This is a genomic window from Polaromonas sp. P1_E3 (assembly GCF_056405935.1).
In genome coordinates this window covers 56,373-102,686 of sequence record NZ_JBFUBD010000003.1, presented here as the reverse complement: position 1 = coordinate 102,686, position 46,314 = coordinate 56,373, and the positions used below count along the sequence as shown (strand labels likewise).

Here is a 46,314-nt window from a genome sequence, read left to right as displayed (position 1 = left end):
CGCTTCGCTTCGGGCAACCTGCGCTGCTCGACTCCGGCGGCGGTCCGCAGAACTCGCCTTCGGCTCAAACAACTGCGGCCCGACCTTCCGCCTCCGTCTGCGCTGCTCGGCCCAGCCAGGACGGGGAAGTCCGAATTCGAATACAAAGACCAATACCAACAAGTACTCGCCATGGCGAGTACTTTTTTCTTCAGGTATGCGGAGTTCTGTCTTCGGCTGTTGGGTATTCGTTCCCCCACCCCTTGTGGATGCGCCGAGGAGCGCAGGGCCAGACGGATCAGGGCAAAAACTTGTTTGAGCGAAGCGAGTTGTTTTTGACCCCGTCTGGACCGAGCACCGCAGGTTGCCCGCAGCGCAGCGGAGGGACGCAGGAACCAGGGTCGCCTTTTCTTTGCTTACTTTCTTTTGGCGAAGCAAAAGAAAGTGAGTTGCATGCCGGGCAACCCCCGGCCAGCAAACCTCAGCAAAGCGCACGCCCTCAAATCAATCTCAACCTCATACGAAAACCGCTATCAATTCAATAGCTGCTCGCGCACGACCCCATTAGCAGCGTGGCACTTTTATGCCGAAAAACGGCTCGTGAAGCTTCCCAACGCACCAACGGGGGCAGCTTTTCAGCTCCCGAAACTGAAAATGGGCCCGTTCAAGGCCCATTTCAAGAAGCATCCGGCCTCAAGCCCAACAGGAACCAGTGCAAGCAGCTATGTTTTTGATAGCATTATTCAAATCCATACAACTCAGCCGGGTTGTCCACCAAAATTTTCCGGCGCGCGTCATCACCCGGCACCCACGAAAACAGCAGGTCATACAAATCCACTTCCGACGGCGGCGGATTGCGCCCTGGGTGCGGCCAGTTACTCGCCCACAAACAGCGTTCCGGAAACTTCTCTGCCAGCGTGCGCGCAATCAAACTCACGTCGTCATACCCCGGCGCTCCGATCTTCGAAGTCTCGTACGGCGCCGACAGCTTGACCCACACATTGCCGGTGTCCAGCACGCGCAGCAGCGACTGGAATGCCGGGTGGTCGGGCTTCACGGGCTCGAGAAATTTTCCGTTGTGGTCAATCACCACCTTGCAGGGCAATCGTTTGATCACTTCTTCATGTTCGGGAAAACTGCGGCCATCCAGCTGCAGGTTGACCATCCAGTTCATCGCAGCCAGGCGCGCGGCGATGGGCTCCAGCGAGTTCCACTCCAGCACCGGGTTGATCATCATGTAGCGGACGCCGCAGATGCCGCGGTCGTCAAGACGCTTCAGCTCGGCGTCCGTTACGTCAGCCGCCACCAGCGCGATGCCGCGGCCGGACGCGCCGAGCTGTGCCACGGCGTCGAGCGTGCAGCTGTTGTCAAAACCATAGGCAGAGGGTTGAACGATGACGGCGCGGCTCAGGCCCAGTGCCTCTTGCACTTTGCGATACGTTGAGACCGGCAAGTGCGGCGGCACCCAGGCCACGTTGGGCACCATGGGGTATTTGTCTTCGTAGATGTGGACGTGGCAGTCGCACGCGCCGGCGTAGGTGGTGTTTTGGGTGGCTTGCATGAATGGCTTTCGCAAAGAAATGAAGGGGTGGCGCGGCCTGGCTCAGGCGGCTTGCGGCGCTTTAGTAGCCTGCTGCCAGCGCGTAGCTTGCGCAGCGTTCACCGCGCCCTTGGGCGCGCGGCCTTGCAGCAACTCGGCGACTTGCGCCACCGTCTCCATCGCCTGGTGCTCGATGGCTGGCGGCGTAAGGCCACCGATATGAGGCGACGCAATCACGCGCGGATGCGCGGCCACGCGGGGCGAGGGCATCTGGTCGGGCGCGCGGCCCACGTCGACGGCGCAGCCGGCCATCGTGCCGGCGTCGAGCGCGGCGATCAATGCATCTTCATCGACCAGATTGCCGCGCGAAGCATTGATAAAAAACGCACCGGGCTTCATGGCGGCAAACGTTGTCGCGTTCATCATGTTCTCGGTCGCCTCTGTGGCGGCGGCCAGGCACACCACGTAGTCAGAGCGCTGGAGCAGCGGCAGCAACTCGACCTGCTCCAGCTCTTTGCGGTTGGTGGATGTGTAGGGGTCGTGCACCACGATGCGCATGCCCAGCGCCAATGCCACGTCGCACAAATAGCGGCTGATCTGGCCGAAACCGATGACGCCCAGTGTGGAGCCGCGCAGCTCGCGGCCCATGGTGGCAGCCACCGGCCGGCCCGCGTGGTAGTCGGCCGTGGTTTCGCTGATGTTCCGGCTCAGGTCGATCATCACGCCGATGATCCATTCGCTCACCGACGCGATAAAGCCCGCACTGGCCTGTGTCACCAGTACGCCGTGGCGGCTTGCGGCCGGCACGTCGATGTTGCGGATGTCGATGGCGCAGCGCACGAAGGCCAGCAGGCGCGGCAACGCTGCGAACAGTGCCTCGTCGCCCACCGTCTGGCGGTAGGAAATGATGACCTCGCAGTCGGCGGCCAGCGCGGCCAGTTCGCTCGAAGAAAGATCGGTGTCGCCGGGGTTGAAGCGCACATTGGCAATCGCTTGCAGCGCCGCGATGGCGCGGTCACCGAAGTAGTGCGCGAGCTTGCTTTGGGGGTGGCTGACGAAAACCGTTGTCATTCAAAAACCTTGTGTTCCCGGTATCAAAAAACTGGAAATCAACGTTTGCCAGGCGCGTATCTGGCAACCGAGTCACGCGCCATCAGCGTGGGCTGAAAGATGAATTCCTGCGTGGCGATGGACGGGTCGGCCAGCCGGCTCATCACGCGCTCGACCATCACCTGCGCCATCTCAGGCACTGGCAGGCGCACACTCGTCATGGCCGGGTGCATGAGCGTGGAGAGGAACACGTTGTCGATGCCGATCACCGATACCTCTTCCGGTACGGCCAGGCCCGCGTCGCGAAAGCCCGCCATCAGCCCAAACGCCATCAAATCGTTCACACCGATCACGCCGGTGGGCCGCTCAGGCAATTGCGCCAGCAAACCGGCCTGCGCACGGCCCACTTCGCTCATCATCGAGTCGCCGTACTCGTCGACCGGCGTGCCTTCGACCACCTGGGCGCTGGCCTGCAGCCCAGCGGCTTTGGCGGCCGAGAGGAAGCCGGCGATCTTTTCGTTACGGCTCATGGTGCGGCCGGCTGGCGTAACAAACGCCAGGCGCTGGTGGCCCATGTCGATGAGGTGTTGCGTTGCAATGCGGGCGGACTCAAAACTGTCGACCGTGACGTGGTCGACGATGGACGTCATGTTGGGTGTGGCGCGCCGGTCATAGCTCACCATCACCAGGCCGCGTTCGGCGGCGGCTTCCACGTGCTGCTCGTCGATCAGTGAAGAAATGATGATCACGCCGCGTACGCCGTGTGCCAGCAGGTCGTCAAAGAAGCGCAGCTCCTTGTCCTTGTCGCGGTAGGTGTTGCCGATCATGATGCGAAAACCGTAGCGCTCCTGCGCCAGGGTTTCGATCTCGCGCGCGATGAAGCCGTACATCGGGTTGGCCATGGACGGCACCAGCAGGCCGATCAGCGGCGTGTAGCCGGTCTTGAGCTGGCGCGCGGTGGAGTTGGGCCGGTACTTCAGCTCGGCGATGGCGGCTTCCACCCGCGCCAGTGTCCCCGCGGCCATGCGGTTGGCGCGGCCGTTGAGCACGTTGGACACAGTGCTGGTGGACACACCCGCCAGTGCGGCGACATCTCGAATCTTGCTCACGGCGTTGGTCTTTTCATCAAGAAGTTAAAGGCATTATCAGAGACCCATGCGGGTCGGAAGCCATAAGGAAAATTGCGGCACAAGCACCAGCAGGATCAGCGTGACAAACAGCACCGCCAGGTATTTCATCATGGGCCGCCAGACGTTCTTGAGCTCGGTGCCCGTGATCGCACAGGTGGCAAAGAGGCCCAATCCTATCGGCGGCGCAAAAAGTCCCAGGCCCATCGCAATCACCATGACTGTCCCGAAATGTAAGGGATTGACGCCCAACTGCGAAGCAATCGGCGTCAGCAGCGGGCCAAAGATGATCAATGCCGGCGCGCCTTCCAGCACCGCGCCGAAGACGATCATGATGAGCACCGACAGCAGCACAAACATGGTGCTGCCGTAAGACGCCGCAAAGCCGATCATGAAGGTCGAAAGGTACTGCGGAATCTGCTGGATGGTCAGCGCAAACGACACGCTGGAGGCCGCCGCCACGATAAAGAGGATGCCGCCCGCCATGGAGGCCGAGCGCACAAAGAGCTGTGCCACCGACTTGACCGTGAGCTCCCGAAACGCCATCCAGCCCACCACCAGCGCATAGACAACGGCAAACGCCGACACCTCGGTCGAGGTGGCGACACCCGAAGTCACGCCCTTGCCGATCATCGCCACCATGACCAGCGCCACCGTTGCGCCGCCGATCAGGCGGAACATCGGTGTACGCACGTCGAAGGCCTCGTCGGGGTTGATGCGCGTGCCGACATAAATCGTCACTGCGGCGAGTGACAGCGCCAGCACAGCGGCCGGCACCAGCCCGGCCATGAAGAGCCCGGCGATCGAAATGTTCGCGACGAAACCCATGATGATCATGTTGATGCAGGGCGGAATCGTCTCGGCCATCACGGCGGTGCAGGCCAGCAGGCCGGCGGTTTCGTTCGGGTCCTGTTTGGTCTTGCGCACCGCCGGCATGATGATGCCACCCACCGCCGCGATGTCGGCCAGCTTGGAGCCCGACACGCCCGAGAAGAAGGCGGTGGCGGTGATGGTGATCAGCCCCAGTCCGCCGCGCACCCGGCCGAACATGCGCAGCAGCAGCTCGATGAGGCGTGACGACATGCCGTTGGCTTCCATCAGCAGGCCGGCCAGCACAAAGAAGGGAATCGCCAGCAGCACATAGTGGTCGGTGCCCGCCATCACCTGCTGCGAATACACCAGCATAGGCAGGGACGGATCGGCCGTAAAGAACACCAGCGACGACAGACCCAGCACAAACGCAATCGGTACGCCCAGCAGCAGGCCGCCGACAAAACCGATGGTCAGCAGCATCCAGGGCTTGATGGCCAGGCCGGGCATGAGGATGTTCCAGCCTGTCACTACCGCCACCATGGCGATGCCAACACCGAGCGTGGTCCACACCACGCGCGAGGGGCCGTTCACCGCGTTGGCGATGCCGAACAGCGTCATAAAGAGGCTGCCGATCACGACGGGAAAGGTGTAGATCCACTGCGGCAGGCCGATGGGCGTGGTGCTGGACCACGAATCGACCAGCAGGCCGACGGACGAGACGCACAGGCTCGCCGACACCGCCACGATGATCCAGCTGGCGAACTGGATCAGCGCCGGTTGCCAGCGCGCCGGCAGCAGGCCGCGGAAAAGATCCACACCCACATGCTGGCTGCGCGCCAGCACCGTGGCGGCGCCAAAGAAGACCAGCACGATCATCAGGGCGCGTGCGATTTCCTCCGCCCAGTCAAAGGGCTCGTGCAGGAAGTAACGGAACACCACGGAGACAAACACCACCAGCACATCGACCGCCAGCACCACGCCCGCCACGTATTCGGTCATCCGCATCAGCCAGGCCAGCCAGCGGCCGGACGAGTGGTTGATGCTGAAGCCCGGGGCGGATGCGTGCGTCGGGTTGTGCGACATCGCTTCCGGCAGGGCGTCGGCGATATCTCCGGGTACGGCCCCGGGCAGGGCGGGCGACATGCTGGCCGCCATGCTCAGCCTCGCGCCGCGTTGATCGCCGTGAAGAGCGGCGCGGTTTCCGGGTATTGCTTGGCAAAGCCTGCCCACAGTTTGGTCTCCATTTCCTTGCGAACCTGGTCGCGCTCGTTTTTGGCCATGGGCGTGAAGGTGATGCCGAGCTTCTTCAGGTCTTCGATGCCCTGCAGGCCTTTTTCGGTGCCGGTCTTGCGCAGCTGGATGGTGGAGTCGGCAGCGGCCTTCATGAAAGCCGGGCGCAGCTCGGCCGGAATGCGGTCGATGCCGCGCTTGCCCATGATGCAGACCATGGGACTGAAAAGATGCTCGGTCATCCAGCAGTGCTTGACGACTTCATTGAGCTTGCTGGCCAGCACCGTGCCCGAGTCATGCTCGAAGCCGTCGACCACACCGGTCTGCGCGGCCATGTAAAGCTCGCCAAAAGAAATCGGCGTGGGAATCGCGCCCATGATCTTGAAGGTCTCGATAAACGCAGGTGTCGGCAGCACACGCAGCTTGACGTTCTTGATGTCAGCCAGTGATTTGACCGGCTGCTTGGTGTACACGTTGCGGGCACCGTAGTGCGCGCTCCAGGTGATGACCTGGCAGCCCGTGCCTTTTTGCAGCATCTCGTTGAGCCTGGCGCCCACGCCGCTGTCCAGCGCCTTGGCCACGTGCTCGTAGCTGTCGAAAAGATAGCCCAGGTCCAGCATGCCGAGCTGCGGCGTCACGGTGGCCCAGATAGACGAGCCGGTGAGCATCATGTCGATGGATCCGACCTTGACCTGCTGTACCACATCGCTTTCCTTGCCGAGCTGGTTGTTGGGAAAGTAATCAATGCGGATCTTGTCGCCCACGGCCTTTTTGAGGTTGGCCTCCATGAGCTGTTGCCAGGCAAAGTGCGAGGAGTTGAGGTCGGGCAGATGCGCGGACGACAGGCGCAGCGCGACGGTGGACTGGGCGCTGGCCAAGCCCGAAAACCCGGTCGCGACGGCCACTGAGGCGGCAGAGGTGGTCTGGACAAACCGGCGGCGTGAAAGGGAAGTCATTTCTTGTCTCCTGAGGATGTTTTTGAGGGGTGCGCTCGTGAAATTCGGCGTTCTGGGCGTTCTTTGTAGAACGATTTACTGTATCGTTACACCAAATCACCGGTCAAGCCGGGCAAAGGTGGTTTTTGATAGGTGTTTTCCTCCGTAAACAGACGGTATTCGTCTCCCGGCAGTACCGCAGCCTGCACAACAGGGCTATGGGAGTGGCGCTGTGGAACAAGCTTGATGGCCAAAGCGCGGTGAACCAGCAGCCGGTTTTTCGGTGAAGTCGGCAATCGCGGAAAACCCGGGTCTTGACGCGCCTGAACGGCGGCGCAGAATGCATCAGTCGTTGGCAGGCTGGAGTTGTATGTACAAGTTACGGCCTGCCCACAACAGGAGGTCTGGGCATGATTCCTGCTCACGCCTGATGACCCGGGGTGCTACCGCCACAAGCGTTTAGTTGCCATGTTTTGTTTTGACTGCCCAACCGAAGGAAATCATCTTGAACCCCATGCTTCCCCTCCTCAGCCGCCGCGTTCTTTGCGCCACCGCCGCAGCCGCCATGCTGGCCTGCAGCGGCGGTGCTGCGCTGGCCGCCACGCCCAAAGACACACTGGTGCTGGCCTTCGGTTTCGACGACATCATCACCATGGACCCGGCCGAGGCCTTTGAGCTGTCCGCCGGCGAAATCATGGGCAACACCTATGACCGCCTGCTGCGCCTGGACATCAACGATCCCTCCAAGCTGGTGGGCGATGTGGCCAAGTCCTGGACTGTCTCGGCCGATGGCAAGACCTACACCTTTGAGATCAAGCCCGGCCTCAAATTCGCGTCGGGCAACCCGCTGACAGCCGAAGAAGTGGCCTATTCGCTGCAGCGCGCCGTGATGCTCGACAAATCCCCGGCTTTCATCCTGACCCAGTTCGGGTTTTCCAAGGCCAACGTGAAGGACAAGATCAAGGCCACCAGCCCGACCGTGCTGACCATGGAGACCGACAAGGCCTATGCACCCACCTTCGTCTTCAACTGCCTGACGGCCAACGTGGCCGGCATTGTCGACATGAAGCTGGTTCAGTCCAAAGAGGTTAACGGCGATTGGGGTTATGCCTGGCTCAAGACCAACTACGCCGGCTCCGGCCCGCTCAAGCTGCGCGAATGGCGCGCCAATGAAATCGTGGCGCTGGAGCGCAACGACAATTACTACGGCACCAAGCCTAAACTGGCGCGGGTGATTTACCGCCACGTGAAGGAATCGGCCACGCAGCGCCTGTTGCTGGAAAAAGGCGACATCGACATTGCCCGCAACCTGAGCCCGCAGGATATCGCGGCGCTCTCGGCCAACAAGGACGTGAAGATGACCTCCACGCCCAAGGGCACGGTCTACTACATCAGCCTGAACCAGAAGAACGCGAACCTCGCCAAGCCCGAGGTGCGCGAGGCCATGAAATACCTGATCGACTACGACGCCATCGGCGACACGCTGGTCAAAAACATCGGCGTGATCAACCAGAACTTCCTGCCGCAGGGCCTGCTGGGCGCCAGCAAAGACAAGCCCTACAAACTTGATGTGGCCAAGGCCAAACAGCTGCTGGCCAAGGCCGGCCTGCCCAACGGCTTCAAAGTCACCATCGACATGCGCACGATCCAGCCGGTGCAGGGCATTACCGAGGCCTTCCAGCAGACGGCCAAGCAGGCCGGCATCGACGTCGAGATCATTCCCGGCGACGGCAAGCAGACGCTGACGAAGTACCGTGCCCGCACCCACGACATGTACATCGGCCAGTGGGGCGCCGACTACTGGGACCCGCATTCAAACGCCGACACCTTCACGCGCAACCCCGACAATGCCGACGACGCCAAAGCCAAGCCGCTGGCCTGGCGCAATGCCTGGGCGATCCCGGAATTGACCAAGCAGTCTGACGCCGCGGTGCTGGAGCGCGACGCCGGCAAGCGCAAGAAGATGTATGAAGATTTGCAGGCCGAGTTCCGAAAGACCAGCCCGTTTGTCATGCTGTACCAGCAGACCGAGGTGGCCGCTTTCCGGAGCAACGTAGACGGCCTGAAGCTGGGCCCTACCTTCGACACCAACTACATGTTCAACGCCTCCAAGCGCTGATAGCTCCACCGACATTGGCCATCCCCGACCCCACAGCCGCCGGCGTGGCACCGCTCAGTGCGGTGACCCCGCGCACGGCGGGCCAGCGCCTCACGCCGCACGCCAAAAGCTTTGGCAATTTCCTGGTGGTGATCCTGCTCACCTACCTGGGACTGCTCGCGGTCACGTTTTTTATCGGCCGTGTGATCCCGATCGACCCGGTGCTGGCCATCGTGGGCGACCGCGCGCCGGCGCATGTGATCGAGCGTGCGCGCCAGGAACTGGGGCTGGACAAGCCACTTTACGAGCAGTTTTATATCTACATCGCGAAGGTGCTGAAGGGCGACTTCGGCGTCTCGGTGCTGACGGCCAACCCGGTGATGACGGACATCAGGCGCGCCTTTCCGGCGACGCTGGAGCTGGCCAGCCTGGGCATACTGATAGGTGCGGGCCTGGGCGTGCCGCTGGGCGTGTGGGCGGCAGTGCGGCGCGGCAAGCTCGTGGACCAAGTGGTGCGCGTGATAGGTCTCGTCGGTTATTCGGTACCGATCTTCTGGCTGGGGCTGATGGCTCTGGTGCTGTTTTATGCGCGGCTGGGCTGGGTATCGGGGCCGGGCCGCATCGATGTGACGTATGAGTACACGATCACGCCGGTCACCGGGCTGCTGTTGCTCGACACCGCGATGGCCGGCGAGTGGGAAGCCTTTCGCAATGTGTTCTCGCACCTCATATTGCCGGCGTCATTGCTCGGCTATTTCGCGCTGGCCTACATCAGCCGCATGACGCGCTCCTTCATGCTCAATGAGCTGGCGCAGGAGTACGTGATTGCCGCACGCGCCAAGGGCCTGTCGGAGTCACGCATCATCTGGCGCCATGCACTGCGCAATGCGATGGTGCCGCTGGTCACGGTGATCGCGCTGTCGTATGCGGGCTTGCTTGAAGGCTCGGTGCTGACGGAAACTGTCTTTGCGTGGCCGGGCCTGGGCCTTTACATCACCAACTCGCTGCAGAACGCCGACATGAATGCGGTGCTGGGCGGAACGATTGTGGTGGGGTCGATTTTTGTCGGCTTGAACCTGCTGTCTGACGTCTTATACAAAGTGCTGGATCCGAGGACGCGTATCCGATGACTTCAAAGGTTGCATCTTTGCGCGACTGGCTGAGTACGGACCGGCCCGCTTCGCGCCGCCAGGCCTTCATGGGCCGCGTGTACCACGGCTGCCACGATTTTTCGCGCAACCGGCTGGCCATGCTGGGCCTCTTCATCGTGCTGGGGCTTATCGGGGTGGCAATCTTTGCCGATGTCCTGGCGCCTTATTCGGCCTACACCGGCGACCTGCGCACCACGCGCCTGCTGCCGCCTTCGTGGGCACATTGGTTCGGCACCGACGACCAGGGGCGCGACATTCTTTCGCGCATCATCATCGGCTCACGCATCACGCTGATGGTCGTGATCCTGGTGGCGGTGCTGGCCGCGCCGCTGGGCCTCATCGTCGGCACGGTGGCGGGTTATGCCGGCGGATGGGTTGATGCGGTGCTGATGCGCATCACCGATATTTTTCTCGCGTTTCCACGCCTCATCCTGGCGCTGGCGTTTGTCGCGGCGCTGGGACCCGGCATCCAGAACGCGGTGATCGCCATCGCCATCACCTCCTGGCCGCCTTACGCCCGCATGGCGCGGGCCGAGACATTGACGATACGGCAGACAGACTACATCGCTGCGGTGCGGCTGCTGGGCGCATCGCCCTGGCGGATCGTGCTTGGGCACATCATGCCGCTGTGCGTGTCGTCGGTGATTGTGCGCGTCACGCTGGACATGGCCGGCATCATCCTCACGGCTGCCGGGCTGGGCTTCCTCGGTCTGGGTGCACAGCCGCCCATGCCGGAGTGGGGCGCGATGATCGCCAACGGGCGCCTGTATGTGCTGGACCAGTGGTGGGTCGCCGCCGCGCCCGGTGCGGCGATTTTTGTCGTGAGCCTGGCCTTCAACCTGCTGGGTGACGGCCTGCGCGATGCGCTGGACCCGAAGGCCGCTAAATGACAGATTCAACGGCGCCTCTGCTTGTCGTTGACGACCTGCGCGTCAGCTTTCCGCGCCGTGACGGCGGCATGACCGAGGCGGTGCGTGGTGTGTCTTTCACCCTCGGCCGAGAGCGTCTGGGCATCGTCGGCGAATCGGGATCAGGCAAATCCCAAACCGGCCGCGCCATCATGGGGCTGACCGCACCAGAGGGCCGTATCACCGCAAAGCGCCTCGAATTTTCCGGCGTTGACTTGCTCAACTGCCCGCCCGCCCAACGCCGCGCGCTGCGCGGCGGCCGTGTCGCCATGGTGTTGCAGGACCCGAAGTTTTCGCTCAACCCGGTCATGACCATAGGCGCACAAATCGTGGAGACCTTGCAGGCCCACACCCGCGTCTCATCGGCCGAAGCCAAAAACCGCGCACTCGCCGCGCTTGAATCGGTGCGCATCGACGACCCGGCGCGTGTCTACAAGCTCTATCCGCATGAGGTGTCGGGCGGCATGGGCCAGCGCGCAATGATCGCGATGATGCTGATCGCCGACCCGGACCTGCTGATTGCCGACGAGCCGACCTCGGCGCTGGACGTGACGGTACAGCTGCAGGTGTTGTCCATCCTCGACACCCTGGTGGCCGAACGCGGCATGGGCCTGATCCTCGTGTCGCACGACCTGCGGCTGGTATCAACCTTCTGCGACCGCATCCTGGTCATGTATGCCGGCCGCGTGGTGGAAGAACTCGCTGCCGGTGGCCTGGCTAATGCGCAGCATCCCTACACGCGCGGCCTGATGGCTTGCTTGCCGCAATTGGGCGCATCGACACACCCGCTGGCCACGCTGGACCGCCAACCGGAGTGGGCGCTGTGACCGCGGCGGCTTCATCCACATCGCTGGGACTCGAAGTGGACGGCCTGCGCGTGGTGTACGACGGTTTTGTCGCGGTTGCCGATACGTCTTTTACCGTGCAACCCGGCGAGAGCTTCGGCATCGTCGGCGAATCCGGATCGGGCAAATCCACCGTGCTGCGCGCCATCTGCGGCCTGGCACCGCGCACTGCAGGCTCGGTCAAGCTGCTGGGCCAGGACAGCGCGCCCGGCAGCAAGTCCTTCAGGCGGCAGGTGCAGATGGTGTTCCAGGATCCGTATGGGTCATTGCACCCGCGCCACACGGTAGACCGCATCCTCGCCGAGCCGCTGGCCATTCACGGCATAGGCAACGCCGAGGTGCGCATTGAACGTGCACTGGAAGAGGTCGGCCTGGGCGTTGGCTTCCGGTTTCGCTATCCGCACCAGCTGTCGGGCGGACAGCGCCAGCGCATTGCGATTGCGCGGGCTTTGATCCTCGAGCCGCAGATCCTGCTCCTTGACGAACCCACTTCAGCACTGGACGCTTCTGTGCAGGCGGAGGTGCTCAACCTTCTCGAAGAGTTGCGCCGCCGGCGCGGCCTCACCTTCGTGATGGTCAGCCACGACCTGGCCGTCGTCACCCATCTGTGCGAGCGGTTGATGGTGATGCAGCGCGGCCAGACAGTGGAGATGCTGCCTTCGGCGGACCTGGCGGCGCACAAGGTCACCAACGCTTACACACTTCAGCTGATGCGGGCCTCCAGTGGTTTCCGGCGTACGGCTGAAGTGGTTTAATTTTCTTCTAGCCACACACACCTCGCACCATGATCCGCTGGGAATCCCATGCCTGCCTGCCGCTGCACCCGGCGGCCGATTTTTCGTCCATGGACGAGCTGCGCGCGGCAGGCGTCAACTATGTGTCCATCAATGTCGGCATGGACATGAACCCGGTGGCGCAAATCATGGCGGTGATCGCTGCCTTCCGCGCCAAGATTTCTGCGAACCCGGACCGCTACCGGCTGGTGTCCAGCGTAGCCGAAATCCGCGAGGCCGCCGCGGCAGGTCAGCTCGCCATCGGCTTCGACCTGGAAGGCGCGATGCCGCTGCTGGAGCAGCCGGAGATGGTTGCCCTCTACCGCGACCTCGGCGTACGGCAAATCCACTTTGCCTACAACCGCAACAACAGCGTGGCCGACGGTTGCCATGATGAGGCGCGCGGCCTGACGCCGCTGGGCGTGCGCATGGTGCAGGCCGTCAATGAGGCAGGCCTCTTGATGGATTGCTCACACACCGGCCGCCGCTGCAGCCTGGACATCATGGCCGCCTCGGCCAAGCCGGTGATCTTCAGCCACGCCAACCCGCTGGCGCTGGTAGAGCACGGGCGCAACATCACCGATGAGCAGATTCGCGCCTGCGCGGCGACGGGCGGCGTGGTGTGCGTCTCGGGTGTTTCCGCCTTCCTGGGCACGCGCACGCCGACGGCCGACGACATGGCGCGCCACGTGGCTTATGTGGCCGGCCTGGTCGGCGCGCAGCACGTGGGCATAGGCCTGGACATCAGCTTCCGCCAGGACGAACTTAACGACAACCCGCCCGGCGACTACGATCCTGGTTACTGGTGGCCGAAGTCCGCCGGCTACAACCGCGCCGTGCAGCGCATGACCTACACGCCGGTTGAAACCTGGCAACTGCTGCCCGAGGCGCTGCGCGAGGTGGGCCTGGGCACAGCCGAGATCGAAGGCGTGATGGGTGACAATATGATGCGCATTGCCGGCAAGGTCTGGCAGAACGCCTGAATACCCATACCCAACACCACTGGTCCACCCCCATGTCCTCCATCACCCTCCGCTTCCTGGCCGAACCCAGCACCGTCAACTTCGGCGGAAAAGTGCATGGCGGCACTGTCATGAAGTGGATCGACGAAGCCGGTTACGCCTGTGCGACCAGTTGGGCCAAACGCTACTGCGTCACGGTTTCTGTGGGCAGCATCCGCTTTCAACGCCCCATCATGATCGGCGACCTGGTCGAAGTCGAAGCCCGCCTGGCCTATACCGGCACAACCAGCATGAACATCTCGGTCGAAGTGCGCGCCGGTGACATGAAGCTCGGGCAGATGCAGGTGATCACGGAATGCCTGGTCGTGTTTGTTGCGGTGGACCTGGACGGCAAGGCCTTGCCCGCCGAGCAATGGCGGCCGGAGACGCCAGGCGACGTCGCATTGGCCCAGCGCGTCAAGGCGCACCTGGATGCGGCCCGCTCCATGCAGCTGGGCTGAGCCCGCGTCCTTGCGCCTATGCAGCCCAATGCCCTGACGGGCCGCGACCTGGCGGCCGCCCTCACGGTCGTCGTACTCTGGGGCGTTAACTTCGTTGTGATGAAATTCGCGCTGCGCGATTTCACACCTTTCCAGCTGGGCACGGCCCGTTATGTGTTTGCCGTGTTGCCGCTGGTGCTGCTGGTACGCCCGCCAAAAATCGCGTGGAAGTGGATCGTGTTTTACGGCCTCTTTCAGGGCGTGGGCCAGTTCGGCATTTTGTTTCTTGCCCTCAAGGTCGGCATGACGGCGGCGCTGGCCTCGGTACTGCAGCAAACGCAGGTGTTCTGGACGGCGCTTTTTGGTTTTGTGCTGCTGCACGAACGCGCCAGCCGGCCGCTGCAGGCGGGCCTGGTGCTCGCGGCCCTGGGCCTGGCCTGCTTTGCGCTCAACTACGTCGGCGCCAATGGCGCGGGCGCCACCACGCCACTGGGCTTTGTGCTCACACTCTGCGCGGCGGCCATGTGGGCCATGTCCAACATCGTGGCGCGGCGTGTGCAGCAGACCTACAGCGATTATTCGCCGCTGGCCTTTGTGGTCTGGAGCAGCCTGGTGGCGATACTGCCCTTTGCCGCCCTGTCCTGGGCCTTCGACCCCGAGGCGGTGCGCTGGCACTGGCTGGAAGCGCGTGCATCCAGCTGGGCCGCCGTTGCCTACCTCGGCTGGGCGGCCACCATTTTGGGCTACAGCCTGTGGACCAACCTGCTCAAGCGCCACCCCGCGAATCGCGTCGCGCCCTTCAGCCTGGGTGTCCCGGTCGTGGGCCTGGCCACCGGCATGCTGGTGCTGGGCGAGGTCGTCACGCCCTGGCAATGGGCCGGCGTCGCGTTTGTAGTGGCCGCGCTGGCTTGTGTGATGCTGGGTGGGCTGGTGTTCAGGCCGCGTTCGCAACAGGCCTGACCCCGGGCTGGCCGCCGCCAAACCAGGCCGCCAGCAACTCCAGCGTGTAGCGCACCTTGGCCGGCTGCTCGCCGCGCCGTGGCGTGACGGCGTAGACCGGAACATCCGCCATGCGCCAGCCCGGCAGTATCGGCAGCAGGCGGCCCTCGGCCAACGCCTTGCGGTCATCCTCGCTCACCCCCATGCTGATGCCCCAGCCGGCTATGGCCAGCGCATGCAGCGCCGTGACCTGGGATGCCTGAACGCGGCCTTCCAGCCGCAGGGTTTCCCGCTCGCCGGTGGGGCCCAGCAGCTCCAGCATGTCTGCACCGCTGCTGTTGGGTTTGCTGGCGAGCCAGTCGTGGCGCAGCAAATCGTGCGGCGTGGCGGGCCAGCCGCGTTCGGCCAGGTAGGCCGGCGAGGCACAAAGTTGCCGCGTCATTTCGCCCAGCTTGCGTGCCACCAGGCTGGAGTCGGCCAGCTCGCCGACGCGCACCGCGATATCCACGCGTTCGCCGATCAGGTCCACCAGCTTGTCGTCCAGCAACAGTCGCAGCGTGAGCCGGGGGTAGCCACGCAGCGGCGCCAGCGCCGCAGCCAAAAGGCTGCCAAAGCCGGCCGGCGCGGCCAGGCGCAGCTCGCCTTCGGGTTCGTCGCGCAGCCGCACCAGTGCCTGTTCCGCCGAACGCGCAGCCGCCACCATGGCGGCGCAACCGGCGTGGTAGCGCTCACCCGCTTCTGTCAGCGTCAGGCGCCGGGTTGACCGGTGCAGCAGGGCCAGGCCGAGCGACTGCTCAAGCTGCCGCAAATGCTGGCTGACGGCCGATGGCGTCATGCCCAGCTGCCGCGCAGCTGCCGTCAGGGAACCCTTGGCAACCACCTCGGCAAAAATGGCCATGCGTTTGAGTTGGTCCATGGATTTATCGCTCATTGATAAGCTGTACTTCAGAGTGTTGGCGAATTTTGCCGTCTATTCAAGCCGTTGTGAAGTCATGAAACTAGCGGCTTCTTCACCAACAGGGAAATTTTCATGAACATCGCACTGATCGGCGCCACGGGTTTTATCGGCGCACCCATTCTTTCCGAACTGCTGGGCCGCGGCCACAAAGTCACCGTGCTGGCCCGCAACCCCGGCAAGGTCGCGCCGCAGGCTGGGTTGACCGTGGTCACCGCCGACGCACTGCAGGCTGGGCAGGTGGCCAAGGCGGTGACCGGCCACGACGCCGTCATCAGCGCCTACAACCCGGGCTGGAGCGAACCGAAGATCCACGACCTGCACCTGCAGGCCAGCAAGGCCATCGTCGACGGCGTCAAGCAGGCGGGCGTCAAGCGCCTGCTCGTCGTGGGCGGCGCCGGCAGCCTGTATGTGGCGCCCGGCCTGCAACTGGTGGACACGCCGGAGTTCCCCGCGCAATACAAGCAGGGCGCGCTGGCCGCACGCGAGGCGCTCAACCAGTTGAAGCTCGAGACATCACTCGACTGGAGCTTTGTCTCGCCACCCATCGGCCTGGCACCCGGCGAACGCACGGGCAAGTACCGGCTGGGCAACGACGACCTGCTGCCCGGTCAGGGCGATCAGCCGGCGGGTATTTCGGTGGCTGACCTCGCCGTGGCCATCGTGGATGAGATCGAGAATGCGCGGCACGTACGGCGCCGGTTTACGGTTGCCAGCTGAAAACGGCTGCAGACCAATAGTGACGAGCGCAAGCAGCTATTAAAAATATAGCACTCCGTCGTGCACTGAAGCACCGCGGCGGCGCTGCCTCCGGCCGGTGGCAGGCATTTGCGGCAATGTCTGACACCGGCCGCCTGCAGCCGCCGCTAAGGTGGCGGGCATGAAAGGATCCCGCACCATCATGTCCACCTCACCCTCCAACCCCCTGTCCCGGATGCTCACTGACTACAAGGCCTGGGACGAAAGCCGCGACAGCTTCCCCGGCGAACACTGGCTGGTTTTTGGCGCCGGCGTGGCGCTGCTTCTGGCATCAAGCCGGAGCGCGTCGCCGGTCAAGCGTGCGCTGGGGTCGGCGCTGGGAAGCGCGCTGCTGTATCGTGCCGCGAGCGGGCGGGACGGGGTGGCGAAGCTGGCTGGGTATCTGCCTGCTGCGAAGGGGTTGCTGCGGATTGGACGCTAGCGTCTTCCGTTAAAGGCGCTGCCCGGGGTTGCCGGGACTGCAGGTCCCGGCAAAACACGCAGCCGGGATCAACCGCGATCAGCCCGCCCCATGGCACTTCTTGTATTTCTTCCCGCTACCGCAATAACAAAGGTCATTGCGTCCCGGCGTGGCTTCGACGCGCACCGTTTCCACTTTCGGGCCCAGGGTCTTCCACAGCTCCCGCAGGTCATACACCGCCCAGATCGCTTCGCCAAACGCGTTGAGCCTGGCAATGCTGGTGCTGGGCGTACCGTCTTCGCTCAGGGGTGACACCTCGGGTGGAGCGCTGTCGTCTTCGGTCATGGCCACGACGGCCTGCAGCGCGCCGTCGAGCCATTTGGCGGCGTCCTTGTCGCGCGGGGCCATCCATTCATCGGGCCAGCTTTCGACGGCGAACATGAAGCCCAGCGCCCAGACCTGGGCAAAGGCGGGCAGGTCTTCACCCTTGAAGGCGGCCCGTTCTTCGGGCGGCATGTCGGCCACGGCGCCGCGGATGTCCATCACTTCGGGGTGGTAGCAGCTGTCGTCTTCGAGCGAGTCGACTTCGGCGTCCAGCGCCGTTTCGACTTCCTGCCAGCGCTGGTTCCAGAGCGTGAGGAAGCGCTCGCGTTGCGCCTCGCTGGTGAACGAGCCGCCTTCGGGATCCGGCGCCTCGCCTTCAGCGGGGACGGCGAGCAGCACGGGCAGGTATTCGGCTGCCTCGATCGGCCGGCGCGAACAGATCACGGCGGCCATAAAGCCTTCGCAGAATTCCCACTGCGGCGTTTCGTCGTAGCGGGTGCGCAGGTCGTCGAGAATCCCGTCGAGCTCATCAAACGCCTCGGTTTCAAGGAAGACCTGAGCGGGCGGTGATGCTGAAGGCGACGTGGTTTTGGGGGTGGGCTTCATGAAAAACAGTTCTGAGCGTCACGTGAGGCTCTTATGATGCAAAGTGTATCTGGCGCATCGCGGCTGCATGCCTGTGTTTTGTGCCCTTTTGTGATCTCCTTTCCCCCGGAAGCCCACCATGTTTCTTCAGCGCCTGGATGCCTGGTTCCCTGTCCGTTACACCTTTATGGCCCTGTGCGGGCTTGCTGCGCTGCTGGGGCTGCTCGGCCTGATGGTTTTTGGCGTCGGGAAGCTGGCCCTGGTGTCCCTGGTGGCCGGCGTGGTGCTGGTATGTGTCGGTGTGCGCGACCTGCGGCAAACGCGCCATGCCGTGCTGCGCAACTACCCGGTCATCGGCCACATGCGTTTCCTGTTTGAGTACATCCGGCCCGAAATGCGCCAGTACTTCATCGAAAGCGACAGCGAGGCCACGCCGTTTTCACGTGCGCAGCGTTCGCTGGTGTACCAGCGCGCCAAGGGCGAACCCGACAACCGGCCCTTCGGCACGCAGCTGGACGTGGGCGCGCAGGGTTATGAATGGGTCAACCATTCGATGTCGCCGACCAAACTGCCAACCCACGACTTCCGCGTCTGGATAGGCGGCACGCCCGATCATCCTTCGCCCTCGGTAGAGCCCTGCACGCAGCCTTACCACGCCAGCGTGTTCAACATCTCGGCGCTGAGCTTCGGATCGCTTTCGGCCAATGCCATCATGGCGCTGAACAAGGGCGCCAAACTCGGCGGCTTTGCACATGACACGGGCGAGGGCTCGATCTCGCAGCACCATCGGCTGCACGGTGGCGACCTGATCTGGGAGATCGGCTCAGGCTATTTCGGTTGCCGTAACGACGACGGCACGTTCAGCGAAGAGCGCTTCGCCGCCAACGCGCGCGACCCGCAGGTCAAGCTGATCGAGCTCAAGATGAGCCAGGGCGCCAAGCCCGGCCACGGCGGCATCCTGCCTGGCCCCAAGGTGACGGCGGAAATCTCGGCGGCGCGCGGTGTGCCCCAGGGCAAGGACTGCATTTCGCCCTCCAGCCACAGCGCGTTTTCCACGCCGGTCGAGATGATGCATTTCATCGCCAAACTGCGAAAGCTGTCGGGCGGCAAGCCGACCGGCTTCAAGTTCTGCATCGGTCACCCTTGGGAGTGGTTTGCGATTGTGAAAGCCATGCTGGAGACCGGCATCACGCCGGACTTCATCGTGGTGGACGGTGCCGAGGGCGGCACGGGCGCTGCGCCCGTCGAGTTCACCGACCACGTGGGCGCACCGCTGCAGGAGGGCCTGCTGCTGGTGCACAACACGCTGATCGGCGTGAACCTGCGCAGCCGCGTTTCCATTGGCGCGGCTGGCAAAGTGGTGAGCGCTTTCGATATGGTGCGGCTGATGGCGCTGGGCGCCGACTGGTGCAATGCGGGGCGCGGTTTCATGATGGCGCTGGGCTGCATCCAGGCCCAAAGCTGCCACACCGGTAAATGCCCGACGGGCGTCACCACACAAGACCCGGTGCGCCAGCAGGCACTGGTGGTGCCCGACAAGGCCGAGCGCGTGCGCAACTTTCACCGCAGCACGCTGCATGCCTTGCAGGAGCTGGTTCAGGCTGCGGGCCTGTGCCACCCGCGCGAAGTCAATGCCCACCACATCGTGCGGCGCTTGACGGACACGGAGGTGCGGCTGCTGAGCAACCTCATCATGCAGGTGGAGCCGGGCGCACTGCTGGGCTCGCTGGAAAAGCAGAACACGGTCTTCAGCTACTACTGGCCGCTGGCCAGTGCGCACAGCTTTCGCGCCAACGGCGTGGGGCCCGGGGGGCACATGCCTGCGCAGGCCAATGGCATCCGTGTGCCGGTGACGGGTGATGCCTCGGCGGTATCGGGGGCAGTTCCCTCCGGCGCCTCCGCAGAGCGCGCTGCGGGTTAAACGCCTCTCACGGCGTTCCGGGGCCATGAACAGTTTGCTATCAATTAAATAGCTGGTTGCGCTCGTACACCCTGGGCCAGGAGCCTTTTTTTCATTGAAAGCACGTGCTGGTCCTTGCTGAGCAGCAAGGCCTTGCCGGCCACCGCCAGGTCGATGAACTTCTGGTCGTCGGGGTCGCTGCAAGTGACGCCGGCCTTGGCTGCCACCTCCGTCAGGCGTGCATGCCGGTCAAAGGCAGCGAGCACGTCACCGGCGCTTAATTCGTAAAACGCCAGGCGGGGAATGATTTGCGGATAGGCCAGCACGCGCTCAAGCTCGTCGCGCATGGCCTGCGTGGCCAGCCAGTCGAGCTCGCCGGCCTCCAGCGCTTTTTTCAGCGGCTGCGCTAGCGCGTCGTTGAAGACAAACACGTCGAGGACGATGTTGGTGTCCAGCACGACAGGCTGGCGCACTGAGGCCGTCACGCCGCCGGCTCGTTCGGTGGGTTGGGGATGGCTGCGACGGGCTTGCCGCGTGCGGAGCCCGCCACCATGTCAAAGCGGAACAGGCGGCATTCGATGGGGCCGTTCCACATCGGCACCCGGCGCGATTCCTTCAGGCGCATCTTGCCCGGCAGTTTGAGGTCGGGCGTGAGCACATGAGCGGTCCAGCCGGCGTAATTCTTCTTCCAGTGCGCGGCCAGTTGCGGGAAGAAGTCCGTCGCTTCTTCGCCCCAGGCGTTTTGCGCCTGCTCACGGCCTGGGTTGGCCGAGCGGTCGCGCGATGTTTCGAAGGCGGGTTCTTCGCGGGTATCGCCCTGACCGCCGCTGTCCCGGTTCAGCGGCTGGCCAAACTCGTCGATCGGCTGATTGCGGTGGTCCTGCTGGACGCGTTCATTTTGTTGCCGGCGCTGGTCGCGCCCCTGGACGCCCGTGATGCCCGCAACACCCGCCACATCAATACGTTCTCCGTAAGGCGGATTCACCAGCATCACGCCGGAAGGCGCGGGCGGCATGCGCTGCAGGGCGTCGCCGCCGCGGAATTCCACCGCATTGGCCACACCGGCGCGTTCTGCATTGCGTTCGGCAAAGTCGACCATGCGGAAAGATACGTCGCTGCCGAACACGGGTGCAGTGGGTTCGGTGATGGCTGCTTCGGCCTGGTCCAGCAAGCCTTCCCACACATGTCCCTGGAAGGGCAGGTATTTCTGGAACGCAAAGCGCCGGTTGATGCCGGGGGCGATGTTGCAGGCAATCTGCGCGGCTTCAATCGCGATGGTGCCCGAGCCGCAGCAAGGGTCATACAGCGCCACGCCTTGCTTGCAAAGCTGGTCCCAGCCACTGGCAGCGATCATGGCAGCGGCCAGGGTTTCCTTCAGGGGCGCGTCGCCCTTGTCTTCGCGCCAACCGCGCTTGAAGAGCGGCTCGCCCGAGGTGTCGATGTAGATGGTGACAGTGTCGGTCGTCAGGTGCACATAGATGCGTACGTCGGGCCAGCGCGTGTCGACGCTGGGCCGCACATCGTCGAACTTGGCGCGAAAGCGGTCGGCGATCGCATCCTTGATTTTGAGTGCCGCGAAGTTCAGGCTTTGCAGCGGGCTGTGCTGGGCGGTGATCTCGACCTTGAAGGTTTGTTTGGGCGTGAACCAGATTTCCCAGGCCACGTTGGCAGCGGCGTTGTAGAGGTCTTGTTCGCTGCGGTACTGGTTGTGCTGCAACTCGATCAGCACGCGCTGGGCCAGGCGGCTGTGCAGGTTGAGCTGCAGTGCGTCGCGCCACGACGCCTGCAGCTGTACGCCGGCGCGCCAGGCTTTGCCGTCGATCCCGGTGATACGTTTGACCTCGGTGGCCAGCAGGGTTTCAACGCCTGCGGCGCACGGTAAAAACAATTGGAGTTGATTCATGACTGGCTTTGAGGGGCGGGCAGCGCGGCCTGATTGGGCGGCTAGAGTGATTTGCGCAGGTTGGCGGGCGCGATGCGAAGCGCTTCGCGGTATTTGGCCACGGTGCGGCGCGCGCATTCAATGCCCTGCTCCTTGAGCATTTCGGAAATCTGATTGTCGCTGAGCGGCTTCTTGAGGCTTTCGGATGAAACGAATTGTTTGATAAGCGCGCGTACCGCCGTGCTGGAAGCATTGCCGCCGGTTTCGGTGCCGAGCGCGGAGCCGAAAAAATACTTGAGTTCGAAGGTGCCAAAAGGCGTGCCCATGTACTTGGCCGTGGTCACACGAGAGATGGTCGATTCGTGCAGCCCCAGCTCGTCGGCGATCTCGCGCAGCACCAGCGGGCGCATGGCGAGCTCGCCGTGGGTGAAGAAGTTTTTCTGCCGCTCCACGATCGCGCTGCTCACGCGCAGGATGGTGTCAAAGCGCTGCTGGATGTTCTTGATGAACCAGCGTGCCTCCTGCAGGCGCTGCTGCAGCGCCTGGCCGCCCTGGCCCTTGTGCTGCTTGAGGGCGTTGGCGTAAATATCATGAACACGCAGGCGCGGCATCACATCGCCGTTGAGCGAGACCTTGAAGCCCCGGCCTGATTTGACAACGATGACGTCGGGCACGATCAGGTTGCGCTCCACATTCACAAAGCGGCGCCCGGGCTTGGGATCGAGCCGGCCTATGACGGCAATCGCGCCCTTGATGGCGGCCTCGGGGAACCCGCACAGGTGCGACAGGCGCTTCACGTCGCGCTTGGCCAGCAACTCCATCGGCTGCTTGCACATGGCAATGGCGGCGCGGGTCTCTTCACAGTCCTTGCAATCGAGCAGTTGCAGGCACAGGCATTCGGCCAGGTTGCGCGCACCGACACCGGCCGGCTCCATGTGGTGCAGCAGCTTGAGCGCCATGGCAAAACGCTGCTCCAGCTCTTCTGCCTGCTCCATGTCATCTTTTGCAAGCCCGGCTGCCAGAGACGCCAGGCTGTCTTCAAGGTAGCCGTCGTCGTTGAGCGATTCAATAAGGAAATGCAGCGCGGCGCGGTCTTCTTCCGACAGGCGCAGGCTCAGCGACTGGCGGTGCAGGTGGTCCTGCAGCGACTCATGGCTGCCGGTCAGGTCGGAAGCCTCGGCGTCGCTCTCTTCATTGTTGTTTTTGCGTGCCGGTGCGTCACTGCCCCATTCGCTGTCATCGGGAGTGGTTTCCACGGTGCCATCGCCTTCCCAGCTTTCCTCCAGCTTGGGCTCGGCACTGACTTCTGCATCATTCGGGGCTGCAGCGCTTGTCTCATCCGCGCCGCCAGCTATTGAATCCGTAGCAGATTCAAACTCGCGGCTGTCCTGGCTCACCGGGGTGTTGATGTGTTCCAGTCCAAACTCTTCGCGTACAGCCGTCTCTTCCGACACTTCCAGAAACGGGTTCTCGTCGAGCATCTGCTCGACCTCCTGGCTCAGTTCAAGCGTCGACAGCTGCAACAGCCGGATCGACTGCTGCAGCTGGGGCGTCAGCGCAAGATGCTGCGAGACGCGGAGTGACAGCCCTTGCTTCATCTCAAAGATTTCTGACGACAGAGCTGAAAGAGTTCAAGCAGGGGCCGCGGAACCGGCTTAGCCGGGCCGCAGGCGCCGCCCCCTCGAGGGGGGAGGGAGCTACATGAAGTGAGCGACAACAGGGGGGAGCCCATCTCTACATCTTGAAATGTTCGCCGAGATAGACACGGCGCACATCGGCGTTGTTCACAATCTCGGACGGCGTGCCCTGGGCCAGCACGTGGCCGTCGCTGATGATGTAGGCGTGGTCGCAAATGCCCAGCGTTTCACGCACGTTGTGGTCGGTGATCAGTACGCCGATTCCGCGCGACTTGAGGAAGCCGATGATGCGCTGGATTTCGATCACGGCAATGGGGTCGATGCCGGCAAAAGGTTCGTCCAGCAGGATGAATCGCGGCTGGGTGGCCAGGGCGCGTGCAATCTCGACACGGCGTCGCTCGCCGCCCGAAAGCGCCGGCGCTGGTGAATTGCGCAAATGATCAACCCGCAAATCCTGCAGCAGCGCGTCAAGCCGCGACTCAATGTCTGCCCGTCCCAGCGGTTTCCCGGTTTTATCGAGTTGCAGCTCCAAAACAGCGCGCACGTTTTCTTCCACCGTGAGCTTGCGGAAAATCGATGCTTCCTGCGGCAGGTAGCTGAGCCCCAGGCGGGCGCGCAGGTGAATCGGCATGTGTTCGACCGACTCCCCGTCGATGGAGATTTCGCCCGCGTCGGCGCGCACCAGGCCCACGATCATGTAGAAGGATGTGGTCTTCCCGGCGCCGTTGGGCCCGAGGAGGCCCACAACCTCACCTTTTTGCACGGACAGGGACACGTCCTGCACCACTTTGCGGCTGCCGTAGGATTTTTGCAAACCCTGCGCTACAAGTCGGCTGGGAGTCGGGGCAAGGGCGGCGGGAGCCGCCGAAGTATCAGTCACCACATCCATCTGTGCTGGTCTTTCTATTTCTTCTCATTGCCCAGCGTCGTGCTGGGGCGCAGAACCGGGGCGGGGCCTGCTGGCGGCGTTGCAGCAGGCGCCGAAGCTGTGGCACGCGGGGACAGCATGGCGCGAACCCGTCCTGTGGGGTTGCTGGCCGTGCGGTTTTGCGCGCCCCCGTCCACGGTAAAAACGTCGGTGTTGTTGTCATAAACAATCAGGCTGCCGGTGGTTTCGTCCACCAGGGTGGCGCCGTTGTAGCGGCGCACCACGGCCCGCTTGATGAACTTCACCAGGTCGGCACGGCTGTCATATTCAATGCGTTCGCCTTCACCTTCGATGTATTCATCCACGCCGTCGCGCTTTTTCCGGTAAAACGCCAGCTTGCCGGGGGCCGCGATGGACACTGCCTGCTGGTAGCCCTCGGGATCCTGCATGACGTCAACGCGCTCGCCGCGCACGATGGTCGTGCCTTTGGTGATCACGACATTGCCGGTAAAAACGCTGGTCTGTTTCAGGTCGTCATAACGCAGGGCGTCTGCCTCCGCATTCATGGGCTTGTCCCGGTCGGCTTTTTCTGCATGGGCCGGGAAGGCCGTCCCCAGCGTCAGGAAGACCGGCAGGATGAGGGAAAAAATGCGGTGTTTCATAAGGCACGAATCTTGCTGCTTGGGGTTGGACCATTGTAGCCATGCAAGCTGCGGGAATGGCTTACCCCGGAAAAGCAGGGGGCAAAAAAGCCATAAAAAAACCCGCCGGCAACGGGCGGGTTTACAGGGGCGGGTTTTTAAAACCTGGCGTTGGCCCGGCTTTGCCCGGTTTTATTTTTTGGCGTTCCGGGACTGTCCAATCAGGTAATCGGTGACCTGAAGCGCCCGCGCCATGGTTTGCGTCATGGTGCCCGTGGTGTAGTAGCGTCCGGCAATGCCCAGCGCGGGAACACCGTCAACCTTGTAGGCATCCTGCAGTTGCGTGGCCTTGCGCGCCTTGGTTGTCACCGAGAAGGAGTTGTACAGCTCCACGAACTTGGCCTTGTTGAGGCCTTGCTTTTCGGCCCAGACGGCGACAGCATCTGCGGTGTTGAGGGGCTGTTTTTCTACATGAATCGCGTTAAACACCTTTTTATGCAGTTCCTCGACCTTGCCCATGGCTTCGAGCACGTAGTAAAGGCGTTGCTGGGGTTCAAAGTCCGGGCGGAAGGACACGGGCACGCGCCTGAGCGCGACGTCTTTTGGCAGCTGCTTGATCCAGGCTTCGAGCTGGGGCTCAAAGGCGTGGCAGTGCGGGCAGCTGTACCAGAAGAATTCCACGACTTCAATCCGGCCCGCAGGGGCCTCGGTCGCCACGGGCTTGTCCAGCGTCAGGTAATCGGTGCCCTCCTTGAAAGCCCTGGCCTGGGCTTGCGCCGTAGTAGACAGCGTGGCGCCCCCCAAAGTGGCGGCGGCCACCGAGGCGGCTGAAAGTGAAAACTCACGGCGTTGCATCAAATTTTTCTCCTGAATGACGGGAATACTCGTGTACGTTGGTACAGCGCCCGCTGAAAAAGTTCAGTCGGCGGTGAAAGTGTCAGCGCTGGACCCTGACCAGGGCGGTTTCTATCGAGTTATTGTCCAGGCGCTCCTTGGCCTTGTCCGCATCTTCCTTTTTGTCGAAAGGGCCCAGGCGCACGCGGTACACAGTGCGTCCCGCCTGCTCGCGCTCCGTTACTTTCGCCTGCATGCCCAGCAGCAGCAGCTTGGCCCGTTGCTGTTCGGCATCTTCCGGCGTGCGGAAGGCGCCGGCCTGGATGAAATAGCTGAAAGGATCGGCACCCGGACCAGAGGAAAGGCCTTCGACCTTGGCCTTTGCCAGATCGCCCAGCGGATCGGCCGGCGCCGGTTTGGCGACTTTGGCCGGCGCTGACGCGGCGGCCTTGGGTGTGGTGGCCGGATCAGGCACAGCAACGCCGGGAACTTCAACCACGGCCGGAGGCTGCGGCGGCTTGGGCTGGTTCTTGCCGGCCAGCGGCGCGTTCGGATTCCAGTCCTTGTTCTTCTTGGCCTCTGCCGCGTCGCTGTCGGGGTTACGCGCCTGGCTCTTGTTCATGAAAGGGACCGGCACCTTGGTGATGTAGACCGCCACCGCCAGCGCTGCACCCAGGCCGATCAGCGCGCCAATGATCAAACCCAGCAGGGTTCCGCCTCGTTGTGTATTCATACCTTGCCCACGTTCATTGCTTGTCCCGAAAATCCGCATGATTTTTGTCACTGTCCCACTGCTTACATCTTGCGCGGGGCGCTAACACCCAGCACTGCCAGGCCATTGTGCAACACCTGCGCTGTCGCGGCGACCAGCGCCAGGCGTGCGAGCTTGACGGCCTCGTCGTCCACCAGGATGCGCTCGGCATCGTAATAGCTGTGATAGCTGGCCGCCAGTTCACGCAGGTAAAAGGCCACGTCGTGTGGCGCAAAACCGTCAGCCGCGTTGGTCAGCATGTCCGGATATTTGGCAAGCAGCAGCATCAGCGCCTGGGCTTGCGGACTGTTGAGTGCCGAAAGATCAACCGATTTCAAACTGGCCTCGTCGCCGCCCTGGCCCGCCCAGGTGGTCAGGATGGAGCAGATGCGCGCGTGCGCGTACTGCACGTAGTACACAGGGTTTTCGTTGTTCTTTGCCAGCGCCAGGTCGATGTCGAAGATGTACTCGGTGTCGGGCTTGCGGCTGAGCAAAAAGAAACGGACGGCGTCTGCACTGGTCCACTCGATCAGGTCACGCAGGGTGACATAGCTGCCGGCGCGCTTGGAGATCTTGACCTCTTCGCCATTGCGCATCACGCGCACCATGGTGTGCAGCACGTAGTCAGGGTAACCCTGCGGGATGCCCTCGCCGGCGGCTTGCAGTCCGGCGCGCACGCGCGCAATGGTGCCGTGGTGGTCCATGCCCTGGATGTTGATGGCCTTGCCGAAGCCGCGCTCCCATTTGGCCAGGTGGTAAGCCACGTCGGGCACAAAGTAGGTATAGCTGCCGTCGCTCTTTTTCATCACGCGGTCTTTGTCGTCGCCGTAGTCTGTCGACTTCAGCCACAGCGCGCCGTCCTGCTCATAGGTTTTGCCGGCGTCTTTTAATTTCACCACGGTAGCGTCGACACGGCCCGAGCTGTAAAGGCTGGATTCCAGGTAGTAGTTGTCGAACTTCACTGAGAACGCCTTGAGGTCCAGGTCCTGCTCATGGCGCAGGTAGGCGACGGCGAACTGGCGAATGGAATCGATGTCGTTGAGGTCGCCCGAAGCGGTGTATTCGCGGTCGTCCGACCTGACCGTCTTTTTCGCCAGAAAATCAGCCGCAATATCGGCGATGTAGTCGCCGTTGTAGGCGGACTCGGGCCAGCCGGGATCACCGGGTTTGATGCCCTTGGCGCGTGCCTGTGTGCTGGTGGCCAATGTCTGGATCTGCACGCCGGCATCGTTGTAATAGAACTCGCGCCAGACCTGCGCGCCCTGCGTGGCGAACAGGTTGCAGATCGCATCACCCAGCGCGGCCTGACGGCCATGGCCGACATGCAAGGGGCCGGTCGGGTTGGCCGAGACGAACTCGACGATCATTTTGCGCGCCGGGTCGGCCGGCTGCACGCCGAACTGTGCGCCGGCGGCCAGCACTTCGCGCACGGTCTCCTGCTTGGCGGCAGGCTTGAGGCGGATATTGATGAAACCAGGGCCGGCGATCTCGACCGCATCGACCCAGCGCTCAAAGGCGGGGGCCTTGAGCAGGACGGTGCGCAGGTTCTCCGCCACCTGGCGTGGGTTGAGCTTGAGCGGCTTGGCCAGTTGCATGGCAGCCGTGCAGGCGAAATCGCCGTGGGCCGCCACCTTGGGGGATTCAAAGGCAGCTTTGTCGCCTGCGCCGGGGGAAAGTTCTTCCAGCCCCGCAGCCAGGGCCGCGAGCAGGTCTTTTTTAATCGAGAGCATGGGCTGATTTTACGGTTAAGCCATCTGCCGTCCGGGGCCCGCAGATACCCGGTCATCGAATTTGCCCGGCGCGGCGTTATGTGTTGGAATTCCAGCCGGAACTCAAACCTGTTTTCCCAACCCAATGGAGCCCCCATGAAAAAGCTGTTATCCCTGATCGCCGCCGTTTTTGCCGTCTCGATGGCCTTGTCTCCGGTGGCCCACGCCGCGGACGCTCCAGCCAAAACCGCACAGCAAACCAAGATGGGCGCCTGCAACAAGGATGCTGAAGGCAAGAAGGGCGATGAACGCAAGGCTTTCATGAAAGAGTGCCTGAGCGCCAAGAAAGAAGCGCCAACGCAGCAAACCAAAATGAAAACCTGCAACGCCGACGCCAAGGGTAAAAAAGGCGATGAGCGCAAAGCCTTCATGAAAGAGTGCTTGAGCAAGTAAGCCAGTCGGACCAAGCCAAACCAGCCCGCCATGGATGTCATGGCGGGCTTTTTTGCGCCAATATTCTCTGCCGATGCTATGAATTCAATAGCTGCTTGCGCTCATCCACAAAGCGCAGACGGCACTTTTCGCTCACAACGCACCGTCACACCTGCAGCAACTGCCCTTGTGCCGCCTGCTTGACCGCCTGCGTCAATCGCTGTGCCGCGGCGGGTTCGCGTGCCCAGTGCTGCCAGTACAGCCGCACATCGACCGCGCAACCCGGCAGCACTTCCTGCAGCGGCGGCTTGCCGGTGCGCGCGGCCAGCAACAGGTCGGGCACCATGCCCCAGCCCATGCCAAGCTCCAGCGCAAGCTCGAACGCGTCCACCGCCGGAACAAAGTGGCGCGGGTACAGCGCGTCGCGCAGTCCAAAATGCTGTTCGAGAAAAGTGTCCTGCAGCGCGTCCTTGCGGTTGAAGATCACGGCGGGACTGGCCAGCAGGCGATGGGCCAGCCGGTTCGGTGCGGCCTTGCCACCCGCCGCGGGCTCGTTCCACTGCGCCACCAGCGCAGGCGAGGCCATGCAGCGGTAACGCATCACGCCCAGCGGTTCAGCCACGCAGCCCCGCATGGCCTGCGCCAGTGTGGTGACGCAGCCCGTGACATCTCCGCTTTTCAGGGCTTCGTGGGTGTGGTCCTGATCGTCCACCACGACGTCGAGCAGCAGGCCGTGGGCGCGCAGGGCTGAGGCCACGCCGGGCAAAAACCATGTGCTGAGGGAGTCGGCGTTCACCGCCACGCTGAGGCTTTGCAGGCGCGCGGCCTTTCCCCCGCCTTGCAGCCCGGCCAGCAGATCACCTTCCATGAGGCGAACCTGCCGGGTGTGCCCGAGCAAAGCCTGGCCGGCTGGCGTGGCGCGTACCTGTTTGCCGCGTACCAGGAGCCGCTGCCCCAGCGTGTTTTCAAGGGATTTGATGCGCAGGGACACGGCAGCCAGCGTCAGGCTCAGGGCCTTGGCGGCTTCGCCGAAACTGCCGTGCTCGATCACGGCGGCCAAGGCCTCAAGTTGTCGGGCGTCCAGCATGGTGTTGAGTCGGGGTAGCTAGTATCAATTATTATTTAACTAAATCTAGTTTTAGTTAACTCTGTTTAACTATTATGAGCTCTGGCACACACTTGTGACCATGAATCCGCTCGCTACCCCTGCTTTCCTGACCGGCATGGTCCTTAGCCTTTCGCTCATCATGGCCATAGGCCCACAAAACGCCCATGTGATCCGCATGGGCCTGCTGCGCCAGCACCTCTGGCTGACGGTTGCCGTCTGCGTGCTGACTGATGTGGCGCTCATCGGCCTGGGTGTGATGGGGCTCGCACAGCTGGGCGGCCTGTCCGAGAAACTGGTGGGTGCCATGACGGGCGCGGGTGCGCTGGTGCTGGTGGTGTACGGAACGCACGCGATGCGCCGCTTTGTGCAGCCGGCGCCGCAGGCGGCCGATGGCGCCCCCTTCGTTGCCGAGGCCATACCGCGCCGCAAGGCCATCGGGCTGGCACTGGCCCTGTCGTGGCTCAACCCCCACGCCTGGCTGGACACTGCCGTGGTCATCGGTACCGCGTCGCTGGCTTATGCCCGGCCAGACAACGCCGTTTTCGGCCTGGGAGCCGTCACAGGTTCCTTGCTGTGGTTTACCGGTCTTGGCCTGGCGCTGTGGTGCGTGGGGCGCAAGCTCAACACCCCGGCCATATGGCGCGCGATGGACCTGCTGGTGGCGCTGATGATGTGGGGCACCGCCTTCTGGCTGGTGCGTGGCCTGTTTTCAGCCTGACGCCGGCTGCAGCGCGGGTGTGCGCCTAACCAAAGCCGCGGGCCAGGAAGACAGCGGCCAGCGGAATGAACGGCAGGATATGCGCCTGCACCATCACCAGCCGGCGGGCTTTTTTGACTTCCAGGGCATCGGGCAGGGCACCGCTGGCGCGCAACTCGCGGCGCCAGCGCAAAAACATCATGGTCGGCTTGATGGAAATCAGCCCAATCGCCAGGAACATGACGAGCTTCACGTACAGCAGGGGGTTATGGGCGTACCAGGCTGCGCCCTTGCTGCCCAGAAACACGCGCGCCAGGCCGGTCAGGAACACCGCGCCGGCGGAGATGCCGTAGACCATGTCGATCTTGCCCAGCCTCTCGATCACGGCGGCGTTCAGCCACTCGCTGCGGCACAGCGCCGCCTCGCTCGCCAGAAAAACCACCATGGTGAGAATCGCCAGCAGATGCGCATAGGCTAAAAGAGATTCGAGAACCATCGTCGGGATCCTTTCTTCCAGTCAGGGCTTGGTTGTGGTGGCAAACGTGGAGGCTGGCGACGAGCACCAGAACTCGGGTTGGCTGTAATGATGCTTCAAAAAATCCAGCCACAGGCGAACGCGCAGGGGCAAATGCTTGCGCTGTGGAAACACGGCGTAAATGCCGTTGGGCGGCGCGGCAAAATCTTCCAGCACCGCCACCAGCTGGCCGGCGGCGATTTCCGCCTCGACTTCCCAGGTGCTGCGCCAGGCAATGCCGTAGCCTGCCAGGCACCAGTCATGCAGGACCTGGCCGTCCGAGCAGTCGAGCGGCCCGCCGGGCTTGAGATGGACGACCTCACCCTCGACCCGGAACGCCCAGCCCCGCGTCTGTGAAGCGTCGCTGGACAGCGTCAGGCAGTCAAATTTGGCCAGCTCGCCCGGGTGCTGGGGCGTGCCGTGCCGGGCCAGGTAGGCCGGCGTGGCCACGCAGAGGCGGCGGTTGTCGGCCATACGAACGCTGACCAGCGAGGAATCCGGCATGTCGCCCACGCGCACGGCGCAGTCAAAGCCCTCGCCGGCCAGGTCAACCACCCGGTCGCTCAGGTTCAGCGAGATCGTGACATCGGCATGCACTTCGCGAAAGCGCGTCACCAGCGGCGCCACATGGCGGCGGCCAAAGCCGGCGGGCGCGGTGATGCGCAGGTGCCCGCTTGCCTTGACACCGCCGGCCGACACGCTGGCTTCGGCGTTGGCAAAATCACTCAGGAGGCGCTGGCAATCTTCAAGGAAGGCGCTGCCTTCGTGCGTCAGCGTGATGCGCCGGGTAGTGCGCACCAGCAGCTTGACACCCAGGCGGCTTTCCAGGGCATCAAGCCGGCGCCCCATGATGGCAGGCGCCACGCCTTCGGCGTTCGCGGCAGCGGTCAGGCTGCCGCGCGTCGCCACCGACACGAAGGATTCAAGCTGCTTGAGTTTGTCCATGCTGGATTATGTCCATGAACGTCCGAAATCAGACGTTTTTAGCATTGATTCCAACACTTGGCGCTTAGTACGTCCGGCGCACCTGCCCTTTAGGTGTCCTCTTGCACTTTCTTAATAACTCAGCCGGGCCACCGATCGCAATACGTCGGGTGTGGTGGTTGGCAGGCCAAAGAATTCCAGGTAAGCCGGGATCTGTTCAAACAGCATGTCCGAACCCACCTGCACCGTACAACCTCGCGCCTTGGCCGCCGCCAGAAACGCGGTCATTTCAGACTTCATGACCACCTCGCCTACAAAACTGGAGGCGGCGATGCGCGAGACATCCATGGGCAAAGGGTCGCCTTCGTTCATGCCCATGGGCGTGGCATTGACGACGAGGTCGTATCCTGCCGGGTCGTTGGAGCCGGTGGAAAGTTCCAGTGCCGCGTAATGCTGACGCAGCCGCCCGGCCAGGGTTTGCGCCGAGTCCGCATTGACGTCGCAAAGCGCCAGTGCGCGCACGCCGGCATTGGCAAGCGACGCGGCAATGGCCGAACCCACACCGCCGCTGCCGACAACGAGTGCGCGTTTGCCGCGCGGATCAAACCCCTTGCGCTGCACGCCGCGCACAAAACCTTCCCCATCAAACATGTCACCCGCGAGTTTGCCGTTGGCGTCGCGTCTGACGGCATTGCAGGCGCCGGCGATGCGTACCGTGGATGTGGCTTCGTCCAGTAAATCGACTGTCGTGACCTTGTGCGGCATGGTGATCAATGCGCCCCGGACGTTTTCCAGGTTGAACACGCTGCGCAAGAAATCGGGGTAGTGCGCCGCCTGGCAGCTCATGGGCACCACCACCGCGTTCACCCCTGCCTGCTCAAAGTAGGGGTTGTAAATCATCGGCGCCTTGAACGAATGCGTCGGGTAGCCGATGTGGGCGATGAGTTCGGTATGGCCGTTGATCAGCATGAGAGCTTTACTTCTTTGCGGCGTTGGCTGCGGAGACGGCCGCGCGCAAGGCCAGAAGGTAGCTGTCTGCGCCAAAGCCGCAGATCTGTCCCTTGACGATTTCGGCGAACACCGACACATGGCGGAAAGGCTCGCGGGCATGGATGTTGGACATATGCAGCTCGACAACCGGCACGGTGAGGATGGCCAGCGCGTCGCGGATGCCGTAGCTGTAATGCGTCCAGGCGCCGGCGTTGATCAGCACGGCATCGACCTTGTCGGTAAATGCCTGGTGAATCCGTTCGCACATGTCACATTCGCTGTTGGTCTGGAAATGGTCCACCTCGGCGCCGAGCTCCCGGCCCAAAGCCTGCAGGCTGGTGTTGATTTCGTCCAGCGTGATGGTGCCGTACTGCGCCGGGTCGCGTTTGCCGAACATGTTGTGGTTGATGCCGTGAAGCATGAGCACTTTCATGGTGATTTCTTTCCTGGTGGTTGACGTTGTTTGTCGTGGTTTGATTTGTGTGTGGGAGGGTCGAGCTGCTTAAAAAACGGGCAACTCGATCACCTGGCCGGTTTGGGCGGCCTGGGCGATGGCCTCGGTGACGCGCAGGTTCAGCAGGCCGTCGCGGGCGCTGACCAGCGGCGGCGCATCACCGCGAATGACAGCGCAGAAATGCTCCAGCTGATGCTTGAGTGGATCGTCGCGCACCACGCCGGCTACGCTCTCGTCAAATGGCTTCCACCAGGAGCGGTCTTCCGGCCTGGCGTAGGTTTTCAGGCGCATGGTGGGAATTGACAGGCTCCCGTTGGTGCCCGAAATCACGTAGCAGTCTTCGTCGCCGTAGCTTGGGTAGGCCTTGTTTTCCTCGGAGGTTTGCTCCCAGCTGCGCGCGCAGGCGGCGGTATCCGACAACATGAAGCTGCCCAGCGCGCCGCTGGCAAAACGCAGATTGATGGCCACCGTATCTTCCACTGGAAAGCCGCGCGTCGCGTTCGAGGAGAAAGCCTGCACCGCCACAATGTCACCGCAGAGCATGCGCAGGTTATGCACCTCATGGATCATGTTCAGCAAAATGGGGCCGCCGCCGACTTCGCGGCGCCAGGGTGCATCGTCGTAGTAGCGGTCAGGCTTGAAGAATGTGGCACTGCCCATCACGGCGACCAGCTTGCCGAGTTTTCCCGAATCCACGATTTCCTTCGCCTTGGCCATGATGGGGCTGTGCGCACGGTGGTGGCCGATCAGGACCCTGGCGCCGGTTTCTGCGACCGCCCTGACCAGTTGTTCACCTTCAGCAAGCGTGGGTGCAAGGGGCTTTTCCAGCAGGATGGGCACGCCGGCCCTGATGCACTGCAGGGCCTGCGGCACATGCAGCTGGTTCGGTGTGGCAAGGATCACGCCGTCGGGACGGTTCTTGCTTAGCAGCTCATCCAGCGATGGGTACAGCGCAACGCCCGCCCTGGCGGCGATAGCCTTTGCCGCCGGCGCAGGATCAACAACGGCCGAAAGGATGCACGTCGGACTCTCTTGAGCCACAGCCATGTGGGCCAGGCCGATGTAGCCGGCCCCTGCGACTGCGATGCGGATTTTGCTCATGAAGGAAGATACCTGGAACCGGAATGGAAGAACAGGCCGGCCCGGCGCTTCAGTGCGCCGGGCCGGCCAGGGCGTGAACCTATTTGCGCAGTTTGGCGAGCTCTGCCTGCAGTGCGCCGACCACATCGGCACCCACGATGGCCGAGTGCTTCTCGATCACGGGCTTCATCTTCTCGCGAAATTTGGCCATCTCCGCGGGACTGAACTCGCTGACCTGCATGCCGTTCTTCTTCAGGTTTTCGAGTGCTGCACCGGACTGTTCGCGCGAGGCCTTGCGCTGGTAGACGGCCGCTTCGGCGGCCGCGTCCGAGAAGATTTTTTTCTCATCGTTGCTCAGGGTGTCCCACAGCTTTTTGCTGACGATCACGGTTTGTGGGTTGTACTGGTGGTTGGTCACCGCCAGGTACTTTTGCACTTCATAGAACTTGTTCGCGTTGATGACCGTGAACGGGTTTTCATGGCCGTCAATGGCTTTCTGTTCCATCGCGGCATAGACCTCGGGAAAAGCCATGGGCGTCGGGTTGGCGCCCAGGGCGGTCACCCAATCGATGTTGATGGCATTGGGAATCACGCGCAGTTTCAGGCCGGCAATGTCGTCCACCTTGGTGATGGGGCGCTTGCTGTTGGTGATGTTGCGAAAGCCGAGTTCCCAATAAGCCAGCCCGTGGATGCTTTTGGCATCGAGTTTGGAGAGCATCATTTTCCCGAAAGGCCCATCCACCACGGCATCGGCTTCCTGCGAGCTGGCAAACATGAATGGAAAATCGAAAACGGCAAATTCCTTGGCCTGGCTGGCCAGGATGCCGGAATTCATCACCACCATTTCCAGCGTACCGCCTTGCAGCGCGGAGATGTTCGGTGCATCGCCGCCCAGCACACCGCCGGGGAAGAGGTTGACCTTGATCTTGCCGCCTGATTTTGCCGTCACGGTTTCAGCGAATTTTTTCATGCCCATCACAATCGGGTGGCCGTCCGGGTTTTGCGTAGCAAACTTGACGGTGCGTTCCTTGATGTCCTGGGCCGAGGCCATGCCGAGGGCCGCCAGGGCGACGGTGGCGAGGACGGATTTGATAAAGAGGCGTTTCATGGTTGTCTCCGGTTTTTGGATGGAATGAGGTGTCACGGTACGCTTTGACGTGGCTGCCGGCCGTGGCGTACCCAGCACGCCCGGCAGCATGGAAAGTTGTCAGCCGCCGTAGAACCAGCGCGCCGGGATGATGACGATTTGCGGAAAAGCCACCATCAGGAACATGATGGCGAACTGGGCCCACATGAAGGGCAACACGCCCTTGGTGACTTCGTCCATGCTCACCTTGCCCACCCCGGCCACCGTGTTCAGCACCGTGCCCACCGGCGGGGTGATCAGCCCGATGGCGTTGTTGATGATGAACAGCACGCCAAAGTACACAGGGTCAATACCGGCGGCCTTGACGACCGGCATGAGCACCGGCGTCAGCAGCAAGATGGTGGGAGTCATGTCCAGCGCGGTTCCCACCACCATCACCAGCACCATGATGGCCAGCATCAGCAACCGCGGGCTGTCCAGAAGCGGCTGCAGCAGGGCAACCACCTGGCCCGGAATCTGCGCCACGGTGATCAGCCAGGCCGACACCATGGCGGCGGCCACCAGGAACATCACGATCGCGCTGGTCTTGGCGGCGCCCACGAACAGCGGGTAGAGCTTCCTGAGCGTGAGTTCCTTGTAGACGAGCACGGAGACCAGTATTGCGTACACCGCGGCAACCACGGCGGCCTCGGTCGGCGTGAAGATGCCGAACTTCAGGCCGAACACCACAATCAGCGGCAGCACCAGCGCCCAGGTCGACTCCTTCAACGCCACCAGGACTTCTGCACGGCTCTTGCGCGGCGGGGCCTTCACCGCCTCCTTGCGCACCAGCCACCACCAGGTCAGCCACAGCGACAGCCCGAGCAGGACACCCGGGAAGATGCCGGCGAGGAACAACTTCGAAATTGATACGTTGGCGGCGACGCCGAAAATGACAAAGGCAATCGAGGGGGGGATGACCGGCGCGATGATGCCCGCCGATGCGATCAGCCCTGCGGAGCGCGCCTTGTCATGGCCGGCAGCCACCATCATGGGCAGCAAAAGCGACGCCAGCGCAGCCGCATCGGCCACGGCGGAGCCCGACAGCGCCGCCATGATGACGGCCGCCACGATCGTGACATAGCCCAGCCCGCCCTTGATGTGTCCGACCAGGGCCATGGCGAGGTTGACGATGCGGCGCGACAGGCCGCCCGCGTTCATGACTTCTCCGGCGAGCATGAAGAAGGGCACGGCCAGCAGCGGAAAACTGTCGGCGCCGTTCACGACGTTTTGCGCCAGAATCTGCGCGTCGAACATGTCGAGATGCCACATCAATGCAGCACCACACAGCAACAGGGAGAACGCGATCGGGATGCCCAGCGCCATGGCAGCCAGCAGCGATCCGAGGAATATAGCGATGGTCATGCCGGACCTCCTTCATGCGGTTGGTCTTCGGATTCCCTGATCATCATCAGATCGCTATCCCCGGTCTTGCCGCTGAGCAGCCGGACCAGGTCCCGCAGCAGCAAAAGGCCGCCGAGTACGGCGAAGACCATGCCCGCGCCGTAGAACCAGCTCATGGACACTTCCATCACGGCACTGGTGGTGGTCCAGTTGATCTTGACCTGCTCCCACGCACCGCGGAACATCAGCCAGCAGGTAAAAATCATCAGCAGGTAGCCGATGCCGAGGCAGATCTTCTTGCCCGTGGCCCCCAGGCGCCCCACCAGCATGTCGGTGCCCAGATGCCCGCGCTCGTTGATCGCCACCACGGCACCGAGAAAGGTCAGCCAGACGAACAGCCAGCGGGACAGCTCCTCTGACAGATTGATGCCCGAGTTGAAGCCATAGCGCAACACCACGTTGCCGAACACCAGCACCACCATCAGCGCCAGGAACAGCGCAATCACGCCGTCCAGCACCCGGCAAAACCGGTTTATCCACTTGTCCATGTTGTCTCCTTTTTATGCGTGGCCGCGCGCGCGGCCCTCCAGCGCCAAGCCTGTTGAGGATTGCCTTAACCCATAATGTACGAACTAGTTAGTTTTAAACAAATCGGTAAAAACCCGGTATACCCCGACGGAGAGCCGGCGGCGGATCCGGACTATTTGCGCACGAAGCGCACGATCATTTCGATGATGCTGTCGCGCCGCGCCGTCATGGCGCGCCCTGACTGCGTGTCGCTCTTGAAGATCAGCCCGAAGGTGTGCTGGTTGGAGACATTGAAGAAGGTCAGCGCGGAAATCGACGCATGGATGTCGATCGGATCCAGGCCCGTGCGAAATATGCCTGCGGCCACGCCGCGCTCGTAAAGCTTGCGGATGGCATCGATGGCCGGCACATTGAGCTGCTGGATGATCTTGCTCTGCGCCAGGTAGCTGCCGCGCTCCATGTTCTCGGACATCACCAGCCGGATATAGCCCGGGTTGCTGTGGTGATGGTCGAAGGTAAAGCCCACCAGGCGGCGCAGCGCATCTTCCGGCAGCAGGTCTTCCAGGTGCAGTTCCGCCTCGATGCTGCGCATGCGCCGGTACGACTCCTCCAGCACGGCGAGGTACAGCCCCTCCTTGCTGCCGAAGTAGTAATAGATCATGCGCTTGCTGGTCCGGGTGGCCGCCGCAATCTCGTCGATGCGCGCGCCGCTCAGGCCCTTCTCCGCGAATTCGGCCGTTGCCACTTCGAGGATGCCGGCCATCGTGCGTGCCGGGTCGTTGGTGCGCGTGGCCGTCTGCACAGCCGGGGCCTTGCTTTTGCGCGCACGCACCCTGGCCGAAGCTGCCTGCGAATGTACTGTTTCGTCCATTCGCGGAGTATAGGGGGCGGGATGAGGTCATGTCATACCAGCGCAATGGTGATGCGTTCAATCGCAGCGCGTGTATCGGGCCGCACGCCGCGCCACCACGCAAAGGCTTCGGCCGCCTGCTCTACTAGCATGCCCACGCCATCGGCCAGCCGCCGGGTGCCCGCGTTTTGCGCCAGGCGCAAAAACGGTGTGAGCCCTTTGCCGTATGCCAGTTCGTAGGCCAGGCAACCGGGGGCGAACACGCTTGCCGGCACCGGCGGCAGCTCTGCGCGAAGGCTTGCCGAGGTGGCATTGAACACCACGTCAAAGGTCTGCCCCGCCAGATCCGGATAGCCGCAGCCGCGGACATTTGCCTGGGCAGCGCCCATCGCCTGCAGTTCAAGTGCCCTGGCAACCGTGCGGTTGGCAATCACCAGTTCGGCCGGGGCCTGCGCCAGGAACGGCAGCAACGCCCCCCGGGCCGCTCCGCCGGCGCCCAGCAGCAGCACGCGTTTGCCTTGCAGCTGGCAGCCCAGGTTGTGCGTGACGTCGCGCACCAGGCCAACGCCGTCGAAGTTTTCGGCAATCACGCGTGTGCCTTCAAACCTCATGGCATTGGCTGCCCCCGCGAGCTGCGCCCGTTCCGAGCGTTCGGTGGCATAGGCAAAGGCGTCGAGCTTGAATGGCGCGGTAATGTTCATGCCTTTGCCGCCCAGGGCGCGGAAGGCATCCACGGCGCCGGTGAATCCGCCCGGCGGCCCTTCGATGGCCGTGTATTCCATGTCCTGCCCGCTAGCCTGCGCGAACATGCCGTGGATCAGCGGCGATTTGCTGAACCCTATCGGGTTGCCGATGACGGCATAGCGGTCGGTCATGGCTGCACCTCTGCATACAGCACGCCGTCGCGCTCCATCGCCTCAATGTCGGCAGCGCTATAACCAACGCTCGCGGCGATCTCGCGGTTGTGCTGGCCCATGCCGGGGGCAACGCAGGCGGGCGAGGTGTCGCACTCCGAAAACCTGAAAGGCAGGTTGGGCAGGCGGATCTTGCCCAGTACCGGGTGGTCCTGCTCAATCACCATGTTGCGCGCCTGAATTTGCGGGTCATTCAGCACTTCCTCGATGTTCTGCACTTTGGCGCTGGGCACATCAATCGCGTCCAGCGCGGCCAGGCATTCGGCCACGGTACGGGCCGTTACCCAGGCTTTCGCCAGGGCGAGTATTTCGGCACGGTTTTCGTTGCGCCCTGCGGCGCTGTGAAAGCGCGCGTCAAGCGCCAGCGCTTCGCCGCCTATGAGCTGGGCAAAACGCTTCCAGGCATCGTCGACCTGCGCGGCAATCACGAGGTAACCGTCGCTGGCGGCAAACACGCCGTACAACGTGCTTTGAGGCATGTCGTGCCCGGTTTGTTGCGGAATTTCCTTGCCGCCCGAGAGGGTGTAGCACTGCACCGCATAGTCGTGCATGGACACCAGGCAGTCGTACAGGGACAAGTCAATATGCTGGCCCCTGCCCGACTTGATGCGGCCCAGCAGCGCGGCACATACCGCCGCCACGCCGTGGATGCCGGTGTACATGTCGCCCAGTGAAACGCGCAGCAGCGGCGGTGCGCTGCCGGGCTCACCGACCATGGCCATGATGCCGCTCTTGGCCTCGGCAATCAGGCCAAAGCCGGCACGGTGCGCGTCCGGGCCGGTATGGCCATAGGCGGAAATCGAGCAGTACACCAGGCCAGGGTTGCGCCGGGACAGCTCGTCGTAGCCCAGGCCGAGTTTTTTCAATGCGCCGGGGCGGTAGTTCTCGACGAATACGTCAGCTGTGTCGGTGAGCTTGTGCATCATTTCCAGGCCGCGCGGATCCTTGAGGTTGATGCACAAGCCCTTCTTGCCCATGTTCTGCTGCAAAAAATAACCACTCTGGCCCTTGATGAAGTAAGCGTGGGCGCGTCCCGCATCCCCGTCCTTTGGCCGCTCGACCTTGATGACGTCTGCGCCCATGGCCGCCAGGCAGCGCGACAAATAAGGCCCCGCCAGGAAATGGCTGTAATCGACAACGCGGATGCCCGCCAGCGGCAGCGCCTGGGTAGTTTTATCCATAAAAACCTGAGTTCATCCTTGTGTAGCAAGCGCAAGCAGCTATGTTTTTAATAGCAAATCATTTTTCGGCTGATGGCCGGCGCGGCACCATCAGGCGGTGCTCGCCCTTTTGCACCACCTGCCCGGCCTGGTTGATCAGCTCGGCTGGCAGCACCACGATGCCCCAGCCCGGTTTGCTTTTGGAGGGCCGCATGCTGGCCACACGAAACTTCACATGCAGCGTGTCATTGATCTTGATGGGCAGCAGGAAGTCCCAGGTCCAGCCCAGCGACATGCCGGGCAGGAATCGGTATTCGCACTGGGTTTTCAGGCCGTCGGCAACCGACAGTCCCATCAGGCCGTGCGCAACACGGCAACCAAAGTGCGAGGCGTTGGCGTAGGCTTCATCCACATGCACGGGCGTGAAGTCGCCTGTGAGTTCGGCGTAGGCATCAATGCGCGCGGCGGTGAAGGTATAGGACGGGCTGGTGCACTCGTCGCCGACCTGGGCGTCGTCCCAGTATTTTTCGGGCGAGGCGAACTGGATGTTGGGGTTGGGCATGAGGTGCCTTTCAGACTGTGGCGGCTCTGGGATTGATTGCCAATACAGCAGACACGCTGCCGGTACTGGCCTGGATCAGCTCGACGGCCAGGCCGTCGGGCAGTTGCAGCCAGTTGCGGCCCTGGGGCAGTTGCTTGACGCCCCATGCCTTCGACCCGGCCAGGGCTACCTCCAGGTCGTCAACCATGATGCCCAGATGCGCCAGCCAGCCCGCGTCGTTGGACGGCGGCGCCGCAAAGCCGGGCGTACTCATGAGCTGCAGGCCGCCGATCGTCCAGTACTGGTGCGGTGCGTCCGTGGGGCCGTCGATCTCGCGCACATCCATGCCCAGCACCTCCAGGAAGAAGTTGATGTGCCACTGGATGTCTTTGACGCGTACCGCAACGTGTTCTACATAGGATTTTTGTTTGTGAGGGGCCATGGTGTGCTCTTTTGAATCGCGTTGACGAGGCTGCGCGCGCTCAATACCCTTGATGCAGGCCACCAGGGCCTGGTTGACGGGTGTGGGTACGCCGCATTTCGCGCCCTGGCGCACTACCGCGCCGTTCACAAAGTCGATCTCGGTGATTGAGCCCTTCTCCAGGCTTTGCAGCATCGAGGTTTTGAACGCGTAGGGCAGGCCTTCGCCAGCCTTGACCCACGGCTGGCGCGGGTCGGTGGTAGCCAGCGTGACGCCGCTGGCTTTCGCCACCGCCATGGCTTCGGCCACGGCCGCAATGCCGCAGGCCTCAAGCTCGGGCACCTGGTACATCTCGCCATAGGGCAGGCGCGTGGCGGCGCTGACGGCGCCGGTGGCCACATTGACCAGGAGCTTGTCCCAGATGGTGCCGATGATGTTGCGGCTGACGGTGGTGTCGAGCCCGGCGGCGTTGAAGGCGGCGGCAATGCGCTGCACGCGCTCCGTGATGCAGCCGTCCAGTTCACCCAGGTGGGTGTCCTTGCCGCGCGTTCCAATCAGCACATGCCCGGCGCCAAGCTGCGTGCCCCCCGCATAGGTTTTGCCGGCCAGCACACGCTCGCGGCCCACGATGCTGCCCAGGATGTCTTCGTGCCCCAGCCCGTTTTGCAGTGACAGAACGACCGTGTCCGGCCCCAGCAGCGACAGGGCTGCCTCCATGGCCGGGCGGGTGTCGAAGGACTTGACCAGCACGATCACCAGGTCCACCACGCCGGTGTCCATGGCCACGCCTCTGGCAGAGGTGGCAGCATGCACCGGCACGCGACGGTCTATACCGCCGTCGCGCAGGATCAGCCCGCGGCTGTTCAGGGCCTCCACCTGGGCGACATTGCGGTTGATCAGCCAGACCTCGTGGCCAGCCTCCGTCAGCACGCCGCCTAGTGCGCAGCCCAGCGCGCCGGCGCCCAGAACACAGATCTTCACTGCACAACTCCTTCGTGATTCAGGAGCGGATTTTGGGCGGGGCTCCACCATGTCGTCTATGCAGTAGTGACAATACTAACCATTGCATATCACAATAGAGGTATGGAAAACCTGGATCTGCTGGACATCAAGTTGTTGCGGCTGCTGGACCAGCTCTACACCACCCGCAGCGTCACCCGGTCGGCAGAGGCCCTGGGGCAAAGCCAGCCCACGGTTAGCATCTGGCTGGCGCGCCTGCGCAAGCAGCTTGGTGACCCGCTATTTGTGCGCACGGCCGACGGTATGCTGCCTACCCCACGCACCGACACGCTGATCACCACGGTGCGCGAAGTGCTGGGCGGGTTGCAACGGCTGGCCCAGTCAGAGGCTGCCTTTGAACCGTCGACGGCACAGCGGCGCTTTCGCATCTGCATGACCGACGCCAGCCACGTTACGTTGTTGCCGCGGCTGCTGTCCCATGTGCGGGCTGTGGCGCCGGGCGTGGCGCTGGAAGCCGCGCGTATCGACGCCGGCCTGGCGCATGCCCTGCAGGCAGGCGAGGCCGATCTGGCTGTCGGCTTTCTGCCCTGGCTCGACACGGGCTTTTACCAGCAGACGCTGTATGGCCAGGACTGGATTTGCCTGGCCAATGCCCGGCATCCGCGGGTGGGCAGCGAATCAGGCGCCGGCTGGAGCCTGGACGTCTACCGGGCCGAGGCGCATATCGGCATCAGCTCAGGCACCGGCTACCAGCTGCTGGACAGCGCCCTGGCGTCACAAAACATCTCGCGCCGGGTTCTGCTGGAGCTGCCGGGCTTTCTGGGCCTCTCGGCCATCTTGTCGACCACCGACCTGATCGCCACGCTGCCGCGCCACATCGGCGAAACCCTGGCCCGCGCCGCTGGTCTCCAGGTGCTGCCCTGCCCGTTGGCGATTCCCGGATTTACCGTGAAGCAACACTGGCATGCCCGCTACCACCACGACCCGGCCTCCCGCTGGCTGCGCGGCGTGTGTGCCGAGTTGTTTATGAAAAGTACCTCCAGCCCTTGATAGCCGTGCGCAGGCAGCTATATTTTCTATAGCAAAAAACTCAGCGTGTCACACGGTTGGCCTGAAGAGCCTGGATGGCGTCCTCGTCATAACCGAGCTCCCGCAGCAGTTCGCGGGTGTGTTCGCCAAGCATGGGCGGGTTCAGGCGCACCCCCGGGCGCTTGCCACCCAGGGTCAGCGGCAGCAGCACGGTGGCGCTTTTTTCCCCCGCGCGGGCGCCGTCAGTCAAGGTGATGGGCGCCAGCCCGCCCGTGGCCTTGAGGTGCGGGTCGTCAAACAAATCCTGCGGGCGGGTGATGGGCGCGAACGGCAGCGCATGTTTTTCAAACACGGCGCCCAGTTCGGCCGCGCTGTGCCCAGCCAGGTGCGAGCGCAGCAGGGGCATCAGCCATTCGCGCGCAAGCACCCGGTCGTTGTTGGTCACAAGCCGGGGGTCGGCCCGCAGCTCCTGCAGCCCAAAAGCGTCGCAGAAAACGGCCCACTGCGTGTCGCTGACCACGGCCAGGAAAATCTGCTCGCCGTCCCTGACCGTGAACACGTCGTAAATCGCCCAGGCTGAAATGCGGCTGGGCATGGGCGCGGCAGGCTGGCCGGTCACTGCGAACTGCATCATGTGCTGGGCCACCAGGAAAACATTGTTTTCAAACAGTGCGGCCTGCACTTCCTGGCCCTTGCCTGTTTTCTCTCGCGCGGCCAGCGCGGCCATCGCGCCGATGGCGCCAAACATGCCGCCCATGATGTCGTTGACACTGCTGCCGGCGCGCAGCGGGTCGCCGGCGCGGCCCGTCATGTAGGCGAGGCCACCCATCATCTGCACCACTTCGTCGAGTGCGGTGCGGTGGTCGTAGGGCCCCGGCAGAAACCCCTTGTGGCTCACGTAAATCAGGCGCTCGTTGAGCTGCGAGAGGCTGGCGTAATCCAGGCCGAGCTTTTTCATGGTGCCGGGCTTGAAGTTCTCGCTGACGATGTCGGCGGTGGCAACCAGCTTGAGCACCAGCTCACGTCCCTCGGGGGTCTGCAGGTCAACGGCAATGCTTTTTTTGTTGCGGTTGAACAGGGGGAAAAATCCCGCACCCGAGCCGAGCAGCTTGCGGGTGTTGTCCCCCGAGATCGGCTCCACCTTGATGACCTCGGCGCCCAGGTCGGCCAGCACCATGCCGCAGGTGGGGCCCATGACCATGTGGGTGAATTCGACGACACGCAGCCCTGCATAGGGCAGGCTTTGTTCGCCGGATATGCTGGCTTCAGGCATGCAAACTTTCCTGTGCAAAATTTTTGGGAAGGCCCGCCTCGGGCGTCATGCCGTATATCGGTTCGCCCGGCAATCCGGCCTTGAGCGGCTCGCGCGAGGCCATCAGCTTTGCAAGGTCCACCCCCGTGGAAACGCCCATGGCCTCAAACATGAAGACCAGATCTTCGGTGACCACATTGCCCGACGCGCCTGGTGCGTAAGGGCAGCCACCCAGGCCGCCCAGCGAGGCATCGAAAGTGCGCACGCCTTCTTCATACGCGGCCAGGCAATTGGCCAGGCCCAGGCCGCGCGTGTTGTGCATGTGCGCCGCGCCGGCCTTGGCGCCAAGCTCGGCGCGCAGGCGCCTGAAGAGGCGGTGCACCTGCGCGGGGTTGGCATAACCGACCGTGTCCGACAAGCCTGACTCATCCGCGCCGGCGGCAATACATTGGGCGGCCAGCCGGATCACATCGTCCTCAGGCACCACTCCCTGCAGCGTGCAGCCGAACGCCGTAGAGATGGCGGCCTCGAGTTTGACCTGCGGTGCAAGCTCGCGGCGCAGGCCGGCAATGGCCCGCACTTCTTCGACCATCTCTTCGCGCGTCTTGCGCACATTGGCCAGTGAATGCGCTGCGCTGGCTGATACCGGCATGGTCAGCTTGTGCACGCCGGCCTGCAGCGCTGCTTCAGCGCCGCGGCGATTGGGCACCAGGGCCATGACCGTGAGGCCGGGCAAGGTGAGCGCGTGCTGCACCACCTCAGCCACATCGGCCATTTGCGGCAGCAGTCTGGCGGGAACAAACGAACCCACTTCAATCTCGCGAAGGCCGGCCGCATGCAGGGCGGTGATCCACCGCAGCTTGTCGGCGGTCGCCATGGTGCGGGAAACGCTTTGAAGGCCGTCGCGCGGGCCGACTTCACTGATCAGCACCTGGTTGGGCTGGGAGATTTGCATCACCTTCAGTATTCTGTAAGATAGAACCATATTCTTTCTAATGAAATAATGAAGCAGGTTGCCGGCACTGTCAAGCGGGCAATCGACACGAAGGCCCAGGAGATTGAGCCATGCCGCGCAAAGCCCAGACCGAATCTGTTGCAGACACCCATGCCGCGCCCGGCGGCGCCGCGGCAGTGGACCGGGCCCTGTCGCTGCTGTCAGCCTTCAGGGCGGGCGACATTTCACTGGGGCTGGGTGAGTTGGCGGAGCGCACGCAGCTTTACAAGAGCACGGTGCTGCGGCTGCTGGCCTCGCTGGAGCACGCGCGGCTGGTCCAGAGGCTTGCCGATGGCCGCTACGCACTTGGTGCAGAAGTGGCGCGGCTGCATGGCGTTTACGCCGCTTCCTTTTCGCTGGACCGTGTGGTGTTGCCGGTGCTGCGTGAGCTGGTGACAGCCACCGGCGAGAGCGCGGCCTACCATGTGCGCCAGGGCGAAGCCCGCCTGTGCCTGTACCGCGTGGATTCGCCGCACCCCATCCGTGACCACATCAAGGCAGGCGATCTGCTACCCGCCGACCGCGGAACGGGTGCTCGTATTTTGATAGCGTTTGGCGCCGGACAGGTAAGGGCTGGCAGCCCAAAAGACCGTCAGCTGTACGCCAGGATCCGTGAGCAGGGTTACTACACGGCCGTGGGCGACCGGCTGGCCGAGGTGGCCGGTATTTCGGCCCCGGTGTTTGGGGCCGATGGTTCACTGGCAGGCGCACTGACGCTCACCATGCCCGGCAACCGTTACAGCGAACGCCACGTCAAACCGGTGCTTCAAGCAGCCCGCCGCCTGACGGGCCAGGTTTAAATACCTCCGCTGCAGTTCAGCCTTGCGCGCCGATGGGCTCGATGCGCCACTGGATGTTGAGCGAAAACTGTTCCCCGGGGCCCAGCACACGCAAGCCGGGCCGGCCCGGCAAGTGAAAGGCA

General features: G+C 63.2%; 47 protein-coding genes and 1 pseudogene (1 of these 48 cut by a window edge). 15 read left to right on the top strand and 33 right to left on the bottom strand.

Annotated elements, in window-relative coordinates; all coding sequences use genetic code 11:
• Window positions 1-718 precede the first annotated feature (718 nt).
• The 5 genes from AC1D0Z_RS01585 to AC1D0Z_RS01565 form a co-directional block, all read right to left on the bottom strand.
• Window positions 719-1,540, bottom strand: a complete 822-nt coding sequence (locus tag AC1D0Z_RS01585; RefSeq protein WP_477656490.1) for an amidohydrolase family protein — start codon at window positions 1,538-1,540, stop codon at window positions 719-721.
• 42 nt (window positions 1,541-1,582) lie between these two features.
• Entirely contained in the window at window positions 1,583-2,590 is a 1,008-nt protein-coding gene (locus AC1D0Z_RS01580) for a hydroxyacid dehydrogenase (RefSeq protein ID WP_477656489.1), read from the bottom strand.
• 38 nt (window positions 2,591-2,628) lie between these two features.
• Complete coding sequence (locus tag AC1D0Z_RS01575; RefSeq protein ID WP_477656488.1) at window positions 2,629-3,678, bottom strand: LacI family DNA-binding transcriptional regulator; 1,050 nt, start codon at window positions 3,676-3,678, stop codon at window positions 2,629-2,631.
• Between the two features lie 36 nt (window positions 3,679-3,714).
• Window positions 3,715-5,592, bottom strand: coding sequence for a TRAP transporter large permease (locus AC1D0Z_RS01570; protein WP_477656499.1), 1,878 nt, complete (start codon window positions 5,590-5,592; stop codon window positions 3,715-3,717).
• A 74-nt stretch (window positions 5,593-5,666) separates the two neighbouring features.
• Entirely contained in the window at window positions 5,667-6,695 is a 1,029-nt protein-coding gene (locus AC1D0Z_RS01565) for a TRAP transporter substrate-binding protein (RefSeq protein WP_477656487.1), read from the bottom strand.
• A 493-nt stretch (window positions 6,696-7,188) separates the two neighbouring features.
• Between AC1D0Z_RS01565 and AC1D0Z_RS01560 the strand changes: the two genes are divergently transcribed.
• From AC1D0Z_RS01560 to AC1D0Z_RS01525, 8 genes are all read left to right on the top strand, one after another.
• Window positions 7,189-8,793 (top strand): ABC transporter substrate-binding protein, encoded by a 1,605-nt coding sequence (locus AC1D0Z_RS01560; protein WP_477656498.1) that lies wholly within the window; start codon window positions 7,189-7,191, stop codon window positions 8,791-8,793.
• A 122-nt stretch (window positions 8,794-8,915) separates the two neighbouring features.
• Window positions 8,916-9,902, top strand: coding sequence for an ABC transporter permease (locus AC1D0Z_RS01555; protein WP_477656497.1), 987 nt, complete (start codon window positions 8,916-8,918; stop codon window positions 9,900-9,902).
• Window positions 9,899-10,813 carry a nickel transporter permease gene (gene nikC / locus AC1D0Z_RS01550; protein WP_477656486.1) on the top strand — a complete coding sequence of 305 codons (915 nt, stop codon included), beginning with the start codon at window positions 9,899-9,901 and terminating at the stop codon, window positions 10,811-10,813. The genes AC1D0Z_RS01555 and nikC overlap by 4 nt, the downstream gene beginning before the upstream one ends.
• Entirely contained in the window at window positions 10,810-11,658 is an 849-nt protein-coding gene (locus AC1D0Z_RS01545; protein WP_477656485.1) for an ABC transporter ATP-binding protein, read from the top strand. Before nikC ends, AC1D0Z_RS01545 begins: the two co-directional genes overlap by 4 nt.
• 23 nt (window positions 11,659-11,681) lie before the next feature.
• Window positions 11,682-12,431, top strand: a complete 750-nt coding sequence (locus tag AC1D0Z_RS01540; RefSeq protein ID WP_477656496.1) for an ABC transporter ATP-binding protein — start codon at window positions 11,682-11,684, stop codon at window positions 12,429-12,431.
• A gap of 29 nt (window positions 12,432-12,460) precedes the next feature.
• On the top strand, window positions 12,461-13,432 hold the full coding sequence (locus tag AC1D0Z_RS01535; protein ID WP_477656484.1) for a dipeptidase: 972 nt from the start codon (window positions 12,461-12,463) through the stop codon (window positions 13,430-13,432).
• A gap of 32 nt (window positions 13,433-13,464) precedes the next feature.
• Window positions 13,465-13,911: an acyl-CoA thioesterase gene (locus AC1D0Z_RS01530; protein WP_477656483.1), complete on the top strand. Its 447-nt coding sequence runs from the start codon at window positions 13,465-13,467 to the stop codon at window positions 13,909-13,911.
• Between the two features lie 18 nt (window positions 13,912-13,929).
• Window positions 13,930-14,850, top strand: a complete 921-nt coding sequence (locus AC1D0Z_RS01525) for an EamA family transporter (protein ID WP_477656482.1) — start codon at window positions 13,930-13,932, stop codon at window positions 14,848-14,850.
• Here AC1D0Z_RS01525 and AC1D0Z_RS01520 read toward each other — a convergent pair.
• Window positions 14,825-15,760, bottom strand: coding sequence for a LysR family transcriptional regulator (locus tag AC1D0Z_RS01520; protein WP_477656481.1), 936 nt, complete (start codon window positions 15,758-15,760; stop codon window positions 14,825-14,827). The genes AC1D0Z_RS01525 and AC1D0Z_RS01520 overlap by 26 nt on opposite strands.
• A gap of 99 nt (window positions 15,761-15,859) precedes the next feature.
• Between AC1D0Z_RS01520 and AC1D0Z_RS01515 the strand changes: the two genes are divergently transcribed.
• Together AC1D0Z_RS01515 and AC1D0Z_RS01510 are read left to right on the top strand one after the other, a co-directional pair.
• On the top strand, window positions 15,860-16,504 hold the full coding sequence (locus AC1D0Z_RS01515) for an NAD(P)-dependent oxidoreductase (RefSeq protein ID WP_477656480.1): 645 nt from the start codon (window positions 15,860-15,862) through the stop codon (window positions 16,502-16,504).
• A 160-nt stretch (window positions 16,505-16,664) separates the two neighbouring features.
• The gene (locus AC1D0Z_RS01510; protein WP_477656479.1) at window positions 16,665-16,964 is read left to right on the top strand and encodes a hypothetical protein; all 300 of its coding nucleotides are present in this window, start codon (window positions 16,665-16,667) and stop codon (window positions 16,962-16,964) included.
• Window positions 16,965-17,042: 78 nt separating this feature from the next.
• Here AC1D0Z_RS01510 and AC1D0Z_RS01505 read toward each other — a convergent pair whose 3' ends face one another.
• A complete protein-coding gene (locus AC1D0Z_RS01505; protein ID WP_477656478.1) occupies window positions 17,043-17,873 on the bottom strand; it encodes a YecA/YgfB family protein in 831 nt (276 codons plus the stop codon).
• Between the two features lie 118 nt (window positions 17,874-17,991).
• Here AC1D0Z_RS01505 and AC1D0Z_RS01500 point away from each other — a divergent pair, with 118 nt between their 5' ends.
• Window positions 17,992-19,773: an FMN-binding glutamate synthase family protein gene (locus tag AC1D0Z_RS01500; protein WP_477656477.1), complete on the top strand. Its 1,782-nt coding sequence runs from the start codon at window positions 17,992-17,994 to the stop codon at window positions 19,771-19,773.
• A 44-nt stretch (window positions 19,774-19,817) separates the two neighbouring features.
• Here AC1D0Z_RS01500 and AC1D0Z_RS01495 read toward each other — a convergent pair whose 3' ends face one another.
• From AC1D0Z_RS01495 to argS, 8 genes are all read right to left on the bottom strand, one after another.
• Window positions 19,818-20,237 (bottom strand): putative toxin-antitoxin system toxin component, PIN family, encoded by a 420-nt coding sequence (locus AC1D0Z_RS01495; RefSeq protein WP_477656476.1) that lies wholly within the window; start codon window positions 20,235-20,237, stop codon window positions 19,818-19,820.
• Entirely contained in the window at window positions 20,234-21,655 is a 1,422-nt protein-coding gene (locus AC1D0Z_RS01490) for a THUMP domain-containing class I SAM-dependent RNA methyltransferase (RefSeq protein ID WP_477656475.1), read from the bottom strand. Before AC1D0Z_RS01490 ends, AC1D0Z_RS01495 begins: the two co-directional genes overlap by 4 nt.
• 41 nt (window positions 21,656-21,696) lie before the next feature.
• On the bottom strand, window positions 21,697-23,232 hold the full coding sequence (locus AC1D0Z_RS01485; RefSeq protein ID WP_477656474.1) for an RNA polymerase factor sigma-54: 1,536 nt from the start codon (window positions 23,230-23,232) through the stop codon (window positions 21,697-21,699).
• Between the two features lie 136 nt (window positions 23,233-23,368).
• Window positions 23,369-24,160 (bottom strand): LPS export ABC transporter ATP-binding protein, encoded by a 792-nt coding sequence (lptB, locus tag AC1D0Z_RS01480; protein ID WP_477656473.1) that lies wholly within the window; start codon window positions 24,158-24,160, stop codon window positions 23,369-23,371.
• A 14-nt stretch (window positions 24,161-24,174) separates the two neighbouring features.
• Window positions 24,175-24,801: a lipopolysaccharide transport periplasmic protein LptA gene (gene lptA / locus AC1D0Z_RS01475; RefSeq protein ID WP_477656472.1), complete on the bottom strand. Its 627-nt coding sequence runs from the start codon at window positions 24,799-24,801 to the stop codon at window positions 24,175-24,177.
• A 171-nt stretch (window positions 24,802-24,972) separates the two neighbouring features.
• Window positions 24,973-25,635, bottom strand: coding sequence for a thiol:disulfide interchange protein DsbA/DsbL (locus tag AC1D0Z_RS01470; RefSeq protein ID WP_477656471.1), 663 nt, complete (start codon window positions 25,633-25,635; stop codon window positions 24,973-24,975).
• A gap of 82 nt (window positions 25,636-25,717) precedes the next feature.
• The gene (locus AC1D0Z_RS01465; protein WP_477656470.1) at window positions 25,718-26,347 is read right to left on the bottom strand and encodes an SPOR domain-containing protein; all 630 of its coding nucleotides are present in this window, start codon (window positions 26,345-26,347) and stop codon (window positions 25,718-25,720) included.
• Between the two features lie 62 nt (window positions 26,348-26,409).
• Window positions 26,410-28,095 (bottom strand): arginine--tRNA ligase, encoded by a 1,686-nt coding sequence (gene argS, locus AC1D0Z_RS01460; protein ID WP_477656469.1) that lies wholly within the window; start codon window positions 28,093-28,095, stop codon window positions 26,410-26,412.
• A 135-nt stretch (window positions 28,096-28,230) separates the two neighbouring features.
• Between argS and AC1D0Z_RS01455 the strand changes: the two genes are divergently transcribed.
• Window positions 28,231-28,527, top strand: a complete 297-nt coding sequence (locus AC1D0Z_RS01455) for a PsiF family protein (protein WP_477656468.1) — start codon at window positions 28,231-28,233, stop codon at window positions 28,525-28,527.
• A gap of 145 nt (window positions 28,528-28,672) precedes the next feature.
• On the opposite strand, the gene AC1D0Z_RS01450 is transcribed toward AC1D0Z_RS01455, so the two are convergent.
• Complete coding sequence (locus AC1D0Z_RS01450) at window positions 28,673-29,593, bottom strand: HTH-type transcriptional regulator ArgP (protein ID WP_477656467.1); 921 nt, start codon at window positions 29,591-29,593, stop codon at window positions 28,673-28,675.
• A 100-nt stretch (window positions 29,594-29,693) separates the two neighbouring features.
• On the opposite strand from AC1D0Z_RS01450, the gene AC1D0Z_RS01445 reads away from it, so the two are divergent.
• The gene (locus AC1D0Z_RS01445) at window positions 29,694-30,332 is read left to right on the top strand and encodes a LysE/ArgO family amino acid transporter (RefSeq protein ID WP_477656466.1); all 639 of its coding nucleotides are present in this window, start codon (window positions 29,694-29,696) and stop codon (window positions 30,330-30,332) included.
• A gap of 25 nt (window positions 30,333-30,357) precedes the next feature.
• Here AC1D0Z_RS01445 and AC1D0Z_RS01440 read toward each other — a convergent pair whose 3' ends face one another.
• The 14 genes and pseudogenes from AC1D0Z_RS01440 to AC1D0Z_RS01375 form a co-directional block, all read right to left on the bottom strand.
• A complete protein-coding gene (locus AC1D0Z_RS01440; RefSeq protein WP_477656465.1) occupies window positions 30,358-30,807 on the bottom strand; it encodes a DUF2214 family protein in 450 nt (149 codons plus the stop codon).
• 21 nt (window positions 30,808-30,828) lie between these two features.
• A complete protein-coding gene (locus tag AC1D0Z_RS01435; RefSeq protein WP_477656464.1) occupies window positions 30,829-31,770 on the bottom strand; it encodes a LysR family transcriptional regulator in 942 nt (313 codons plus the stop codon).
• Window positions 31,771-31,881: 111 nt separating this feature from the next.
• Window positions 31,882-32,715, bottom strand: coding sequence for a shikimate dehydrogenase family protein (locus AC1D0Z_RS01430; RefSeq protein WP_477656495.1), 834 nt, complete (start codon window positions 32,713-32,715; stop codon window positions 31,882-31,884).
• Window positions 32,716-32,725: 10 nt separating this feature from the next.
• Complete coding sequence (gene aroQ / locus AC1D0Z_RS01425; protein WP_477656463.1) at window positions 32,726-33,172, bottom strand: type II 3-dehydroquinate dehydratase; 447 nt, start codon at window positions 33,170-33,172, stop codon at window positions 32,726-32,728.
• Between the two features lie 69 nt (window positions 33,173-33,241).
• The gene (locus tag AC1D0Z_RS01420; protein ID WP_477656462.1) at window positions 33,242-34,294 is read right to left on the bottom strand and encodes a Gfo/Idh/MocA family protein; all 1,053 of its coding nucleotides are present in this window, start codon (window positions 34,292-34,294) and stop codon (window positions 33,242-33,244) included.
• Window positions 34,295-34,373: 79 nt separating this feature from the next.
• On the bottom strand, window positions 34,374-35,381 hold the full coding sequence (locus AC1D0Z_RS01415; RefSeq protein ID WP_477656461.1) for a TRAP transporter substrate-binding protein: 1,008 nt from the start codon (window positions 35,379-35,381) through the stop codon (window positions 34,374-34,376).
• Window positions 35,382-35,480: 99 nt separating this feature from the next.
• Window positions 35,481-36,764 (bottom strand): TRAP transporter large permease subunit, encoded by a 1,284-nt coding sequence (locus tag AC1D0Z_RS01410; RefSeq protein WP_477656460.1) that lies wholly within the window; start codon window positions 36,762-36,764, stop codon window positions 35,481-35,483.
• A complete protein-coding gene (locus tag AC1D0Z_RS01405) occupies window positions 36,761-37,291 on the bottom strand; it encodes a TRAP transporter small permease (RefSeq protein WP_477656459.1) in 531 nt (176 codons plus the stop codon). The genes AC1D0Z_RS01410 and AC1D0Z_RS01405 overlap by 4 nt, the downstream gene beginning before the upstream one ends.
• A gap of 152 nt (window positions 37,292-37,443) precedes the next feature.
• The gene (locus AC1D0Z_RS01400) at window positions 37,444-38,142 is read right to left on the bottom strand and encodes a TetR family transcriptional regulator (protein WP_477656458.1); all 699 of its coding nucleotides are present in this window, start codon (window positions 38,140-38,142) and stop codon (window positions 37,444-37,446) included.
• A gap of 32 nt (window positions 38,143-38,174) precedes the next feature.
• Window positions 38,175-38,996 carry a shikimate dehydrogenase gene (gene aroE, locus AC1D0Z_RS01395; protein ID WP_477656457.1) on the bottom strand — a complete coding sequence of 274 codons (822 nt, stop codon included), beginning with the start codon at window positions 38,994-38,996 and terminating at the stop codon, window positions 38,175-38,177.
• On the bottom strand, window positions 38,993-40,216 hold the full coding sequence (locus AC1D0Z_RS01390; protein ID WP_477656456.1) for a CaiB/BaiF CoA transferase family protein: 1,224 nt from the start codon (window positions 40,214-40,216) through the stop codon (window positions 38,993-38,995). Before AC1D0Z_RS01390 ends, aroE begins: the two co-directional genes overlap by 4 nt.
• A gap of 58 nt (window positions 40,217-40,274) precedes the next feature.
• Window positions 40,275-40,757 carry a MaoC family dehydratase gene (locus AC1D0Z_RS01385; protein ID WP_477656455.1) on the bottom strand — a complete coding sequence of 161 codons (483 nt, stop codon included), beginning with the start codon at window positions 40,755-40,757 and terminating at the stop codon, window positions 40,275-40,277.
• Between the two features lie 10 nt (window positions 40,758-40,767).
• Window positions 40,768-41,178, bottom strand: a complete 411-nt coding sequence (locus AC1D0Z_RS01380; protein ID WP_477656494.1) for a VOC family protein — start codon at window positions 41,176-41,178, stop codon at window positions 40,768-40,770.
• An 18-nt stretch (window positions 41,179-41,196) separates the two neighbouring features.
• Window positions 41,197-42,138: pseudogene (locus tag AC1D0Z_RS01375) on the bottom strand (ketopantoate reductase family protein); the annotation flags it as partial.
• 102 nt (window positions 42,139-42,240) lie between these two features.
• Between AC1D0Z_RS01375 and AC1D0Z_RS01370 the strand changes: the two are divergent.
• A complete protein-coding gene (locus tag AC1D0Z_RS01370; RefSeq protein WP_477656454.1) occupies window positions 42,241-43,167 on the top strand; it encodes a LysR family transcriptional regulator in 927 nt (308 codons plus the stop codon).
• A gap of 40 nt (window positions 43,168-43,207) precedes the next feature.
• Here the strand turns inward: AC1D0Z_RS01370 and AC1D0Z_RS01365 are convergent, their stop codons facing one another.
• Window positions 43,208-44,419 (bottom strand): CaiB/BaiF CoA transferase family protein, encoded by a 1,212-nt coding sequence (locus tag AC1D0Z_RS01365; protein WP_477656453.1) that lies wholly within the window; start codon window positions 44,417-44,419, stop codon window positions 43,208-43,210.
• Window positions 44,412-45,353 carry a hydroxymethylglutaryl-CoA lyase gene (locus AC1D0Z_RS01360; RefSeq protein ID WP_477656452.1) on the bottom strand — a complete coding sequence of 314 codons (942 nt, stop codon included), beginning with the start codon at window positions 45,351-45,353 and terminating at the stop codon, window positions 44,412-44,414. Before AC1D0Z_RS01360 ends, AC1D0Z_RS01365 begins: the two co-directional genes overlap by 8 nt.
• A gap of 110 nt (window positions 45,354-45,463) precedes the next feature.
• On the opposite strand from AC1D0Z_RS01360, the gene AC1D0Z_RS01355 reads away from it, so the two are divergent.
• Entirely contained in the window at window positions 45,464-46,192 is a 729-nt protein-coding gene (locus tag AC1D0Z_RS01355; RefSeq protein WP_477656451.1) for an IclR family transcriptional regulator, read from the top strand.
• A 16-nt stretch (window positions 46,193-46,208) separates the two neighbouring features.
• On the opposite strand, the gene AC1D0Z_RS01350 is transcribed toward AC1D0Z_RS01355, so the two are convergent.
• Window positions 46,209-46,314: the 3' portion of an aldose 1-epimerase gene (locus tag AC1D0Z_RS01350; protein WP_477656450.1), read on the bottom strand. It continues 821 nt past the right edge of the window; only the last 106 of its 927 coding nucleotides appear in the window; its start codon lies off the right edge, out of view; the stop codon is at window positions 46,209-46,211.

Excerpts from the sequence above, each read along its gene's own strand:
- AC1D0Z_RS01380 (WP_477656494.1), bottom strand. The coding sequence starts at position 41,178 with ATGGCCCCTCACAAACAAAAATCCTATGTAGAACACGTTGCGGTACGC.
- AC1D0Z_RS01355 (WP_477656451.1), top strand. The coding sequence starts at position 45,464 with ATGCCGCGCAAAGCCCAGACCGAATCTGTTGCAGACACCCATGCCGCG.
- AC1D0Z_RS01530 (WP_477656483.1), top strand. The coding sequence starts at position 13,465 with ATGTCCTCCATCACCCTCCGCTTCCTGGCCGAACCCAGCACCGTCAAC.
- AC1D0Z_RS01445 (WP_477656466.1), top strand. The coding sequence starts at position 29,694 with ATGAATCCGCTCGCTACCCCTGCTTTCCTGACCGGCATGGTCCTTAGC.
- AC1D0Z_RS01435 (WP_477656464.1), bottom strand. The coding sequence starts at position 31,770 with ATGGACAAACTCAAGCAGCTTGAATCCTTCGTGTCGGTGGCGACGCGC.
- aroE (WP_477656457.1), bottom strand. The coding sequence starts at position 38,996 with ATGACCGACCGCTATGCCGTCATCGGCAACCCGATAGGGTTCAGCAAA.
- AC1D0Z_RS01415 (WP_477656461.1), bottom strand. The coding sequence starts at position 35,381 with ATGAAACGCCTCTTTATCAAATCCGTCCTCGCCACCGTCGCCCTGGCG.
- AC1D0Z_RS01490 (WP_477656475.1), bottom strand. The coding sequence starts at position 21,655 with ATGAATCAACTCCAATTGTTTTTACCGTGCGCCGCAGGCGTTGAAACC.
- AC1D0Z_RS01465 (WP_477656470.1), bottom strand. The coding sequence starts at position 26,347 with ATGAATACACAACGAGGCGGAACCCTGCTGGGTTTGATCATTGGCGCG.
- aroQ (WP_477656463.1), bottom strand. The coding sequence starts at position 33,172 with ATGAAAGTGCTCATGCTTCACGGCATCAACCACAACATGTTCGGCAAA.
- AC1D0Z_RS01535 (WP_477656484.1), top strand. The coding sequence starts at position 12,461 with ATGATCCGCTGGGAATCCCATGCCTGCCTGCCGCTGCACCCGGCGGCC.
- AC1D0Z_RS01370 (WP_477656454.1), top strand. The coding sequence starts at position 42,241 with ATGGAAAACCTGGATCTGCTGGACATCAAGTTGTTGCGGCTGCTGGAC.
- AC1D0Z_RS01410 (WP_477656460.1), bottom strand. The coding sequence starts at position 36,764 with ATGACCATCGCTATATTCCTCGGATCGCTGCTGGCTGCCATGGCGCTG.
- AC1D0Z_RS01560 (WP_477656498.1), top strand. The coding sequence starts at position 7,189 with ATGCTTCCCCTCCTCAGCCGCCGCGTTCTTTGCGCCACCGCCGCAGCC.
- AC1D0Z_RS01545 (WP_477656485.1), top strand. The coding sequence starts at position 10,810 with ATGACAGATTCAACGGCGCCTCTGCTTGTCGTTGACGACCTGCGCGTC.
- AC1D0Z_RS01455 (WP_477656468.1), top strand. The coding sequence starts at position 28,231 with ATGAAAAAGCTGTTATCCCTGATCGCCGCCGTTTTTGCCGTCTCGATG.
- AC1D0Z_RS01565 (WP_477656487.1), bottom strand. The coding sequence starts at position 6,695 with ATGACTTCCCTTTCACGCCGCCGGTTTGTCCAGACCACCTCTGCCGCC.
- AC1D0Z_RS01580 (WP_477656489.1), bottom strand. The coding sequence starts at position 2,590 with ATGACAACGGTTTTCGTCAGCCACCCCCAAAGCAAGCTCGCGCACTAC.
- AC1D0Z_RS01385 (WP_477656455.1), bottom strand. The coding sequence starts at position 40,757 with ATGCCCAACCCCAACATCCAGTTCGCCTCGCCCGAAAAATACTGGGAC.
- AC1D0Z_RS01360 (WP_477656452.1), bottom strand. The coding sequence starts at position 45,353 with ATGCAAATCTCCCAGCCCAACCAGGTGCTGATCAGTGAAGTCGGCCCG.
- AC1D0Z_RS01440 (WP_477656465.1), bottom strand. The coding sequence starts at position 30,807 with ATGGTTCTCGAATCTCTTTTAGCCTATGCGCATCTGCTGGCGATTCTC.
- AC1D0Z_RS01520 (WP_477656481.1), bottom strand. The coding sequence starts at position 15,760 with ATGAGCGATAAATCCATGGACCAACTCAAACGCATGGCCATTTTTGCC.
- AC1D0Z_RS01470 (WP_477656471.1), bottom strand. The coding sequence starts at position 25,635 with ATGCAACGCCGTGAGTTTTCACTTTCAGCCGCCTCGGTGGCCGCCGCC.
- AC1D0Z_RS01515 (WP_477656480.1), top strand. The coding sequence starts at position 15,860 with ATGAACATCGCACTGATCGGCGCCACGGGTTTTATCGGCGCACCCATT.
- argS (WP_477656469.1), bottom strand. The coding sequence starts at position 28,095 with ATGCTCTCGATTAAAAAAGACCTGCTCGCGGCCCTGGCTGCGGGGCTG.
- AC1D0Z_RS01570 (WP_477656499.1), bottom strand. The coding sequence starts at position 5,592 with ATGTCGCACAACCCGACGCACGCATCCGCCCCGGGCTTCAGCATCAAC.
- AC1D0Z_RS01525 (WP_477656482.1), top strand. The coding sequence starts at position 13,930 with ATGCAGCCCAATGCCCTGACGGGCCGCGACCTGGCGGCCGCCCTCACG.
- AC1D0Z_RS01400 (WP_477656458.1), bottom strand. The coding sequence starts at position 38,142 with ATGGACGAAACAGTACATTCGCAGGCAGCTTCGGCCAGGGTGCGTGCG.
- AC1D0Z_RS01500 (WP_477656477.1), top strand. The coding sequence starts at position 17,992 with ATGTTTCTTCAGCGCCTGGATGCCTGGTTCCCTGTCCGTTACACCTTT.
- lptB (WP_477656473.1), bottom strand. The coding sequence starts at position 24,160 with ATGGATGTGGTGACTGATACTTCGGCGGCTCCCGCCGCCCTTGCCCCG.
- AC1D0Z_RS01485 (WP_477656474.1), bottom strand. The coding sequence starts at position 23,232 with ATGAAGCAAGGGCTGTCACTCCGCGTCTCGCAGCATCTTGCGCTGACG.
- AC1D0Z_RS01390 (WP_477656456.1), bottom strand. The coding sequence starts at position 40,216 with ATGGATAAAACTACCCAGGCGCTGCCGCTGGCGGGCATCCGCGTTGTC.
- AC1D0Z_RS01585 (WP_477656490.1), bottom strand. The coding sequence starts at position 1,540 with ATGCAAGCCACCCAAAACACCACCTACGCCGGCGCGTGCGACTGCCAC.
- nikC (WP_477656486.1), top strand. The coding sequence starts at position 9,899 with ATGACTTCAAAGGTTGCATCTTTGCGCGACTGGCTGAGTACGGACCGG.
- lptA (WP_477656472.1), bottom strand. The coding sequence starts at position 24,801 with ATGAAACACCGCATTTTTTCCCTCATCCTGCCGGTCTTCCTGACGCTG.
- AC1D0Z_RS01505 (WP_477656478.1), bottom strand. The coding sequence starts at position 17,873 with ATGAAGCCCACCCCCAAAACCACGTCGCCTTCAGCATCACCGCCCGCT.
- AC1D0Z_RS01450 (WP_477656467.1), bottom strand. The coding sequence starts at position 29,593 with ATGCTGGACGCCCGACAACTTGAGGCCTTGGCCGCCGTGATCGAGCAC.
- AC1D0Z_RS01405 (WP_477656459.1), bottom strand. The coding sequence starts at position 37,291 with ATGGACAAGTGGATAAACCGGTTTTGCCGGGTGCTGGACGGCGTGATT.
- AC1D0Z_RS01510 (WP_477656479.1), top strand. The coding sequence starts at position 16,665 with ATGAAAGGATCCCGCACCATCATGTCCACCTCACCCTCCAACCCCCTG.
- AC1D0Z_RS01420 (WP_477656462.1), bottom strand. The coding sequence starts at position 34,294 with ATGAGCAAAATCCGCATCGCAGTCGCAGGGGCCGGCTACATCGGCCTG.
- AC1D0Z_RS01365 (WP_477656453.1), bottom strand. The coding sequence starts at position 44,419 with ATGCCTGAAGCCAGCATATCCGGCGAACAAAGCCTGCCCTATGCAGGG.